Source organism: Streptomyces sp. NPDC087215 (assembly GCF_044744885.1).
Classification (GTDB): domain Bacteria; phylum Actinomycetota; class Actinomycetes; order Streptomycetales; family Streptomycetaceae; genus Streptomyces.
The window spans coordinates 915,979-973,270 of record NZ_JBIUZD010000002.1; the positions used below are offsets into that span (position 1 = coordinate 915,979).

The following is a 57,292-nucleotide window of genomic DNA, read 5'->3' on the forward strand; positions in this document are numbered from 1 at the left end:
GCACCCTCGCCGCCCTCGACCCCCGCTGGATCCGCTACGCCCCGGTCTCCTTCGTCGCCCCCGCCCTCGGTCTCGCCGCCGCCGGGGCGGTCATGCAGGCCAGCGACTGGTTCGGCGCCCAGCAGCGGGTCATCTCCTGGATAGGGGACCGGTTCCAGGACGTCTCCGTCGTCTGGATGATCGTCGACCTGGCCCTCCTCGCCACCGTCGCCGGAGCGGTCGGCGCCCTCGGGCTCTGGGTCGAGATGTGGTGGAACTACCGCCTGGAGCGCGAACCCGGCGGCACCCTCCGGGTCTCCCGGGGCCTGTTCACCGCCCGCTCGGTCTCCCTGGAGGAGCGGCGGCTGCGGGGCATCGAGCTGGTCCAGCCGCTCGGCGTCCGGCTCTTCGGCGCCGCCCGGGTCGACGCGGTCGCCACCGGCCTCGCCCAGAACGACGGCGACAAGCACGCCGACCTGAAGAACCTGCTGCCCCCGGTGGAGCGCTCCGTCGCCGACCGGGTCGCCGCCGAGGTGCTGCGCGAGCCGGTGCCGCCCACCGGCGCGCGCCTCGCGGCCCACCCGAGGGCGGCCCGCGCCCGCAGGGTCCGCTGGGCGCTGTGGAGCGTCCTCGGCCCGGTCGCGCTGCTGGCCCTGCTCGGAGCGTTCCTCACCCCGGCCCTGCTGTACGTGGCGGCGGGCTGCGCGCTCGTCGGTGTCCCGGCCGCCGTGCTGCTGGCCCTCGACGCCTACCGGGGCCTCGGACACACCGTCAGCGGCCCCTGGCTGGTGACCCGTTCGGGTACGGTCCGGCGGGCCACCGTCGTGCTCCAGCGCTCCGGGGTCATCGGCTGGACGGTCAAGCAGTCGTACTTCCAGCGGCGCGCCGGGCTCCTGACGCTCACCGCCACGACGGCCGCCGGGGCGGGGGCGTACGCCGTCCTCGACGCGGGCCAGAACCAGGGCCTGACCTTCGCCGCCGAGGCCGTACCGGAACTGCTGGCGCCCTTCCTGGAGGCCGTACCCATGCCGGAGGCCCGGTCCACCGAGCGGTGAACCGGGCCTCCGGGGGGTGGGATCAGGCCGAAGCGGGCGGGTAGAGGTCCCTCGGCAGCTCCGAGGCCGCCGCCGCGTCCAGCAGCCACAGCGTGCGCGAGCGGCCACGGGCGCCCGCCGCCGGGGCCTGCACCTCGCCCGCGCCCGACAGCGCGATCGCCGCCGCCTTCGCCTTGTCGGCACCGGCCGCGAGCAGCCAGACCTCCTTGGCCGCCCGGATCGCCGGAAGGGTCATCGAGACCCGCAGCGGCGGCGGCTTGGGCGCGCCGCGCACGCCGACCACGGTCCGCTCGGTCTCCCGGACCGCGGGCAGCTCGGGGAAGAGCGAGGCCACATGGGTGTCCGGTCCGACGCCCAGCATCAGCACGTCGAAGGACGGGACCCCGCCGTGGTCGCCGGGCGCCGCGGCCGCCGCCAGCTCCGCCGCGTACCCGGCCGCGGCGGCCTCGACGTCGCCGCCGTAGGGGCCGTCCGACGCGGGCATGGCGTGCACCCGCGCGGGGTCGAGCGGCACCCGGTCGAGCAGTGCCGCACGGGCCTGGGTGACGTTCCGCTCGGGGTCCCCCTCGGGCAGGAAACGCTCGTCGCCCCACCACAGGTCGAGCCGCGCCCAGTCGACGGCGTCCCGGGCGGGGGCGGTGCCGAGCGCCGCGAGCAGACCGTTGCCGTTGCGTCCGCCGGTGAGCACCACCGAGGCGGAGCCCCGGGAGGCCTGGGCGTCGACGATCTTCGTGATCAGCCGGGCGGCGGCGGCCTCGGCCATCAGTTCCTTGTCGCGGTGGACGACCAGCTGGGGGGTGCTCACCCGGCCGCCGCCTTCCTGGCGGCCTTCTTCGCGGCGGGCTTCGCCGCCGGGACGGCCTCCGGCTCCGGCGCGGACTCCGGGGCCCGCTCCGGCTCGGCGACGGGCACGGCGGCCGCTTCCTCGTCGAGCCGTTCGAGCCCGAACCTGAGCGCCGTCGCGTAGGTGTCGTCCGGGTCGAGGCGGCGCAGCTCCTCCGCGATCAGCTCGGCCGTCTCGCGGCGCTTGAGCGCCACGGCACGGTCGGGCTGGCCCTGGATGGAGAGCGTCGCGAGCGAGCCGTCCGGCCGGTCGAGGACGATCGGCCCGGAGTTGGTCTCCAGGCGTACGGAGGTGAGGCCGGGACCGGCCGACTTCGAGCGCCGCACCGGCACCTTCAGCCGGTCGGCCAGCCACATGGCGAGCAGTTCGACACTGGGGTTGAAGTCCTCGCCCTCCACCTCCGCGGCGGTGACCTCGCACACGACCTGGTCGAGCGCGGCGGCCAGCATCGAGCGCCACGGGGTGATCCGGGTCCACGAGAGGTCCGTGTCGCCCGGGGTGTAGGCGTCCGCGCGCGCGGTCAGTTCCCGGATGGGCTCCTCGGCGGAGTACGTGTCGGTCACCCGCCGCTGGGCGAGGGCGCCCAGCGGGTCGTTCGCCGGGTCGGTCGGCGCGTTCACCGGCCACCAGACGACGACGGGGGCGTCCGGGAGCAGCAGCGGCAGGACGACCGACTGGGCGTGGTCGACGACCTCGCCGTAGAGCCGGAGGACGACCGTCTCGCCGGTGCTGGCGTCGGCGCCGAGGCGGACCTCGGCGTCGAGTCGTGCCTGGGACCGGTCGCGCGGGGAGCGCGAGACCCTCTTGATGACGACGAGGGTCCGCGAGGGGTGCTCGCGGGACGCCTCGTTCGCGGCCTTCAGCGCGTCGTAGGCGTTCTCCTCGTCGGTGACGATGACGAGGGTGAGCACCATGCCGACGGCCGGCGTGCCGATCGCCCGCCGCCCGAGCACCAGCGCCTTGTTGATCTTGGAGGACGTGGTGTCCGTCAGGTCGGTCTTCATGGCCTGCGCCAGCTCCGTCCGTCTCGTGCGAGCATCTCGTCCGCCTCGACCGGACCCCAGGTGCCGGACGGGTACTGCGCGGGCTTGCCGTGCTTGTCCCAGAACTGCTCGATCGGGTCGAGGATCTTCCAGGACAGCTCGACCTCCTCCACGCGCGGGAAGAGGTTCGAGTCGCCGAGCAGGACGTCGAGGAGGAGCCGCTCGTACGCCTCCGGGCTGGACTCCGTGAAGGACTCGCCGTACGCGAAGTCCATCGACACGTCCCGGATCTCCATCTGGGTGCCGGGCACCTTGGAGCCGAACCGCACCGTGACGCCCTCGTCCGGCTGGACCCGGATGACGATGGCGTTGCGGCCGAGCTCCTCGGTCGCGGTGTGGTCGAAGGGGGAGTGCGGGGCCCGCTGGAAGACGACCGCGATCTCGGTGACGCGACGGCCGAGCCGCTTGCCGGTCCGCAGGTAGAACGGCACGCCCGCCCAGCGGCGGTTGTCGATCTCCAGCTTCACGGCGGCGTAGGTGTCGGTCTTCGACCTGGGGTCGATGCCCTCTTCCTGGAGGTAGCCGACGGCCTTCTCGCCGCCCTGCCACCCGGCCGCGTACTGGGCGCGGACCGTGGACTCGCCCAGGTCCTTGGGCAGCTTCACCGCGCCGAGGACCTTGGTCTTCTCGGCGGCCAGCGCGTCGGCGTCGAAGGAGCCGGGCTCCTCCATCGCGGTCAGCGCCAGCAGCTGGAGCAGGTGGTTCTGGATGACGTCACGGGCGGCGCCGATGCCGTCGTAGTATCCGGCCCGGCCGCCGATGCCGATGTCCTCGGCCATGGTGATCTGCACGTGGTCGACGTACGACCGGTTCCAGATCGGCTCGAAGAGGGTGTTGGCGAAGCGGAGCGCCAGGATGTTCTGGACGGTCTCCTTGCCGAGGTAGTGGTCGATCCGGAAGACCTCGTGCGGCGGGAAGACCTCGTGGACGACCTCGTTGAGCTCCTTGGCGGAGACCAGGTCGTGGCCGAAGGGCTTCTCGATGACCGCGCGGCGCCAGGACCCGTCCTTCTGGTCGGCGAGCCCGTGCTTCTTGAGCTGCTGGACGACCTTGGGGAAGAACTTCGGCGGGACCGACAGGTAGAAGGCGAAGTTGCCTCCGGTGCCCTGCGCCTTGTCCAGCTCCTCGATGGTGGACTTGAGCTGCTCGAAGGCGTCGTCGTCGTCGAAGTCGCCCTGGACGAACCGCATCCCCTGGATCAGCTGCTGCCACACCTCCTCGCGGAACGGGGTGCGCGCGTGCTGCTCGACGGCGTCGTGGACCTCCTGCGCGAAGTCCTCGTCCTGCCACTCGCGGCGTGCGAAGCCGATGAGCGAGAAGCCCGGCGGCAGCAGGCCGCGGTTGGCCAGGTCGTAGACGGCAGGCATCAGCTTCTTACGGGACAAATCGCCCGTGACGCCGAAGATCACCAGGCCCGACGGCCCCGCGATGCGCGGGAGCCGTCGGTCTGCGGCGTCACGGAGCGGGTTGGCTCCGTGGACTGCGCTCACTGTGCTTACGCCTCCGGGGGTGCGAGGCGCCGGAGCTCCGCCTCGGTCGACTTGAGCAGATCGTTCCAGGACGCCTCGAACTTCTCGACGCCCTCGTCCTCCAGGAGCTGCACGACCTCGTCGTAGCCGATGCCCAGCTTCTCGACGGCCGCCAGCTCGGCGCGCGACTGCTCGTAGGTGCCGCGCACGGTGTCGCCGGAGACGACGCCGTGGTCGGCGGTGGCCTCCAGGGTGGACTCCGGCATGGTGTTGACCGTGCCGGGGGCGACCAGGTCCACCACGTACAGGGTGTCCTTGTACGCGGGGTCCTTGACGCCGGTCGAGGCCCACAGCGGACGCTGCTTGTTGGCCTGCGCCGAGTCGAGGGCGGCCCAGCGCTCGGAGGAGAAGACCTCCTCGTACGCCTCGTAGGCCAGCCGCGCGTTGGCCAGCGCCGCCTTGCCCTTGAGGGCCTTGGCCTCGTCGGTGCCGATGCCGTCCAGGCGCTTGTCGATCTCGGTGTCCACCCGGGACACGAAGAAGGACGCCACCGAGTGGATCTTCGACAGGTCCAGGCCGCGCTCGCGGGCCTTCTCCAGGCCCGCCAGGTAGGCGTCCATGACCTCGCGGTAGCGCTCCAGCGAGAAGATCAGCGTCACGTTGACGCTGATCCCGAGGCCGATGACCTCGGTGATCGCCGGCAGCCCCGCCCGGGTGGCCGGGATCTTGATGAGGGTGTTGGGGCGGTCCACCAGCCAGGCCAGCTGCTTGGCCTCGGCGACGGTGGCGACCGTCTCGTGGGCCAGCCGCGGGTCGACCTCGATGGACACCCGGCCGTCCTGGCCGTCCGTCGCGTCGAAGACCGGCCGCAGGATGTCGGCGGCGTCACGGACGTCCGCCGTCGTGATCATCCGAATGGCCTCGTCGACGGTGACCTTGCGGGCCGCCAGCTCGGCGAGCTGCTGCCCGTAGCCGTCGCCCGAGGAGATCGCCTTCTGGAAGATCGACGGGTTCGTCGTCACACCGACCACATGGCTCTGGTCGATGAGCTCGGCCAGGTTGCCGGACGTGATCCGCTTGCGCGACAGGTCGTCCAGCCAGATCGCGACGCCTTCGTCGGAGAGGCGCTTGAGAGCGTCTGTCATGGGAATTGCATCTCCAATGAGTCGTACGTATGCGCGTCAGCGCGTGGCGGCGGCGATCGATTCCCGGGCGGCGGCGACGACCGCCTCCGGGGTGAAACCGAACTCGCGGAAGAGGACCTTGGCGTCGGCGGAGGCGCCGAAGTGCTCCAGCGACACGATCCGGCCCGCGTCACCGACGTACCGGTGCCAGGTCAGACCGATACCCGCCTCGACCGCCACGCGCGCCGTGACCGAAGGCGGCAGGACCGCGTCCTTGTACTCCTGGTCCTGCTCCTCGAACCACTCCACGGACGGCATCGAGACGACCCGGGTCGGGACGCCCTCCGCCTGGAGCCGCTCGCGGGCCTCGACGGCCAGGTGCACCTCGGAGCCCGTGCCGATCAGCACGACCTCGGGGGCGCCGCCCTCGGCGTCGAACAGCACGTAGCCGCCCTTGACGGTGTCCTCGTTCGGCGCGTACGTCGGCACGCCCTGGCGGGTCAGCGCCAGACCGTGCGGGGCGCCCTCGCCGAAGACCTTGGTGTGCCGTCGGGTGATCTCGCGCCAGGCGATCGACGTCTCGTTGGCGTCGGCCGGGCGGACCACGTTCAGACCGGGGATCGCGCGCAGCGCGGCCAGGTGCTCCACCGGCTGGTGGGTCGGACCGTCCTCGCCCAGACCGATCGAGTCGTGGGTCCACACGTACGTCACCGGCAGGTGCATCAGCGCGGAGAGCCGCACCGCGTTGCGCATGTAGTCGGAGAACACCAGGAAGGTGCCGCCGTAGACGCGCGTGTTGCCGTGCAGGGCGATGCCGTTCATCTCGGCGGCCATCGAGTGCTCGCGGATGCCGAAGTGGATCGTGCGGCCGTACGGGTCGGCCTCCGGCAGCGGGTTGCCCTCGGGCAGGAACGACGAGTTCTTGTCGATCGTCGTGTTGTTGGAGCCCGCGAGGTCGGCCGAGCCGCCCCACAGCTCCGGGAGGACCGAGCCCAGCGCCTGGAGGACCTTGCCGGAGGCGGCACGGGTCGCGACGCTCTTGCCCGCCTCGAAGACCGGGAGCTTCTCGGCCCAGCCGGCCGGCAGCTCGTTCGCCTCGATCCGGTCGAAGGTGGCGGCCCGCTCCGGGTTGGCCGTACGCCACTCGGCGAGCGACTTCTCCCAGGCGGCACGGGCCTCACGGCCGCGGTCGCCGAGCGTCCGGGTGTGCGCGATGACCTCGTCGGAGACCTCGAAGGTCTGCTCCGGGTCGAAGCCCAGGACGCGCTTGGTCGCCGCGATCTCCTCGTCGCCGAGGGCCGAGCCGTGCGAGGCCTCGGTGTTCTGCGCGTTCGGCGCGGGCCAGGCGATGATCGAGCGCATCGCGATGAACGACGGGCGCTCCGTCTCCGCCTCCGCCGCCCTGACCGCCGCGTAGAGCGCGGCCGGGTCCAGGTCGCCGTTGGCCTGCGGCTCGACCCGCTGCACGTGCCAGCCGTACGCCTCGTACCGCTTCATCGTGTCCTCGGACACGGCGGTCTCGGTGTCGCCCTCGATCGAGATGTGGTTGTCGTCCCACAGCAGGATCAGGTTGCCGAGCTTCTGGTGACCGGCGAGCGAGGACGCCTCCGCGGAGATGCCCTCCTGGAGACAGCCGTCACCCGCGATCGCGTAGATCCGGTGGTCGAACGGGGAGGCGCCGACGGCGGCCTCGGGGTCGAACAGACCGCGCTCGTAACGGGCGGCCATGGCCATGCCCACGGCGTTGGCCACACCCTGGCCCAGCGGGCCCGTGGTGGTCTCGACACCGGCGGTGTGCCCGTACTCCGGGTGGCCCGGAGTCTTCGAGCCCCAGGTGCGGAAGGCCTTCAGATCGTCCAGTTCGAGACCGAAACCACCCAGGTACAGCTGGGTGTAGAGGGTCAGGGACGAGTGGCCGGCGGAGAGGACGAACCGGTCCCGTCCGACCCACTCGGGGTCGGCCGGGTCGTGCCGCATCACCTTCTGGAAGAGGGTGTACGCGGCGGGCGCGAGGCTCATGGCCGTACCGGGATGGCCGTTGCCGACCTTCTGTACGGCGTCCGCGGCCAGGACACGGGCCGTGTCGACGGCACGCTGGTCCAACTCGGTCCACTCGAGGTCTGTGGTGGTCGGCTTGATGCTCACCCTGGTCAGGGCTCCTCTCCACATGTCGGAAGCCGGTGACTGAGGGTGTACCGGCGTTGTCGAGCCTACCCCCGCCGGGCGCCCCTCTTTCCGTGTTCATGCTCCTCAAATGAGCGGATACGACAAGACTGCCGCCGACCGTGTGAGTTCGCCTCCCGAACCGTGTCCACGCCCTGGGACACACCCCCTCAACACGACCCCACCCCCGCGAAGATCGGTGTCTGGGCAACGTCTACAGTGGCGTGGTACGCGCAAGCCTCGCCCTTTTCCCATCAGGGCGGCTTGCTGGGAATTTCTCTGTCAGGGGTGTGCGTGACGGCCGTCGAGTCCCGACCCGCAGGGGTCGTCTTGACTCCCAGCCCGGGGGCCCATCGGCCGTTCGGGGTCCGCGTCAAGGCGTTCGTGGCGCTGACCAAGCCGCGGATCATCGAGCTGCTGCTCATCACCACCGTCCCGGTGATGTTCCTCGCCGAACAGGGCGTGCCGGACCTGTGGCTGGTGCTCGCCACCTGCTTCGGCGGCTATCTGTCGGCGGGCGGAGCGAACGCGCTCAACATGTACATCGACCGCGACATCGACGCGCTGATGGACCGCACCTCGCAGCGCCCGCTGGTCACCGGCGTCCTCACGCCGCGCGCGGCACTCGTCTTCGGCCTCACCCTCGCCGTGGTCTCCACGCTCTGGTTCGGCCTGCTCGTCAACTGGCTGTCCGCCGCGCTGTCGCTGGGCGCGCTCCTCTTCTACGTCGTGGTCTACACGATGATCCTGAAGCGGCGCACCGCGCAGAACATCGTCTGGGGCGGCATCGCCGGCTGCCTCCCGGTCCTCATCGGCTGGTCCGCCGTGACCGACTCGATGTCCTGGGCCGCCGTCATCCTCTTCCTCGTCATCTTCTTCTGGACGCCGCCGCACTACTGGCCGCTGTCGATGAAGGTGAAGGACGACTACGCCCGCGCGGGCGTGCCCATGCTGCCGGTCCTCGCCTCCAACAAGGTCGTCGCCAAGCAGATCGTCGTCTACAGCTGGGTGATGGTCGCCGTCTCGCTGCTGCTCACCCCGCTGGGCTACACGGGCTGGTTCTACACGACCGTCGCCCTGGTCACCGGCGGCTGGTGGCTCTGGGAGGCGCACGGGCTGCTGAACCGGGCCAAGGCCGAGGTGAGCGGCGCCAAGCTCAAGGAGATGCGCCTCTTCCACTGGTCCATCACCTATGTCTCGCTGCTCTTCGTGGCGGTCGCGGTGGACCCCTTCCTCCGCTAGCCCGACACCCGCCGGGACACTCCGGTGTCCCGGCGCACAGAGGGACACACGCTCGTACGAGCGGTCCGGCCGACGGCCGGGCCACGTGGGACACACCACGTGGCCCGGCCGTCGTCAGTCGATCTACGCGTCGGTAGCATCGCTGTCATGGCAGAAACGAAGCAGGCAGAGCGCCGGGCGACCCGGCTCGCCAAGGAGATCCGGGCCTTCTCCGCGCAGCACGGCGGCTCCGAGGGGCACCTCGCGCACATCGGGCAGGCGGGCACCCGGATCGTGCTCGTCGGCACCGACGGCGGCTGGGGCGACCTGGTCGCCCCGACGTACGAGATCGCCCGGCAGGCCGCCGAGAAGGCCGGACTGACCCTCCACGAGGAGTTCGACGGAGAGTTCGCCGCCAAGGTCGTCACCGGTCCGTACGAGTGGACCCGGATGGCCGGGATCCAGATCGGCGGCCCCTCCGACCGCTGAGGCGGCGGAGCCCCCCACGACGCCGGAACGCGCGACGGGGTCCACCGGCTCGGGAAGAGCCGCTGGACCCCGTCGCGCGTTCCGCGTTCCGGCGCGCCCGAGGGCGGGAAGGTCAGGCCCGCGTCAGCTCCGCGTCCGTCTGGGCCGGGATGCCGGCGGTGGCCGCCGTGCGCTCGCGCAGGCTCAGGGCGAGCCGCAGCACCGCGATCCACATCAGGGACGAGCCGAGCATGTGGAGGCCGACCAGGATCTCGGGGACGCCCATGAAGTACTGGACGTAGCCCACCCCGCCCTGGAGGAGCAGCACGATCAGCAGGTCGCGGGCGCGGGCCCGGGTGTCCGGCGGCGCGTCGACCACCCGGAGCACCAGCCACATCGCGACCGCGAGGGCGCAGACGACCCAGGCGGCGACGGCGTGGACGTGCGCGGCGTTCGTCCAGTCCCAGGGCATCCGCGGTACGTCGCTGCTGTCACCGGCGTGCTTGCCCGAGCCGGTGACCGTCGTGCCCAGCACGATCAGCAGCGCGGAGACCAGCGTGATCGCCCAGGAAAGCCTGCGCACCGGGCGCGGTGCGCGCGGACGCGGCGGAGCGTCGCCCTCGCCGGTCCGGTGCCAGGTGATGACGGCGACCGTGAGCAGGGCGTTGGCGGCGAGGAAGTGGCCCGCGACCGTCCACGGGTTCAGGCCCATCCACACCGTGATGCCGCCGAGGACGGCGTTGCTCATCACGATCCAGAACTGGGCCCAGGCGATACGGGTCAGTCCGCGCCGCCACGGCTTGGTGCACCGGGCCGCGACGATCGCCCAGCCGACCGCGGCCGACAGGACGTACGTCAGCATCCGGTTGCCGAACTCGATCGCGCCCCGGTAGCCCTGCTCGGGCGTCACGAAGAGGCTGTCGTCGGTGCACTTGGGCCAGGTGTCGCAGCCGAGGCCGGAACCGGTCAGCCGGACCGCGCCGCCCGTGACGATGATGGCCACGCTCATCACGACGGCGGAGAGCGCGGCGCGCCGGAGCGTCCTGGGGGACGGGGTCCAGCGCCTGGCGAGGGAGGCGAGGGGGGTCAGCACGGGCCCTATCGTAGGCCGGTGCTTGTGCACGCTTTCACGAGGGGTGCCTTGTCGGGAAACGTCACCCTCTGGGGCGTCCCCGCTACTCCCAGCGGAAGAACTTCGCCGCCGCGCCGAGCCCGAGGACGGCCCACACCGCGAGGATCCCCGCCTCGCCCCAGGGCAGCGGGGCACCGTCCTGGAGGACGGCCCGCAGCCCGTCGGAGAGGGCGGAGATCGGCAGCAGCTCCAGGACCGGGCGGGCCGCGTCCGGGAACTTCTCCAGCGGGACGATCACCCCGCCGCCCACCAGGAGCAGCAGGAAGACCAGGTTGGCGGCGGCCAGGGTGGCCTCCGCCCTGAGGGTGCCCGCCATCAGCAGCCCGAGGCCGGAGAAGGCGGCGGTGCCGAGGACCAGGAGCAGCAGGACGGCGAGGGGGTTGCCCCGCGGGGACCAGCCGAGGCCCAGCGCGATCGCCGTCAGGAGGACGATCTGGAGGATCTCGGTGACCAGGACGGAGAGCGTCTTGGCGGTCATCAGCGCCCAGCGGGGGAGCGGCGAGGCGCCGAGGAGCTTGAGCACCCCGTACCGCCGCTCGAAGCCGGTGGCGATGGCCTGGCCGGTGAACGCGGTCGACAGGACGGCGAGCGCGAGGACGCCCGGCGCGAGGAAGTCGACCGCCTCGCCGGTGCCGGTGTCGACGATGTCGACCGTCGAGAAGAGCACCAGGAGCAGCGAGGGGATGATCACGGTCAGCAGCAGCTGCTCGCCGTTGCGCAGCAGCATCCGGGTCTCCAGCGCCGTCTGCGCCGCGATCATCCGGCCGAGGGGGGCGGCGCCGGGCTTCGGCGCGTACGTACCAGTGCTCACGACCGCAGTTCCTTGCCCGTCAGTTCCAGAAAGACGTCTTCGAGGGTGTGGCGTTCGACGGCGATGCCGTCGGGCATGACGCCGTGCTGGGCGCACCAGCTGGTGACCGTGGCGAGCAGCTGCGGGTCGATGGCGCCGGTGATCCGGTACGTGCCCGGCAGCGGCTCGGCGGCGGCCGAGCCGTCGGGGAGCGCCTTGAGCAGGGAGCCCAGGTCGAGCGCGGGGCGTCCGGTGAAGCGCAGGGTGTTCTCGGCGCCGCCCCGGCACAGGACCTCGGGGCTGCCCTGGGCGACGACCCGGCCCGCGTCGACGATGGCGACGTCGTCGGCGAGTTCCTCGGCCTCCTGCATGAGGTGGGTGGTGAGGACCACGGTGACGCCGTCGGCGCGCAGCTCGCGGACGAGGTCCCAGGTGGCGCGGCGGGCCTGCGGGTCGAGTCCGGCGGTCGGTTCGTCGAGGAAGACCAGTTCGGGGCGGCCGACGATCGCCATGGCGAGCGCGAGGCGCTGCTGCTGGCCGCCGGAGAGGCGCCGGTAGGTGGTGCGGCCGCAGGAGCCGAGGCCGAGGCGTTCGACGAGGGCGTCGACGTCCAGCGGATGTGCGTGGAGCTTCGCGGTGTGGCGGAGCATCTCGTCGGCGCGGGCGCCGGAGTAGACGCCGCCGGACTGGAGCATCACACCGATCCGGGGGCGCAGGGCCGCCGCGTCGGCGACCGGGTCGAGGCCGAGGACGCGGACGGTGCCGCCGTCGGGCCTGCGGTAGCCCTCGCAGGTCTCGACGGTGGTGGTCTTGCCCGCTCCGTTGGGGCCGAGGACGGCGGTGACGGTGGCCGCCCGCACGTCCAGGTCGAGGCCGTCGACCGCGGTCTTGCTTCCGTACCGCTTGACCAGGCCGCGTACCTGGACGACGGACTCGTTGTTCTGGGTCTGGGTCTGGGTCTGGGTCCCGCGCATGGGGGAAGTCTAGAGAGGGGCCGAAGGTCCTCCCGGCGGGGGGCCCGGGTCACTGGAATCGGGACTTTTCCCTGCGCTTCGCCGCGGCCGGCGGGCCTAGCGTCGTCGTGTGAACAGTGTGGCGGAGAACTTGCGGGAGACGGCCGGCCAGGCGGCGCACAAGGCGCGGGACCTGCGGCGTCCCGGCCGCTACGCGGTGTCGGCGATGCTGGCGGGGGCGTACATAGGGATCGGCGAGGTGCTGCTGCTGGTCGCGGTGTCGCCGTTCGCGGTCGAGCACGCGGCGGTGACGCGGCTCCTGGAGGGGGCGGTCTTCCCGATCGCGCTGACGGTCGTGATGTTCGCCGGGGCGCAGCTGTTCACCAGCAATGTGATGGTGATGCTGATCGGTGCCCTGGCGGGGCGCACGGGGGTGCGGGACCTGGTGGCGAGCTGGACGCTGTCGCTGGCCGGGAACCTGGCGGGGGCCTTCGCCTTCGGGGCGATGGCGCACGCCTCGGGGGTGCTGTCGGGGCCGTCGGCCAAGGCGCTGCTCGCGGAGCTGGTGGCGGGCAAGGAGGCGCTCGCGGGCGAGCAGCTGTTCTGGCGTGCGGTGCTCTGCAACCTGCTGGTGTGTCTCGGGGTGTGGATGTTCTCCCGGGCGAGGGGTGACGCGGCGAAGATCTTCGTGCTGTGGCTGCCGGTGCTGGTGTTCGTGGCGGTGGGCTTCGAGCACTGTGTGGCGAACATGGCGCTCTTCTCCCTCGCGATCCTCGACGGGACGGCCGGCTTCGCCGATCTGGGGGGCAACCTGCTGTTCACCGTGCCGGGCAACATCGTCGGCGGAGCCCTCGTGGCCTGCGCGTACTGGTTCACGGGGCGGCCGGAAAAGGTGCCGGGGGAGGACGGCCAGGACTCCTGATTCGTCCTACGAATGATCATTTCCGCAGGTCAGGTAAGGCTTACCTGAGTGATGCACGGCACCGTGGCCGTGTCCGGCACGGGTTGTCAGGCCGAGATTAATTACGCAACAATGGCGTTGTGAAAAACGTTGGCGCGGCTCCGGTGGAGGAACTCGCGACCCGGGAGCGTTCGACGCGCAACCGGGTCGTGCGGTCGATCCTGGATCACGGTCCCTCGACCGTCGCCGATCTCGCCGGGCGGCTCGGCCTCACCCAGGCGGCCGTCCGCCGCCACCTCGACTCACTGGTCGGGGAGAACGTGGTGGAGGCCCGGGAGAAGCGCGTCTACGGGACCCGCACCCGGGGACGCCCCGCGAAGGTCTTCGCGCTCACCGACTGCGGCCGGGACGCCCTGGACCAGTCGTACGACTCCCTGGCCGTCGAGGCGCTCCGCTGGATCGAGCGGAACGCGGGCGGGGAGGCGGCCGTGGCCGCCTTCGCCCGGGACCGGATCGAGTCCCAGGCGGGCGCCTACCGCGAGGCCGTCGAGGCGGTCGAGCCCGAACGGCGGGCCGAGGCCCTCGCCAAGGCCCTGACCGCGGACGGGTACGCTGCCACTGCGCGGAACGCGCCGGTCGGCGAGCAGCTCTGCCAGCACCACTGCCCGGTCGCCCACGTCGCCGAGCAGTACCCACAGCTGTGCGAGGCGGAGACGGAATTCTTCTCCCGCCTCCTGGGAACGCACGTCCAGCGCCTGGCCACCATCGCGCATGGTGACGGCGTCTGCACCACGTTCATCCCGCACGGCACCCCGCAGACCACCGAATCAGCATCCGTAAGCACGGCCGGGAGGAACCCCGCATGACCACCGAGATCAGCCACCCCGAGCTCGAGGGCCTGGGTCGGTACGAGTACGGCTGGGCCGACTCCGACACCGCCGGTGCCACCGCCAAGCGCGGTCTCAACGAGGACGTCGTCCGCGACATCTCCTCGAAGAAGAACGAGCCCGAGTGGATGCTGAAGCTGCGGCTCAAGGGTCTGCGCCTCTTCGGCAAGAAGCCCATGCCGACCTGGGGCTCCGACCTCTCCGGCATCGACTTCGACAACATCAAGTACTTCGTGCGGTCCACCGAGAAGCAGGCCGAGTCCTGGGAGGACCTGCCGGAGGACATCAAGAACACCTACGACCGGCTCGGCATCCCCGAGGCCGAGAAGCAGCGCCTCGTCGCCGGTGTCGCCGCCCAGTACGAGTCCGAGGTCGTCTACCACCAGATCCGCGAGGACCTGGAGGAGCAGGGCGTCATCTTCGTCGACACCGACACCGCGCTGAAGGAGCACGAGGAGCTCTTCCGCGAGTACTTCGGCACCGTCATCCCCGTCGGCGACAACAAGTTCGCCTCCCTGAACACCGCCGTCTGGTCCGGCGGATCGTTCATCTACGTGCCGAAGGGCGTGCACGTCGAGATCCCGCTCCAGGCCTACTTCCGCATCAACACGGAGAACATGGGCCAGTTCGAGCGGACGCTGATCATCGTCGACGAGGACGCCTACGTCCACTACGTCGAGGGCTGCACCGCCCCGATCTACTCCTCCGACTCGCTGCACAGCGCCGTCGTCGAGATCATCGTCAAGAAGGGCGGCCGCTGCCGCTACACGACCATCCAGAACTGGTCGAACAACGTCTACAACCTGGTGACCAAGCGCGCCGTCGCCTACGAGGGCGCCACCATGGAGTGGGTCGACGGCAACATCGGCTCCAAGGTCACCATGAAGTACCCGGCCGTCTACCTGATGGGCGAGCACGCCAAGGGCGAGACCCTCTCCATCGCCTTCGCGGGCGAGGGCCAGCACCAGGACGCCGGGGCCAAGATGGTCCACATGGCCCCGAACACCTCCTCCAACATCGTCTCCAAGTCGGTGGCGCGAGGCGGCGGCCGCACCTCCTACCGCGGTCTCATCGAGATCGGCGAGGGCGCCCCGGGCTCCAAGTCCAACGTGCTCTGCGACGCGCTGCTCGTCGACACCATCTCCCGCTCGGACACGTACCCCTACGTGGACGTGCGCGAGGACGACGTCTCCATGGGCCACGAGGCCACCGTCTCCAAGGTCTCCGAGGACCAGCTCTTCTACCTGATGAGCCGCGGCCTCACCGAGTTCGAGGCCATGGCGATGATCGTCCGCGGCTTCGTCGAGCCCATCGCCAAGGAACTCCCGATGGAGTACGCCCTGGAGCTCAACCGGCTGATCGAGCTGCAGATGGAAGGGTCGGTCGGCTGACCGCCGCCCACCCCCGCAGCGACCGACTCACACGTACGCAGGAAGAGAGCAACACGACAGCCATGGCTGAGGCTCAGCAGAACATCCCGGCGGCGGGCTCCACCACCGCCGGCTCGATCGCGGTGGCCGCCGAGTCCACCGTCGCCACGCGCATGAGCGCCCCCCCGTCCTTCGACGTCGCGGACTTCCCCGTCCCGCACGGCCGCGAGGAGGAATGGCGCTTCACCCCGCTCGCCCGGCTGCGCGGACTCCACGACGGCACCGCCGTCGCCTCCGGCGAGGGCGTCAAGGTCGAGATCGAGGCCCCCGAGGGCGTCACCGTGGAGACCGTCGGCCGCGAGGACGAGCGCCTGCGCAAGGCCGGAGTGCCCGTCGACCGCGTCGCCGCCCAGGCCTACTCCTCCTTCGAGAAGGCCTCGGTCGTCACCGTCGCCAAGGACACCGTCCTCGGCGAGCCGATCCGCATCGCCGTGCACGGCCAGGGCGGCGTCGCCTTCGGCCACCAGGTCATCGAGCTCGGCGCCTTCGCCGAAGCCGTCGTGGTCATCGACCACACCGGTGACGCGGTGCTCGCCTCCAACGTCGACTACCTCCTCGGCGACGGCGCCAGGCTCACCGTCGTCTCCGTCCAGGACTGGGACGAGAAGGCCGTCCACGTCGCCCAGCACAACGCGCTGGTCGGCCGCGACGCCTCCTTCAAGTCCGTCGTCGTCACCTTCGGCGGCGACGTCGTCCGCATCCACCCCCGGGTGGCGTACGCGGCCACCGGCGGCGAGGCCGAGCTGTTCGGCCTGTACTTCACCGACGCCGGACAGCACCAGGAGCACCGCCTCCTGGTCGACCACAACACCCCGCACTGCAAGTCCAACGTGGCCTACAAGGGCGCGCTGCAGGGCCAGGGCGCGCACGCCGTCTGGATCGGTGACGTGCTCATCCAGGCCGCCGCCGAGGGAACCGACAGCTACGAGCTCAACCGGAACCTGGTCCTCACGGACGGCGCCCGGGTCGACTCCGTGCCGAACCTGGAGATCGAGACCGGCGAGATCGCCGGTGCGGGTCACGCCTCCGCCACCGGCCGCTTCGACGACGAGCAGCTCTTCTACCTGATGTCCCGGGGCATCCCGGAGACCGAGGCCCGCCGCCTCGTCGTCCGCGGCTTCTTCGCGGAACTGGTCCAGCAGATCGGTCTGCCGGACGTCCAGGAGCGCCTCCTCGCCAAGATCGAGGCCGAGCTGGAGGCCTCCGTCTGATGCCCTTCGTACGAGTCTGCGCGCTGAGCGAGCTGGAGGCCGACACCCCCAAGCGGGTCGAGGTCGACGGCACGCCGGTGTCGGTCGTGCACACCGAGGGCGAGGTGTTCGCGATCAACGACATCTGCTCGCACGCGAACGTCTCCCTCTCGGAGGGCGAGGTCGAGGACTGCGCGATCGAGTGCTGGCTGCACGGCTCCAGCTTCGACCTGCGCACCGGCAAGCCCTCCGGCCTTCCCGCGACGCGCCCCGTCCCCGTATACCCCGTAAAGATCGAAGGGGACGATGTGCTCGTCTCCGTCACCCAGGAGTCCTGAGTCACCCATGGCAACGCTCGAAATCCACGACCTGCACGTCTCCGTCGACGCGGAGAACGGCCCCCGCGAGATCCTCAAGGGCGTCGACCTGACCATCAAGCAGGGCGAGACGCACGCCGTCATGGGCCCCAACGGCTCCGGCAAGTCGACCCTGGCCTACTCCCTCGCCGGGCACCCGAAGTACACGATCACCGGCGGCACCGTCACCCTCGACGGTGAGGACGTCCTGGAGATGTCGGTCGACGAGCGCGCCCGCGCCGGTGTCTTCCTCGCCATGCAGTACCCGGTCGAGGTCCCCGGCGTCTCCGTCTCCAACTTCCTGCGCACCTCCGCCACCGCCGTCCGCGGCGAGGCGCCCAAGCTGCGCACCTGGGTGAAGGAGGTCAGGTCCGCGATGGAGCAGCTCCAGATGGACCCGGCCTTCGCCGAGCGCAACGTCAACGAGGGCTTCTCCGGCGGCGAGAAGAAGCGCCACGAGATCCTCCAGCTCGAACTGCTCAAGCCGAAGATCGCGATCCTCGACGAGACCGACTCCGGCCTCGACGTCGACGCCCTGCGGGTCGTCTCCGAGGGCGTCAACCGCGTCCGCGAGACCGGTGAGGTCGGCACCCTGCTGATCACGCACTACACGCGGATCCTGCGCTACATCAAGCCCGACTTCGTGCACGTCTTCGCGAACGGCCGCATCGCCGAGTCCGGCGGCGCCGAGCTCGCCGACGTGCTGGAGAACGAGGGCTACGACAAGTACGTGAAGGGTGGCGCGTCCGCGTGACTTCTGCCCATCAGGGGCTCTCCGGCCTCCTCGACACCGAGGCGATCCGCAAGGACTTCCCGCTCCTGGACCGCGTGGTCCACGGCGACAAGAAGATCGTGTACCTCGACTCGGCGGCGACCTCGCAGAAGCCGCGCCAGGTCCTCGACGCGCTCACCACGTACTACGAGCGTCACAACGCCAACGTCCACCGCGGTGTGTACACGGTGGCCGAGGAGGCGACGGCGCTCTACGAGGGCGCCCGTGACAAGGTCGCGGCCTTCATCAACGCGCCGAGCCGCAACGAGGTGATCTTCACCAAGAACGCCTCCGAGTCGCTCAACCTCGTGGCCAACATGCTGGGCTGGGCCGACGAGCCCTACCGCGTGGACCACGAGACCGAGATCGCCATCACGGAGATGGAGCACCACTCCAACATCGTGCCGTGGCAGCTGCTCTCGCAGCGCACGGGCGCGAAGCTGAAGTGGTTCGGCCTCACCGACGACGGACGTCTCGACCTCTCGAACATCGAGGAGGTCATCACCGAGAAGACCAAGATCGTCTCGTTCACGCTGGTCTCCAACCTGCTCGGCACGGTCAACCCGGTGGAGGCGATCATCCGCCGCGCCCAGGAGGTCGGTGCGCTGGTCTGCATCGACGCCTCCCAGGCGGCCCCGCACATGGTGCTGGACGTCCAGGCGCTCCAGGCCGACTTCGTGGCCTTCACCGGTCACAAGATGTGCGGCCCGACCGGCATCGGCGTGCTGTGGGGACGGCAGGAGCTCCTTGAGGACCTGCCGCCGTTCCTCGGCGGCGGCGAGATGATCGAGACCGTCTCGATGCACTCCTCGACGTACGCCCCGGCCCCGCACAAGTTCGAGGCGGGTACGCCCCCGATCGCCCAGGCCGTCGGCCTCGGCGCGGCCGTGGACTACCTCTCGGCGATCGGCATGGAGAACATCGCGCGCCATGAGCACGCGATCACCGAGTACGCCGTCCGGCGTCTCCAGGAGGTCCCCGACCTGCGGATCATCGGCCCCACCACGGCCGAGGACCGGGGCGCGGCGATCTCCTTCACGCTCGGTGACATCCACCCGCACGACGTGGGCCAGGTCCTCGACGAGCAGGGCATCGCGGTCCGGGTCGGCCACCACTGCGCGCGGCCGGTCTGCCTGCGGTACGGAATTCCCGCGACCACGCGGGCGTCGTTCTATCTGTACTCCACTCCGGCCGAGGTCGACGCCCTGGTCGAGGGTCTGGAGCACGTCCGGAACTTCTTCGGCTGAGGGACGGGTTCGTGAAGCTGGATTCGATGTACCAGGACGTCATCCTGGACCACTACAAGCACCCCCACGGGCGCGGTCTGCGGGACGGCGACGCCGAGGTGCACCACGTCAACCCGACGTGCGGTGACGAGATCACGCTCCGGGTGAAGTACGACGGCTCGCGCGTCGAGGACGTCTCGTACGAGGGACAGGGCTGCTCCATCAGCCAGGCCTCGGCCTCCGTCCTCAACGAGCTGCTCGTCGGCAAGGAGCTGGCCGAGGCGCGGAAGATCCAGGAGGCCTTCCTGGAGCTGATGCAGTCCAAGGGCCAGATCGAGCCGGACGAGGCCATGGAGGAGATCCTGGAGGACGCGGTCGCGTTCGCCGGGGTGTCCAAGTACCCGGCCCGGGTGAAGTGCGCGCTGCTCAGCTGGATGGCGTGGAAGGACGCGACCGCCCAGGCACTGGGGGACGATCAGAAGTCTGTGAGGAAGTCGGCATGACCGAGAACGCCGAGGCCACCATGAAGCCGGCCTCCGAGGAAGAAGTCCGTGAGGCGCTGTACGACGTCGTCGACCCCGAGCTGGGCATCGACGTCGTCAACCTGGGCCTGATCTACGGCATCCACATCGACGACTCGAACGTCGCGACGCTGGACATGACGCTGACGTCGGCGGCCTGCCCGCTGACCGACGTGATCGAGGACCAGGCCCGTTCCGCGACGGACGGCATCGTCAGTGAGCTGAAGATCAACTGGGTCTGGATGCCGCCGTGGGGTCCGGACAAGATCACGGACGACGGGCGCGAGCAGCTGCGCGCGCTCGGCTTCAACGTCTGAGCCGCGATCACACGAGAACGGCCGCGCCCCACCGGGCGCGGCCGTTCTCGTGTTCCGGGCCGGACCGGATCGCCAGGAAGGTCCCGCCGCGCGGGCCAGGTCCGCGGCCAGGTTCTCCTCGCGGATGCGCTGGTCCACGAGGAGGAGGGTGGTCACAGAGCCCTGACCAGGTGCGGGGAGCGGCGCATCGAGGCGAGGGCGCCCTGGTTCTCGATGCTGAAACCGAGCGGCGCCAGAGGCATCACGCCGGGCTTGGGCGGCGGGTGGCCGTAGCCGTACGGGGGCCCGGGGAAAGGCCGTGCGGACACGGTGTCCGGCGGCGTTGTGTACGATCGTACGCATGGGTTACGGACTGCTCGCGGGCGCCATCGTCGCGGAGATCTTCGCGACCGTCTCCATGAAGTACAGCGAGGGCTTCACCAAGCTCTGGCCCTCCCTCGTCACCGGCGCGGGATACGTCATCGCCTTCGCGCTGCTCGCCCAGGCGCTCAAGACCCTCCAGATCGGCACCGCCTACGCCATCTGGTCCGGCATCGGCACCGCCGCCGTCGCCACCATCGGCGTCCTCTTCCTCGGCGAGACCCTCAGCCTCGCCAAGGTCGCCGGGATCGTCCTCATCGTCGCCGGGGTCGTCGTCCTCAATCTGGGCGGCGCGCACTGATGGCCCGTGCCCGCCGCCACGACCCCGAGCGCCGCGAACGGATCGTCGACGCGGCCCTCCGGGTCGCCGGGCGCTCCGGCATCGCGGGCCTCAGCCACCGCACCGTGGCCGCCGAGGCGGACGTGCCGCTCGGCTCCACCACCTACCACTTCGCCTCCCTCGACGAACTCCTCGTCGCCGCCCTGCGCAAGGCCGACGAGAGCTTCGGGCGGCTGCTCCGCGACAGCCCCGCCCTCACCGCGCCCGGCACCGACCTCGCCGGGGCCCTCGCCCGCCTCATGGGGGAGTGGCTGGACGGCCCACGCGCGCGCGTGGAGCTGGAGTACGAGCTGTACCTCGCCGCCCTGCGCCGTCCCGCGCTCCGGCCCGTCGCCGCCGAATGGGCCGAGACCGTCGTGGCCGTCCTGGCCCCCCGTACCGACCCCGTCACCGCCCGCGCCCTCGTCGCGCTCATGGACGGGATCTGTCTCCAGGTCCTGCTGACCGGCGGCGCGTACGACGAGGAGTACGCGCGCGAGATGCTCGCACGGGTGCTGCGCCCGACCGGCGCCTGAGCCCGTCCGGCACCGGGCCCGCCGGGTCGGCTCGGCCCGACCGGCACCTGAGCCCGCCCGGCACCGGGCCGCCCGGCCCGACCGGTGCCTGAGACCGGTTGGCCCGCGCGGGGCTCCGCCGGTTAGGTTTTCCGTCATGACCACTGCTCCTCGCCCCACCGGCGCCGTCGCCGCAGGCCTCGCCACCATCGCCGGAGACGGCACCGTTCTCGACACCTGGTTCCCCGCCCCCGAGCTGACCGACGCGCCCGGCCCGGCCGGTACCGGACCGCTCTCGCCCGACGAGGCGCTCAACGCCCTCGGCGAAGGCGCCGTCAAGGCCCTCGGCGTGGACGCCCGCCGGGGCGTCGAGGTGGTCGCCGTCCGTACCGTCATCGCCTCGCTCGACGAGAAGCCGCTCGACGCCCACGACGCCTATCTGCGCCTGCACCTGCTCAGCCACCGGCTGGTCAAGCCGCACGGCCAGAGCCTCGACGGCGTCTTCGGGCTGCTCGCCAACGTCGCCTGGACCTCGCTCGGCCCGGTCGCCGTCGACGACATCGAGAAGGTCCGGCTCAACGCGCGCGCCGAGGGCCTGCACCTCCAGGTGACCTCGATCGACAAGTTCCCCCGCATGACCGACTACGTGGTGCCCGCCGGGGTCCGCGTCGCCGACGCCGACCGGGTCCGCCTCGGCGCCCACCTGGCCGCAGGCACCACCGTCATGCACGAGGGCTTCGTCAACTTCAACGCGGGCACCCTCGGCACCTCCATGGTCGAGGGCCGGATCTCCGCCGGGGTCGTCGTCGGCGACGGCTCCGACATCGGTGGCGGCGCCTCCACCATGGGCACCCTCTCGGGCGGCGGCAACGTCGTCATCTCGATCGGCGAGCGCTGCCTGGTCGGCGCCGAGGCGGGCGTCGGCATCGCCCTCGGTGACGAGTGCGTCGTCGAGGCCGGTCTGTACGTCACCGCGGGCACCCGGGTGACCCTGCCGGACGGTCAGATCGTGAAGGCGCGCGAGCTCTCCGGCGCCTCGAACATCCTCTTCCGCCGCAACTCGGTGAGCGGCGCCGTCGAGGCCCGCCCGAACAACGCGGTCTGGGGCGGTCTCAACGAGGTCCTGCACAGCCACAACTGACGTACGGCGAAACCCTGACCGCCCCGTCGGACTCCTCCCGGAGGCCCGGCGGGGCGGTCATCCGTTTGGAGTAACGGAGGGGGCGTCGTGAAACTCCTGTGGCGCACGGTACCGAAGGGAGGACCCGGCGTTAACAGGGCGGAGCACAGTGTTCCCAGCAAGTGGACGAGCGAGGAGTCGACATGACGAGGAAGACCACGGTCGCCGGAGTGCTCACGATGGCGGCGGTGCTCTGGCCCGCCGGGACCGCCGCGGCGGACGAGACGCACCACGACTCGCACAACGGGCCGAACATCGCCCTGATCTCCACCGGTCAGATCGACGACCCGATGGAGGACGTCCTCGAACACGCCGCGATCTTCGGCCGGACCGACACCACCGACTCCGCCTGATCCTCGCGGAGCAGCGCTTCGAGCGCGGCGCGCAGCCCGTCGGCCGTCTCCCGGTCGGCGGGCAGCAGCGGTTCCCGGGGCACCCCGCCGAGCAGCGCCTTCACCGTCACCGTGCCGGGCAGCCCGGCGGCCATCATCGCCTCGGCCAGCGGCAGGAGCCGGGCGTGGAGCCGGGCGGCCGTCGCGGTGTCGCCCGCGTCGAAGGCGTCCAGGACCGCCCGCAGCCGCCGGGGCGCCACATTGGCCACCGTACTGACGTATCCGGCGCCGCCGACCGCGTACAGGGGCAGGTTCAGCTCCTCGCAGCCCGAGTAGTAGGCGAGCGGGGTCTCCGCGATCAGCCGCGCCGAGCCGAGCAGGTCGTAGGCGCAGTCCTTGACCGCCACGATCCGGGGGTGGGCGGCGAGCCGCCGCAGGCTCTCCGGCGCGATCCGGGTGCCGGTGCGGCCCGGGATGTCGTAGACCATCACCGGCAGTCCGGTGGCGTCGGCGACCTTCAGGAAGTGCGCCTCGACGGCCTGCTGGGGCGGGCGGCTGTAGTACGGGGTGACGACGAGGAGTCCGTCGGCGCCCGCCTCCTCCGCCGCGCGGGCGAGCGCGACGGTGTGCCGGGTGTCGGCGCTGCCGACGCCCGCGACGAGGTGCGGTCCGGGGCCGACGGCCGCCCTGACGGCGCGGACCAGGGCGGTCTTCTCGGCGTCGGTGGTGGTGGGGGACTCGCCGGTGGTGCCGTTGAGGACCAGGCCGTCGCAGCCCTCGGCGACGAGCCGGACGGCCAGCTCACCCGCCCGGTCGAGGTCGAGCCCGCCGGTGGGCGTGAACGGGGTGATCATCGCGCACAGGGCGCGGCCGAAGGGGCGTGCGGTGTCCATCCGGAAAGTCTGGGCGCCCCGGACCCTGAAGGTCCACTTAGATCTTCTTGGTCCGGGGCGTAAGCACCGCTGAAGGGTTGCCCGTGATCAGCGGCGCTGACGGGTCTTGCGGTCCTACGGGCGGAAGCGCAGGACCTGCGGGTCGTGGTCGCTGTTCTGGTCGGCGAACTCCGCGTTGATGTGGACGCTGTCGTAGGTGAAGTGACGCACGCCCGGACTGGTCAGGATCTGGTCGAGGACCTGGCTGTTGCCCTGGTACACGTACGAGTAGCGCTCACCGCGCGGCAGCGACTTCACGGCCGGGTACAGCACGCCGCCGTCGGTCAGCGCCTTCGTGGTGCCGGAGAACTCGAAGTCGTTGATGTCGCCGAGGACGAGGACGTCCGCCTGCTTCTCGACCGCGACGATCTGCTTCACGAAGGTGTTGACGGCCTGCGCCTGGAGGAGGCGCTTCGCCTCGGAGGAGCGGTTCGGCGGCTGGTGGTGCGAGACGATGGACTCGTCGCCGCCCTTCGAGCCGAAGTGGTTGGCGATCACGAAGACCGTCCGGCCGCGGAAGACGAACTCGCCCGCGAGCGGCTTGCGGCTGGAGTCCCAGGCGGTGTTCGCCGGGTCGACCCGGCCGGGGGAGAGGGTCAGCGCCGCCCGGCCCTTGGTGCCGGTGACCCCGGTGGGGGTGGTCGCGTCGCCGCCCGCGCGGTCCGTGAAGGAGACCCGCTCGGGGTTGAAGAGGAAGACCTGACGGATGTTGCCGCCGGGCTCGCCGCCGTCCTTGTTGTTCTCCGGGGCGATCGAGCGCCACGCGTACGCCGGACCGCCCGCCGCGACGATCGCGTCCGTGAACTTCTTGACCGTCTGCTCGGCGGAGACCGTGCCGTCGTTCTTGGCGCCGTTGTCGTCCTGGATCTCCTCCAGGGCGATGATGTCGGGCGCGGACAGGTTCTCCACGACCGCCTTCGCGAGCGCGTCGAACTTCGTCTGCGGGTCGCCCGGGTCCAGGTTCTCCACGTTGTACGTGGCGACGGCCAGCTCGTTCCGGTGCTGCTTCGCCGTGGTCTCGCGCTTCAGACCGCGGTCGACGACCGTGCCGAGGGTGCGGGCCGTCAGGGTGTAGCCGCCGAACTGGTTGAAGTCCAGCGGGCCCTCCGTGGTGCCGGTCAGCCGGTCGCCGACGTTCGCCACCGGGAACGGCTGCTGGGCGAGCGGGGTCAGCGACTGGATCTGGAGCCGCCCGGTGTTCTGGGAGCCGTACGAGCCGTAGACCGTGCCGCCCCGCACATTGCGGTTCTCCCACGGCTTCACCGTCACCCACAGCTCCGCGTACGGGTCGGTGGCGCCGACCACGCGCGAGGAACCGATCCGGACGTTGGTGCCCTCCAGGGACTCGTAGTAGTCCAGGGCGTACTTCTTCGGGTTCAGCGTCAGGCCGTTGACCGAGCCGCCCGCCGCCGGGTCGCCCTCGGGGGCGTACCGGTCCGGCACCGACCAGGCGGAGATCGTCACCGGGGCGGGCACCGGGTTGTCCTTCGACAGCACCGTGACGACCGGCCGCGACAGCTGGGTGAGCGACTGGTTGCCCGAGGCCTGACCGCCCGGGACGTACTCGGTGACCGTTCCGTTCACACTGACCGCGTCGCCGACCGCGACCGTCGGCACGGAGCTGGTGAAGACGAACACGCCCTCGCTGGTCGCCGGGTCGTCGTCCGCCTCCGGGTCCTGGATCCAGAAGCCGCGCGAACCGTAGGTCCGGACACCGGTGACGATGCCCGTCACCCCGGTGACCTGCTGGCCGACGAGCGGGGAGACGCGGGTCGTGCCCTGGATGTCGTGGACGCGGACACCGGCGGCGGTGTCCGCCGCGGCGCTCGACGAACCGCCGAGCAGACCGGCGGCGAGGGCGGAGGCGACGACGGCGGAGACCGCGGCGGACCGCGCGACGGTACGGCCGGCAGCTCTCGGTATGGAGGAAGGCATCAGGGGGCTCCGGGGGTGCTTGGAGGAACGGCAGAATCATCTACGCGCGTCAATCTCTTTGCAGAGGCACCGACTTGTCAAGGGTCGACGGGTGTACGAAGGCTGACGGACACATGAACCGGCGGACGCCCTCCCGGATGCGTCTACGCTGAGAGCGGTGCTCCGGGCCCGTCCCCTGAGCCCCCTTCGTCCTTCCACCCCCGTACGTCCCCGTCGAGGAGCCCCCACATGTCAGCGGAGCACCCCACCCTTCCCCCCGTTCGGCTCCGTGCGGACGCGGAGCTGGCGCGGGACGCCCTGGCCGCCCCCCTTCTCGCGCGCGCGGTGCGGCTCGCCCGGTGGGCCGGGCCCGACACCCGGGTCGACGCGGGCGGCGAACTCGTCGACGAGCAGCTCCCCGAGGCCGCCGCCCTCCTCGGCCTCACCCCCGACGAGGACGGCGAACTGGCGGCGGGCGACGCCTGGCGGCTCGCCGTCGACACCGGTCTCGTGGAGGTCGAGGACGGCACCGAGGGCGAGGACGGAGACACTCCCGGCAGCGCCGCGCCCGGCGAGAACCTCGCCGTCGTCACCGGCGGCTCGCCCCAGGACGTCCTCGCGCTCTGGCTGGACGGCTTCGACGCGGTCTTCGGTGACGCCGTCGCCCCCGTCATCGACGACCTCGACGCGCTCGTCGGAGAGGACGGCGAGATCGACATCGAGGCCCTCGACTGGGACCCCGAGAGCGAGGCCGAGTTCCTGGAGGGCGTCCTCGGCAACCTCTACCTCCTCACCGTCAGCGAGGCCGCGCCCGACGAAGGCCCCGTGCCGCTGCCCGCCCTCGCCGCCTCGATGGTCGTCCCCGACGACATGGGCGAGCCCACCGACGACGTCCTGGAGCAGGTCTCCGACGCGATGATGCGGCTGGACGAGCAGTTCCAGCTGCTCGAACCCATCGGGCTCGTCGAGTACCAGCCCGTCGACGAGGCGCTGATGGCCGAGGAGGGCGAGGAGCCCGCGCCGCCCGTCGACGACGAGGACGTCACCCGCTACGGCATGGTCCGCCTCACCCCGCTCGGCCTGTACGGCGTCCGGGCCCGGATGCTGGACGCCGGGGTCGACGCGCCCGCCGTCGGCGACCTCGCCGACAAGGGCGCCGACGCGCTCCTCGACGGCATCGCCGTCTACCCGGAGACCGCCGCGCGCGAGGAGACCGCCGCCTGGCTGGTCGGCCGGGACGCGCTCACCGCCGCCCGCGAGCTGCTGCACGCCGCCCGTGGCGCGGACGCCGGATCGCCGCTGCGCCGCCTGCACTGCCAGCAGACGCTGTCCCTGGTCGGCCCCGAGGCGGAGCCCGCCGTACGGGAGGTCCTGGACGACGCCGAACTCGGTGGCCTGGCCCGGGTCTGGCTCGCCGAGCGCGGCGCCGCCGACGTGCCCGCGCCGCCGGAGTCGATGGTCTTCTGGCTGGCGATCGACACCATCGCCGCCCAGCTCGACGCGGACGGTGACCTGCGGGAACTCCAGGAGCTCGTCGAGGGGCTGACCGGACGGCACAGCGGCTTCTTCGAGGCGGCCTGGCGGGTGCCGCACCCGGCGACGGCGGAGGTCCTGGAGGCGATGGGACGCCTGCACCGGGACAAGACCTCGGCCAAGGAGGCCCGCAAGGCCGCCTTCAAGGCCCGCTCCCAGCGCTCGAACTGACCGGACGGCGCACGGGCCCGCCCCCGCGGACGCGCGGGCCCGGTTGCCGGGCCCGGCCGCCTGCCCACGGGGCACCGCCACCGGTCGTGACCGGCGGTGTTCCCGTGGTGTTCAGGCGCCGTTCGCGGTGGCGCGGGAGGGTGGCCAGCGAGATTCGGCCACCACAGGGAGAACGCCACACCATGCCCCTCAACCGCAGAGAGTTCACCAAGCAGTCCGCCGTCGCCGGTGCCGGGCTCGCCCTCACCGGTGTCGTGGGCGCCCTCGCCACCGCGCCCGAGGCCCTCGCCTCCGACGAGCCCGAGGCGTACGGCCCGGGGCACGACAAGGACCGCGGCCACGGCCACGGGCATGACCACGGGCACGGACACCGGATCGGCTACGGGCCCCTCCTCGCGGACCCCGAGGGGATGCTGGCGCTCCCGGCCGGGTTCTCGTACCGCGTCGTCACCCACAGCGGCGTGACCCGCCTGGAGTCCGGCGAGTTCACCCCCTCCAACCACGACGGCACCGCCGCCTTCGCGGGCCCGCGCGGCACCACGTACCTGGTCAACAACCACGAGCTCAAGGGCACCCGCGACAAGTGGGCGCACCCCGTGCCGCTCACCGAGGGGCTCGTCTACGACCCGGCGGCCTCCGGCGGCTGCACGGTCGTCGAGGTGCACCGCGACGGCACCGTCGCGGAGTGGGTCGGGCTCGCGGGCACCTCCACCAACTGCGCGGGCGGCCGTACCTCCTGGGGCACCTGGCTGACGGGCGAGGAGAACTCCGACCGCGCCGGGGTCAACGGCATGACCAAGGACCACGGCTACATCTTCGAGGTCGACCCGCGCGACCGGCGGGCCAACCGCGCCCCCAAGCCGGTCAAGGCCTTCGGCCGCTACGACCACGAGGCCGTGGTCGTGGACCCGAAGCGGGGCCACGCCTATCTCACCGAGGACGCCTCCAACCCCAACGGGCTGCTCTTCCGCTGGACCCCTCCGAAGGGCTTCGAGCACGGCCGGGGCAGGCTCCGGACCCTCGCCGACGACGCCGGAGTGCTCCAGGCGTTCAAGTGCGTCGACTCGGCGGGCCGGTTCGTGGACGACCTGTCCCGGGCCACCCGGATCGGCACCGTCTACGGCGTGGACTGGGTCGACGTCCCCGACCGCGACGGCCGCACCACCTCCGTCCGCAAGCAGTTCGCCGCGGGTGAGGTCACCCGGGCCCGCAAGCTGGAGGGGATGTGGTGGGCCGACGGCGGCGCCTACGTCGTCTCCTCGTACGCGCGCGCCGAGAGCCCCGGCGCCGCGCACGACGGCCAGGTCTGGTTCTACGAGCCCAAGCGCCGCACCCTCACCCTCAAGGTGCTGCTCGGCGTGAACGCGAACCCGGACGAGGACGGCGCCTTCGACGGCCCCGACAACATCACGGTCTCCCCGTACGGCGGGCTCGTCATCGCCGAGGACGGCGAAGGGGTCCAGCACCTCTTCGGCGCGACGGACTCGGGCCGTACGTACCCGATCGCCCGGAACGACCTCAACGACAGCGAGTTCACCGGGGTCACCTTCTCGCCGGACGGTGACACGCTGTTCGCGAACATCCAGGAGCCGGGCATCATGGTGGCCGTCACCGGACCCTGGCGTCGGCAGCCCCGACGCTGAGGCCGGAACCGACCCCTGGTCAGCTCCATGGGCTGACATCTAACATGTCAGCCCATGGACGCCTTACGGCCCGTCGGCCGGACCCTGTTGCGTGACCGCGCCTACGAGGCGCTGCGCGAGGCCATCGTGCGCGGTGACCTCGCCCCCGGCGCCCCCCTCAAGGACGCCGATCTCGCCGCACGGCTCGGGCTCTCGCGCGCACCCGTGCGCGAGGCCCTGGCCCGGCTCGGCGACGAAGGACTCGTCGAGTCCAAACCGCAGAGCTACACCCGGGTGACCCGGCCGGTCAGCCGGGTCGTCAGGGACGCCGCCTCGGTGGTGCGGGTGATGCACGAACTCGCCGCCAGGACCGGTGTTCCGCTGCTCGGGCCCGAGGGCATCCGGACCATGCGCGAGGCCAACGAGCGCTTCGCCGCGGCCGTCCGCGCCTCCGACGTGGAGGCGGCCCTGCGCGCCGACGACGAACTGCACCAGGTGCTCGTCATCGCCAGCGGCAACCACGCCGCCGCCGCGACGATCGCGCGGTACACGCCTCTGATCCGCCGCGTCGAGCGGCGGCTCTTCGGCGACGCCGGGAGCTGTGGATCGGCCGAGCTGCACGCCCGGCTCATCGAGGCGTGCGAGGCGGGGGACCCGGCGGAGGCGGTACGGGTCACCACGGAGATATGGGCCGCTCTCGAACAGCTCGCGGACGACGCCATCGAGGTCGCCGAGGTCACGGGGATACCGGCACCGACCGGGACGGGGTCCGGGTCCGGGGCCGGGGCGGGGGCACCTGCGCCCGGACCCTCCGGACCTTCCGGAGCGTCCCGCCCGTCCGGGGCCGTGGGCGGGTCCGGGGCCGCGCCGCCGGGGCCGTAGCGCGTCCAGGAACGTCGACCAGCAGCCGTCACTCACCGGGAGCAGCTTTGCCGATCACCGACTTCGAACGCTATCCGCTCCTCTTCGGGCCCTCGCCCGTCCACCCCCTCGAACGGCTCAGCCACCACCTCGGCGGCGCCACCCTGTGGGCCAAGCGCGAGGACTGCAACTCCGGTGTCGCGTACGGCGGGAACAAGACCCGCAAGCTGGAGTACCTGGTCGCGGACGCCCTCGCGCAGGGCTGCGACACCCTCGTCTCCATCGGCGGGGTCCAGTCCAACCACACCCGTCAGGTCGCCGCCGTCGCCGCCCGCGCCGGGCTGCGCTGCGTGCTCGTCCAGGAGAGCTGGGTCGACTGGCCGGACGCGGTCTACGACAAGGTCGGCAACATCCTGATCAGCAGGCTGGCCGGGGCCGACATCCGGCTGGTGCGGGCCGGTTTCGGGATCGGCTTCAAGGAGAGCTGGGAGCAGGCCCTGCGCGAGGTCGAGGAGGGCGGCGGGAAGCCCTACGCGATCCCGGCGGGCGCTTCCGACCACCGGCTCGGCGGCCTCGGCTTCGCCAACTGGGCGTACGAGGTGGCGGAGCAGGAGCGGGAACTCGGCGTCTTCTTCGACACGATCGTCGTCTGTTCGGTGACGGGTTCCACCCAGGCGGGCATGGTGGCGGGCTTCGCCGCGCTCGCCGAGGAGGGCGGCAGGGCCCGCAGGGTCGTCGGGATCGACGCCTCCGCGAAGCCGGTGGAGACGCACGGGCAGGTCACCCGGATCGCCCGGGACACCGCAGCCCTGATCGGTGTCGAGCGTCCGGTGACGGAGGCGGACGTCGAGCTGGACGAGCGCTACCACGGCGGGGTGTACGGCATCCCGGACGAGGCCACCCTCGACGCGATGCGGCTCGCCGCCCGCACCGAGGGCATGGTCACCGACCCCGTCTACGAGGGGAAGTCGATGGCGGGCATGATCGACCTGGTGGACCGGGGGGAGATCGGCGGTGACTCCACCGTGCTCTACGCCCACCTCGGCGGCCAGCCCGCCCTCAACGCCTACAGCGCCCTGTTCTCCTAGCCGTTCGCTCCGGGCCGTCCTCCCGGACCGTTCCCGGGGCCGTTCTCCGGGCCGGTCGGCCCCCGGACGGCCCGGAGGAGACGGCGCCCCGGACGGGACGGTTCCGGACAGGACGGCGCCCCGGGCCGGACGGGACCCGGGGCGCGTCCGGCGGGCCGGTCGCTCAGAGTGCCTGCGCGGCCGGCTTCACCATGCCCCGGACGGTCCGCGACTTCACGAACTCGCCCATGGCGGTCATCTCCCACTCGCCGCTGAACTGCTTGATCAGCTTGGCCATCATCACGCCGGTCTGCGGCTCGGCGGTGGTGAGGTCGAAGCGGACCAGTTCCTCACCGGTCGCCGCGTCCATCAGCCGGCAGTACGCCTTGGCGACCTCGGTGAACTTCTGGCCGGAGAACGAGTTGACGGTGAAGACCAGGCCGGTGGCCTCGGCCGGGAGCCGTCCCAGGTCCACGACGATCACCTCGTCGTCGCCCGCGCCCTCGCCGGTGAGGTTGTCGCCGGAGTGCTTGACGGAGCCGCCCAGGATGGCCAGCTTGCCGAAGTAGCAGCTGTCCAGGTGGTTGCGCTGGGGTCCGTACGCGATGACGGAGGCGTCCAGGTCGATGTCCTTGCCCCGGTACGCGGGCTCCCAGCCGAGGCCCATCTTGACCTGGGACAGCAGCGGGCGGCCGTTCTTGACCAGGGAGACCGTCTGGTTCTTCTGGAGGCTGACCCGGCCCTTGTCGAGGTTGATCTTGCCGGTGGAGACCGGTGCGGCGGGGGCGGCGGCCGGGGGAGCGGGCGGCACGGGGGCCGCGATCCGGGGATCGGCCGGGGCGACGGGCGGCGCCACCGGCGGTGCGGCCTGGGCGGCGGGCGCGGGGGCCGCCGGGGCCGCCGGGGCCGCGGCGGGCGCGTCGTCCACCGAGACGCCGAAGTCCGTCGCGATGCCCGCGAGTCCGTTCGCGTAGCCCTGGCCGACGGCGCGGGCCTTCCACGCGCCGTTGCGCAGATAGATCTCGACGACCACGAGCGCGGTCTCGCCCGCGAGCCGGGGCGGGGTGAAGGTGGCGAGGACGCTGCCGTCGTCCGCGTTGCGCACGGTGGCCGTGGGCTCGACGCCCTGGAAGGTCTGTCCGGCGGCGTCGGGGCTCGCGGTGACGACGATCCGCTCGACACCGGCCGGCAGGGCGGCGGTGTCCACCAGGATGGCGTCGGGGGCGGTCCCGCCGCCTGAGCGGTAGGTGACACCGGGGCCGGACGGCTGGTTGTAGAAGATGAAGTCGTCGTCCGAGCGGACCTTGCCGTTGGCGCCGAGCAGCAGGCCCGAGACGTCGAGCCGCACGGGGGCGGCCACGTCCACCGCCACGCGCGCGGCGGTGAGAGGGATGTTCGAGCCGGGGGTCATTGCGGTCATGCCAGGGATAACGAGCCGGGCGGCTTTGCCGTTCCCTTACTTCCGTCCCGTTCGGCCACTCCGGTTACGGGGATGGTCCCTGGCCTGGCGTTCGTTGCCGAAGCGGTACGCCCCGGTCCAGCGGGCCATGACCAGCTGGGCGTCCCCGGTCGCGGCCTCGGCGAGGAACTTCCCGGCGCGTGCGCCGCGCAGCACGCCCGCGGCGCGGCCGAGGTGGGTGAGGACGACGGAGCCGTCCCGGCGTTCCTCGTAGGCGAACCCATGGGGTCGTGGCATGACGGGCATCCTGCCGTTCCCGGTCAGATCCGTCCTATGAATATTCTTTCGGCGGCGGGTGCGGTGGGGGCTGAGAGGCTGGTGCGACCAGTGGGAACAGGGGACGGTGGGGTTCCGGCGGGCCCCGTGGACGGCAGCCGCTTCCGGACGCGGGACGTGGACGAGGCGCGCGAGGAGCTGGACGCCCGCTACTACACGAGCCGGATGGACGTCGTCGGCCGGGAGCGGCGCGCCTTCGCGGCGCGCTTCGACATCGTCGAGCTCGGCCCGCTGGTCATCGGTGACCTGAGCTGCGGGACGGACGTCCGGATGAGCTTCGGCGAGCTGGGCGCGTACCACCTGAACGCACCGCTCGGCGGCACGATGGAGATGCGCCAGGGCGGGGCGCCGGTGGTCGCCACGGCCGGGCGGGCCCTGCTGCTCGACCCGGCGGGGGACACCTTCCTCGACCGGTGGAGCGGGGACTGCCGGACGCTCTCCGTGAAGGTCGGCGCCGACGCCCTGCGCGACCGGCTCGAACAGCTCGTCGGCCGTCCGCCGCGCGGTCCGCTCGCCTTCGCGCCCGCCCTGGACATCACCCGGGGGCCCGGTCTGAGCTGGGTCCGCTTCGCCCGCCGGGTCGCCGCCGAGGCGCTGGCGGGGGAGGGCCTGGCCCGGCACGAGCTGGTGGCGGGCCCGCTCCAGGAGGCCCTGCTCAACGGGCTGCTGCTCGCCGCCGAACACCCCTGGCGGGAGGCGCTGGCGCACCCGGGGGAGCCGCGCCGCCCGGCCCCGGTCAAGCGGGTGATGGACGCGGTGCGGGAGCGGCCCGAGCACCCGTTCACCACCACCGAACTCGCCGTCCTGGCCCGGGTGAGCGTCCGCCGCCTCCAGGAGTCGTTCCGGGAGTACGTGGGGATGTCCCCGATGGCGTACGTGCGGGAGGTCCGGCTCGACCGGGTCCGCGAGGAGCTGCGGGCCGCCGCGCCGGACGGGGTGAGCGTGAGCGAGGTCGCCTGGCGCTGGGGCTTCGGCCACCAGGGGCGGTTCGCGGCGCGCTACCGGGAGAAGTACGGCGAGTCCCCGTCCCACACCTTGCGCGCGGGGCGCTGACGGCACGGGCCGCTTGGGGCGCGGGGCCGCCGGGGAGAGCGGCCCGGGTGGAACGGGCGGCGGGTCCGGACCCGTGGCGGGCCGCTCCGCTGCCCGCGCGCGAGACGGCCATGGGACCCCGTGCGGCAGCCCTGCCACGCGCGCCCGTGCGGCAGCCGTCCACCAAGACCGCACAGAGGGCTCTGAAGTCCCCCCGCCACGCGCGCGTGCGGCAGCCCGGTGCGTGTCCCCGCGCCGCCTCATCGCGTACCTCCGCGGCGGACCGCCGTGCGCCCGCGCCGCCTCACCACGTACCTCGTGTCCCCGTGCCACCCCGCCGCGTTCCTCCGTGGCAGGCCGCACGCCTGCGGCGCCCCGCCCGTGCCCCCGCCGCACCTCGCCGCGCATTCCGGACAGGTGCCGCGTTCCGCGGCTCGCGATGATCTTCGGCCGGGCCTACGGTGGGTGGGTCAGGAGCGCTCGCGCTCCCGTGGCCCGGGACCCGGCCGGCTCCCCCGTATCAGTTCGGCCGGGTCCCGCGCGGGTCCGCCGTCCGCCCGTTCAGCGCGGCCACCGGGGCGGGTCCACGCAGAAGCCGCCGCCCACGTAGAGGTCCTCGGCGCTGCCCTCCGGGGGGAGCCCCCGCGCGGCGACGAGCCGCTCCGCGTACGGCTCCGAGTCGTCCCGCGGCGCGTATCCCAGCGCCCGCGCGCTGGAGAGGTCCCACCACGCGCGCGTGTTGGCGGACGAGCCGTACACCACGGTGTGGCCGACGTCCTCGGCGGTCAGGGCCGCGTGCAGCAGCCGGGCGCAGTCGGCGGGACTGAGCCAGGTCGACAGCATCCGCACCGAGGTGGGCTCGGGGTAGCAGGAGCCGATCCGGACGGAGACGGTCTCGGTGCCGTACAGGTCCCAGTGGAGCTGGGCCAGGTCCTCGGCGAAGCACTTGGACAGCCCGTAGAAGGTGTCGGGCCGGTGCGGGGTGCCGACCGGGACGAGCGGCTCGCCCCCGCGCGGGCGCCGGGTGAACCCGACGGCGTGGTTGCTGGAGGCGAGGACCACCCGCCGGACGCCCTCCTCGCGGGCCGCCTCGTACAGATGGTGGGTGCCGGTGACGTTGGCCGCGAGGACCTTCTCGAAGGTCGACTCCAGGGAGATGCCCGCCAGGTGCACGATCGCGTCCACGCCCCGGACCGCCTCGCGCAGCGCGGCGCGGTCCGCGAGGTCGGCGACGACCGCGTCCGGCGCGCCCGGCACCGGCCGGACGTCCAGGAGGCGCAGCTCGTGGCCGTACGGGGGCAGCAGCTCCCGCATCATCGTGCCGACGCCCCCGGCGGCGCCGGTGAGCAGAACGGTGCGGGGTGCGGACATGGGGCTCATTCCCTCAGCTGGGTGCCATTCACAACCGTGGACACGCTAGGGAGGCTCCAGGAGGGCGTCAAGGGGCGGGCCCCGTCGTCCGGTTCTCTCCTTGACCGGCCAGGACGGGCTGAACTAGCGTGCGCGGGGATGCTGTTCAAGCATATGGACGACAGTCAGGACTGTGCACAGAACGACTGTGCGCACAGGACTTCCCCGGGAGCCCCCGTGACCCCTGCCCCGCTCGCCGACCGGCTCGACGGCCTGCTGTTCTTCCCCGTCACCGCCTTCGCGCCCGACGGCTCCGTCGACCTCGACGCCTTCCGCGCCCATGTGCGCGCGGGCGTGGACGCCGGGGCCGGAGCCGTCTTCGCCTGCTGCGGCACCGGCGAGTTCCACGCCCTCGCCCCCGAGGAGTTCCGGGACTGCGTCGCCGCCGCCGTCGAGGCGGCCGGGGGCCGGGTGCCCGTCGTCGCGGGCACCGGCTACGGCACCGCCCTCGCCGTCCGCTACGCCCGGCTCGCCGAGGAGGCGGGCGCCGACGGACTCCTCGCCCTGCCGCCGTACCTCGTCGTCGCCGACCAGGCGGGACTCCTCCGCCACTACACCGAACTCGCCGCGGCCACCCCGCTCGACGTCATCGTCTACCAGCGCGACAACGCGGTCCTCACCCCCGAGACCGCCGTCGCCCTCGCCCGCACCGACGGTGTCATCGGCCTCAAGGACGGTGTCGGCGACCTCGGCCTGATGCAGCGGATCGTCAGCGCCGTCCGCTCCGAGGGCCTCGGCCTGCTCTACTTCAACGGCCTGCCGACCGCCGAGCTCACCGCCACCGCCTACCGGGGCATCGGCGTCACCCTCTACTCCTCCGCCGCCTTCTGCTTCGCCCCCGACCTCGCCCTGGCCTTCCACCGGGCCCTCGCCACCGGCGACGACACCACGGCGGACCGGCTCGTCGACGTCTTCTACCGGCCCCTCGTCGAACTCCGCGACAAGGGACGCGGATACGCCGTCTCGCTCGTCAAGGCGGCGGTACGGGAAGGCGGCCAGGACGTCGGCGAGGTACGGCCGCCGCTGAGCGAACCCGCACCCGAGCACGTCGAGGAACTCCTCCGGCTCGTCGCCCGCGCCCGCCGTCTCGTCCGGGAGACCGGCGCGTGAGGGCCGGAGCGTTCGTCTACCCCTGGGACGTCGACGGCGACCCCGCCGCGCCCGGTCTCCTCGCCGGGCTCGGCCTCGCGCAGGTCACCCTCGCCGCCGCCTACCACTCCACCCGCGCCCTGACCCCCCGCCACCCCGCCCACCGGATCGTCACCGCCGCCCACGCCGCCGTGCTCTACCCGCCCGATCCGGACCGCTGGGCGGGCCGCGCGCTCCACCCGTACCCGGCGGGGGAGTGGGCCCCCGGCGATGCCTACGGGCGGGCCGCCGACGCCCTCGCCGCCACCGGCCTCGACGTGCACAGCTGGGTCGTCCTGGCGCACAACTCCCGGCTGGGCGCCGAGCATCCCGAGACCTCCGTCGTCAACGCCTACGGCGACCGCTACCCGTGGGCCCCCTGCGTCGGCCGCCCCGAGGTCCGCGCCCTCCTGGTGGACCTGGCCGCCGAAGCCGCCGTACGGCCCGGCGCCTCCGGCACCGAACTGGAGTCCTGCGGCTGGTACGGCCTCGCCCACCTCCACGCCCACGACAAGACGGGCGGCGTCCCGCTGGGCGACCGGGAGCAGTACCTGATGTCGCTCTGCTTCTGCTCCTCCTGCCGCGAGGGGTACGGGGCCGGGGGCGCCGACCCGGACGCACTGGCCGCCGCCGTGCGCGCCGCCCTCGTGCCCGTCTGGGCCGGGGCGGGCCCGGCGGGCGGACTCGGCGCCCTGGAGGGCCCGGCCCTGGCCTGGCGCGCCGGGACCGCGCGCGCCTTCCAGGAGGCCGCCGTCGCCGCCGTACGGGCCGCCGCCCCGCCCGGATTCCGGATCCTGCTGCACGCCGACCCGGACCCGTACCGCTGCGGCGCCGACACCGGTACGGACCCGGCGCACGTCCTGGGCCTCGCGGACGGGGTCGTCGCCCGGCCGCCCCGGGTCGCGCACTTCGCGGCCCACGCACGCCGGGACACCGTCCTCGCGGTGAACCTGCCCGTCGTCACCGGTATGGGCGGGGCGCCCGCGCGCCTCGCCGACGACGCCCGCCGGGCCCGCGACGAGGGCGCGACCGAACTGCGGCTCTACCACGCGGGCCTGGCCTCGGACGGGGACCTGTCGGCGGTCCGCACGGCACTGGGAGCACTGGCGCGCGACGCGCTCTGAGGGACCGTCGGGGGCTTCCGCCGGGGCCGGAGCGTACGGCCCCGGCGGAAAGCGCCCCTGACGGCTCGTGCGGGCCGGGCCCGCGTCCTTCTCGTGCCCGTCTCCGGGGCCGTCCCGTGCCGGGCGCCCGGCCGGTCGCGGGTGTCGTTCCCGTTCGGACGGGCTCAGTTCGCGTCCGTCCCGCCGCCGGTCTCTCCGTGCTCGTCCCCGTGCGTCTCCCCGCCCGTCTCCCCGTCCTGGGCGGACAGCAGACGGGCGGTCGAGGCGCGGGTGTCCGCGACATGGGCGCGGGCCAGTGCCTCCGCCGCGTCCTCGTCGCCGTCCCGGACCGCCTCGTACAGGCGCTCGTGCGCCCCGCACATCGGTTCGCCGTCCGAGTGCGCCGAGGTCAGCCGGAAGAGCCGCCGCAGCCGTGAGTCGAGCGGGGCCATCAGATCCACCAGGAGCGGGTTCCCGGAGAGTTCGACGATCCGCCGGTGGAAGTCGGCGTTGAGCGAGACGGCCTCACGGAGCCGCCCGGACTCCGCCGCCCTCCTGGCCCGCGCCAGGAGCCGCTCCAGGTCCCGCAGCCGCGCCGGGTCGGCGTGCCGCGCCGCGAGGCGGGCGGCCAGCCCCTCCAGGTTCTCCCGCACGTCGAAGAGGTACGCGGCCTCCTCGGGGCCGAAGTCCGCCACCACCGAGCCCCGGCGCGGCTGCACCGAAAGGAACCCCTCCGACTCCAGGCGCTGCATCGCCTCGCGCACCGGCACCCGGGAGACCCGCAGCTCGTCGGCGATCTCCCGCTCCACGAGCCGCATCCCCGCCGGGTACTCCGCCTCGATGATCCGCTCGCGCAGCTCCACGTAGACCCGCTCCCGCAGGGACGTGTGGGTGTCCCCGATGGCGGCGGCGCGGTCGGCGGGGCGGTGGACGGTCATCGGGCGGCTCCAGACGGGACGGGCGGGGGGTGGTGGTCGTGGGGGCGGTGCCCGGCCGGTGCCGGGGCGGGTGCCCGGACGGGGGCGTCCGGGAGGGACGGCGGGCGGCGCCCGGGGCGGTGCTGCTCCGATCTTCGCAGACGGGGCCGCGCCGGGGCGCGGGGGCCGGAGGCGGGGAAGGGCCCCGGAAATTCAGCCGACGTAAACCATTGCCTGGTATTCGGTATACCAGCTAGCTTGGCGCCGCACCGCGCTCACCAGGGGAGACCTCGTCAGGCCCCTTCGAGCCGAACGGAATCCGCGAAGGAGCAGCCATGAGCGAGGCCCCGGCCCCACCGCCGACCAGCCCCGTCCCCACCCCTCCCGCCGCCGGGCGGCCGACCGGCCCCGCCGGACGCCCGACCGCCGGTGGCCGCCCCGATGGGTCCGCCACTGCGGTCGACCGGTCCGTCGCGCCGGTCGACCGCCTCGCGGGTCTTCCCGCCGCCGACCGCCCCACCGGTCCCACCGGTCCCACAGGTCCCACCGGTCCCGCTGGTCCTGTAGGCCCCATCGACCCCATCAGCCCTGTAGACCACACCAGCCCCAATAGCCCCGTGGGCCCCACCGGTCGCCCCGCCTTCCCCGAGCGTCCCGCCCTCCTCGTCGGTGTCACCCTTCCCGACGGCCGTGCCGCCGACGTGCGGCTGCGTGACGGGCTCGTCCACGCCGTCGAGGACCATGTCCCCGGCCGTCCCCTGCCGCCCGGGGCGCTCCACCTCGGCGGCGCGCTCCTGCTGCCCGCCCTCGTCGACGGTCACGCGCACCTCGACAAGACCCTCCTCGGCGCGCCCTGGCGCCCGCACCGCGCCACCGCCACCCTGCGCGAGCAGATCGAGGCCGAACGGGCCTCCCGGCACACCGAGGACGTGCCCGTCGCTGCCAGGGCCGCCGCCCTCGCCCGTCGGATGGTCTCCCTCGGCACTGGCCACGTCCGCTCCCACGTGGACGTCGACCCGGACACCGGACTCGGCCGTCTGCACGCCCTCCTCGGTGTCCGCGAGGACTTCCGCGACCGGCTCGGAATCCAGCTCGTCGCCTTCCCGCAGAGCGGTGTCGTCACCGCCCCCGGCGTCGCCGGCCTCCTCGACGCGGCCCTCGCCGACGGCGCCGACCTCGTCGGCGGGCTCGACCCCCTCGGCTTCGACGGCGACGCCGACGGTCAGCTCGACATCGTCTTCGGTCTCGCCGCACGGCACGGCAAGGGCATCGACCTGCACCTCCACGACGGCGGCGAGGCCGGTACCGCCCAACTGCGGGACATCGCCGCCCGTACCGCCGCCCTCGGCATCGGCGGCACGGTCGCCGTCAGCCACGCCTACGCCCTCGGCGAGGTCGACGACGCCGAACTCGACCGCACCTGCGCCGCCCTCGCCGCCGCCGGGGTCGCGATCATGACCAACGGGCCCAGCGGCCCGATGCCGCCCGTCACCCGCCTGCGCGAGCACGGCGTCCTGGTCTTCGCGGGCTCCGACAACATCCGCGACACCTGGTGGCCGTACGGCACCGCCGACATGCTCGAACGCGCCACGGTCATCGGCCTCCGCGCCGGACTCATGACCGACGCCGAACTGGCCGCCGCCGCCTCCCTCGTCACCGACGCGGCCGCCGCCGCCCTCGGCCTCACCGGGTACGGCCTCGCCCCCGGCAGCCGCGCCGACCTCGTCGCGGTCGCGGCGGGCTCGGTCGCGGAGGCCGTGGCCGCCCATCCGCGCCGACTGCTCGTCCTGCACGCCGGACGGGTCGTCGGCCCCTTCGCCGACGACCCCTACCCCCACCCCGTACCCCCGTCCGCCCCGCACCCGTCCGCCGGAGCCGTGAGATGACCACCGACACCCCGCCCCGGACCACCCCGTCCGACGCCCCGGCCCCCGCCGCCGGACAGCTCGCCTCCGGCCGGATCGGCACCTTCGACCTGGTGTTCTTCGTGGTGGCCGCCGCCGCGCCGCTCACCGTCCTCGCCGGGGTCGCGCCCTTCGCCATCGGCATCGGCGGCCCCGGCGCCCCGCTCGCCTATCTGGTCTCCGGCGCCCTGCTCGCGCTCTTCGCCGCCGGGTTCACCGCCATGAGCCTGCACGTCCGCAACGCCGGAGCCTTCTACGCGTACGTCGCCCGGGGCCTGGGCCGTACCCTCGGCGTCGGCACCGCCTACGTCGCCGTGGTCTCGTACAACCTCGTCACCCCCGGGGTCGCCGCCGCCTTCGGCTACTTCGCCGCCGGGTCGATCCGGGACTCCACGGGCACCGACGTGCCCTGGTGGCTGCTCTCCGGGATCTGTGTCCTCGGCGTCGGCGTCCTCGGCTGGCTCAAGGTCACCCTCAGCGCCAAGGTCCTCGGGATCGCCCTGGTCCTGGAGGTCCTCTCGCTCGTCGTCATGGACGGCGGCATCCTCGGCGAGCGCGGCACCGCCGCCCTGGACCCCGCCTCCTTCGCCCCCTCGACGCTCGCGGCGGGCGGGGTCGCGGGTATGTTCGTGCTGGTCATCGGGGCCTTCACCGGCTTCGAAGCCACCGCGATCTTCGCCGAGGAGGTACGCGAACCACACCGGACCGTGCCCCGCGCGACCTTCATCGCGATCGGCTTCCTCGCCGTCTTCTACTCCCTCGGCTGCTGGCTGATCATGGGCGCCTTCGGCACGGACCGGGCCGTCGAGATGGCCCGCGCCGCCGACGGCCCCGACCTGACCTTCCGCGCCGCCGAACTGTACGCGGGCCCCTGGCTGGCGGACGCCATGCACGGGCTCATCGTCGTCAGCGCATTCGCCGCGACGCTCGCCTTCCACAACGCCGCCGCCCGCTACCTCTACGCCCTCGGACGTGAGGGCCTGCTGCCCCGGCGGCTGGGCAAGGTCTCCGGCAGGCACGGCTCGCCCGGCGGGGCCGTCGTCGCCCAGACCGTCTTCAACACCGCCGTCATCGGCGCCGGGGCGCTCCTCGCCGCCGACCCGTACGGCGAGGTCTTCCTCTGGACCAACAGCGTCGGCGTCCTCGGCATCATGGGGATGCAGGCGCTCGCCGCGCTCGCCGTCTGGTCCTACTTCCGGCGTGACCGGCGCGGCCTCTCCGCGTTCCGGGTGGTCTGGGCGCCCCTGGTGTCCTGTGCGGGCCTCGCGGTCCTCACCGTCCTCGCGGTCGTCCACTTCGACCTCCTCACCGGCCGCACCGGCGCGGTGAACACGGCCCTCCTCGTCCCCCTCCCGCTGGTCCTCGCCGCCGGTCTCGCGGTCGCCCTCCACGTCCGCCGCACCGACCCGGCCCGGTACGCGTCCCTGACCACGGTGGACGTGGAACGGGACTGACCCCGCAAAACGCGGATGCCCCGCCTCCGCCGCAGGGGAGGGGATGTCCGGCGACGAGGGAAGAGGACGACGGAAGACACGGAAGAACGGGGCGGCGGCGGTGGGGCCGGACGGCGGGGCACGCGCCTGGGACGCACGACTGGGCTGGGCCTTCGGGCTGATCGCGGAGGACCCCGCCGAGCGGGCCCTCGCGGTCGAACGCCAGGCCGGGCCCGGCGGAACGCCGACGAGGCCCTCGTGCGGTGGAACGAGCGCTGGCGGGAGACCGGCTCGCTGGGGTACGAGGAGCAGCGCCGGGACCCCGCCCACGTACGGGCGTACGAGGCGTACGGGGAAGCGGTGAGCCACACGCTGCCCGGGGGGCTCTGGGAAGCCATGCCCGCCCGGGACATCCGGTCCTGGCCGGGACTGCCGTACGCCCTTCTCTTCCTGGAGTGGGAGGCCCGTTTCCCGCGGGAGTGGACGGAACACACCAAGGCGTGGGGGCGAAGAAGTCCCTCCTGCGGAGACTCGCCGTCGCCGGACACGACGAGACGGTCAGGGCGAGACGGTCAGGGGGAAGCTCACCGACCTGGTGGAGCTCGTCGTGCGACGGCCCACCGCTGTGAGGACCGCAGGTACGCGCACGTGGCACGGGCGGTCGACGGCGAGGAACCGCGCCGCAGGCTCACGGCCCTCGCCGCCTCGGACGAGCCGTGGGTCCGCCTCGACGCGGGCTGCGTCCTGCGGCTGCTCGGGAACCCCGCGCCGGCGGTCTCCCGGCACCCCTGGCACACCTGGCTCGCCGAAGCCCCGGACGGACGCCCTCCCGCCCCGCACGGGTGAGGCCGCCTCCCGGACACGGGCGGGACGGAGGACCTCCGCCGGTCCCCTACGGGAAGGGGCGGGGCCCGGAGACGCTCCGGGCCCCGCCCCTTCCCGTCCCCGGGCGGCCGTCAGACCAGGTGGCCGTCCCGGGCCACCACCCGGCCCGCGCGGACCACCAGGTCGCGGCGGGGGAGGTCCACCACCACCTGGGGCAGGCACTCGCCGTCGAGCAGCATGAAGTCGGCGGGGGAGCCCGGGGCCAGGTCCGCCTTCGGCAGGCCCAGCAGTTCCGCGCCGCCGTCGGAGGCCAGCCGGAAGCAGGCCTCGAGTTCCTCGTCGAGCCGCAGATCGAGGGCCCAGGCCGCCAGCCAGGCGCGGTGCAGCATGTCCGCGTTGCCGAACGGGCTCCAGTTGTCCCGGACCCCGTCCGAGCCGAGCCCGACCCGCACCCCGCGCTCGGCGAGCCGCTGGAACGGCAGGATCGTCGTCACCGACAGCGCGGCCGTCGTCAGCGCGATCCCCGCCTCCGCGAGCAGGTCCGCCGTCTCGTCCAGCTCCCGTCCGGAGAGCTCCGCCACCGCGAAGGCGTGCCCGACGCTCACCCTCCCCTGGAGCCCGAGGGCCCTGGTCCTGGCCGCGATGTCCCGCAGCGGCGCGAGACCCCGCTCACCCCGGTCGTGGAGGTGGATGTCGAGCCCCAGACCGTGCTTCTCGGCGAGCGCGAAGACCGTGCCCAACTGGTCGCCCCCGGCCCCGCCGGTGGCGTCGAAGCCCGCCGGGTCGATCCCGCCGACATGGCTGACCAGACCGCTCGCCGCGGCCTCCGCGAGCAGTTCCGCGACCCCCGGCGTACGGGCCACCCCGTGCTGCGGGAAGGCGACCAGCTCCACGTCGACGACGCCCGCGAGCCGCCGGGCCGCCTCCGCCACGCCCTCGATCCCCGCCAGGCCGTACGCCGGGGCCACGTCCGCGTGGGCGCGCATCGCCCGGGTGCCGTGCGCCGCCGCGTGCGACATCAGCCGCAGCGCCCGCTCGCCCACCGGGGTGGGCAGCGCGCGGGACAGCTCCACGTCCCCCGCCACGTACTCGGCGATGCCGTCCGCCGGGCGCCTGCCGCGCCAGGGCTCGCCCCAGGACGTCTTGTCGGGGTGGATGTGGGCGTCGACCAGGGTCGGCAGCGCCAGCCGCCCGCCACCGTCGATCCGTTCCACGACGACGTCCCGGGGGACCTCCGCCACCAGGAGCCCGTCGACCGCGACCAGGTCACGGGCCGCCCCGCCGAACGGCCGGACGTCGTGGAACAGGGTCGCGGTACGGGGCGGCGGGATCACGGGGTCTCCTCGGGTGGCGGGGCGGGGCGGGGCGGGGCGGGGCGGGGCGGGGTGGACGGGCGGGCGGACGGACGTCGCGGCGATCCGGCCGGGGTCGGACCGGAGCCGGACCGGAGCCGGATCAGATCGGGCCGGGCCGGGCCGGGTTCGCGGGTGTACCGCCACAGCGATCTGGTATACCACGGATGCTTCCTGGGCTCGCCGCCCACCCCTCACCAGCGCGGTCCGTCACCGGGCCCAGTCGTCACCGGGGCCGGGACGAGCCGAGACGTCATGGGCATGGGCCGGAGCCGCAGGACCGTGTCACGGCGGTGCATGTGGAGCGGCGGGAACGGGGCCGCTGGATCGCGGGTCGCGCACCCTTCCCGTACGTGATGGAACGCCAGGGCGGAAAGGCGTACCTCGCTGAGGACCCGAAGACGTTCGCTCTGGCGCGCACCCGGATACAGGCTCTCCTCGCGGGTGGCGAGAACGGCACGCTGGTCGCCACGGCGGAACCTTTGCCCATCGGTCGCAGGCAGTGGCGCAACTTGCTGCGCGGGGTCGTCTTCGCGGTTGGCGGGAGCACAAGGGTGAGCTTGTCACTGAGCCTTTTCAGCGTTGTCTCTCCAAGGGTGAGGACGGCTTTGGCGATGACGGTCATGCGGTTGGGGCTGATGCGTGATCTGCGGAAGATCTGCCAGGACTTCATTCGTGCCATGCCGCGTTCGGCGGGGGCTCGGGCCTGGGCCGGTGCGCGGTTGGTGGTGCGCTGGGTGGAGGTGGGTTCACCACTGGAGGGTCGTTCGCGGCCGGTGGTGAACCAGAGGTCGGTGTCCTGGTGGGCGCGGTCGGCGAGGATGGGAACACCTTGCCGCTCGCAGATCCGGATGATTTTGTGGGTGCGGGTGGCGGCCAGGTCGTGGGTGCGTCCCGGCAGCGCGGGCGAGATCCACAGCACCTCGCCGGTGGGATCGGTGACGACCTGGACGTTCACTCCGTGCTGGCGGTGCTTGGCGAGTGGTCCGCGCGGCTGTCGCCGACACGGTCGCACTCGGCGAGGGTCCCGTCGAGCAGGACGAAGCCCGGGTCGCTCTCGCGCAGGGTTTTCAGCAGGCCCGGAGCGCGTTCGGCGAGCAGGCCGACGGCAGCCGTGACACAGGCGTGGGCGGTGCCGACAGATGTCCCGAAGCCGGCCGCGATCCGGGGGAGGGTGTCGTGGCGGTGCAGGTACACCAGCGCACGCTGGTGCGGCAGGAGTCCGCAGCGCCGCCGGTCACCCTCACGAGTGACGATGAGCATCGTGACCCACTCGACCAGGGCATGAGGAAGGCCGAGTGCTGCAGGACAGGGAACCAGCGAGGCCCCTGTGCCGGTGGGATGAGACGTCGAACACCTTCCTCAACGGCACGGGAGCCTCGTGCGTTGCGGCCTGTCCGCCCACCCCGCCGAGGTCACCCGATCGGTGGCCACGCTGAAAAGGCTCAGTGGCGAACTCGCTCAATTGGCCTGCGTGTTCAGGCTGATGCAACCGGCTCCTGGCCTCCCTGGACGCCCCGCACGAGCAGCGTGCCCGTGCGTCGGGTTCCCGGGGGCGGAGCGATGACGGAGGCGGACACGTCCACGTATCCGTACTCCTTGAGGATCAGCACCCAGAGATCTGGTTCGTAGTCCCACCGTTTGACGACAGCGGGGTCTTCGTCGGGCCCGCGAGGGATGTACGACGCCTGGCAGCCGTAGCACCCCTCGATCGGGGGGCGCTGGGACATGGCGAATACGCCACCGGGCTTGAGGTTCGCATGGATGATCGGCAGCAGGAGCCCGGGGTCCGAGAACCAGCCCGCGCCGAAGACGCTGTAGATCGCGTCGAAGACCGTATGGGTCTCTCCCAGATAGGCGAGCGCGTCGCCTTGGCGCAGTTCCATCCCGTCCACATCCGACCAGCGGTCCCGCGCCTTCGCGAGTTGCTTGGGGGAGAGGTCGATGCCCACTGCCCGTATGCCGAGGCTGGCGAGGTGCGCTGCGTTCCCGCCTGCGCCACAGCCGAGATCAAGCGCGGTCTGACCCGGCTCCAGGGCAAGTACCTCGGCCCCGGGGCCGTGGTCGGCGTACTGCGTCCAGTTGAACCACGTGGACTCGCCGCGGGCGTTCGTCGGGCGCCTCTGGGGCTTGGTCTGCGCGTACTCATCCCAGGCAGCACTACGGGTGTCAGACACTTCGCTTCCGTTCTCGTTCGTGGCACGGCCGCCCGGCGTGGGGAACCGGGCGGCTGGCCGACTGGGTGTGCGGTGCTACTTCTTCCCGCCGACGGGGCTGTCGGTGCAGCCAGCGTGGCACTGCGAGCATTCCGCCGCGCCCTCCTCGGGCCAGAACTCGGCATCGACGGTGAACCCGGCCGCACGGATGGCAGACGTGGTCAGGGCCATGGCGGAGCGGCCGGTCTCGGGGTCCGATCCGCCCTCGTCCTCGTCGGGGACGTGGTGGATGCAGTCCACGCCGAGGGACCTGGAGAAGGCGACGTAGGGCACGGTGCGCTGCACGAAGGCGTGCCAGAACAGGTCCACCCGAAGGGACGGGGTGAGCGGCTCGTCGCTCCGGGTGCTGGTGGCCAGGAAGGCCACCGTCTGGTTCACACCGCGCTCGCCGAGGTCGTCGGTGAGGTCGGGCCAGGTCTTGCGTACGTCCTTGATGAGCAGCGCCCGAAGTTCCGGGCTGATGAGGCCCTGAACCTCGGTGGGGTCGTACCGCGTGATCGTCACGTCTGTGCCTTCCTCGTCAAGGGATGGCGGTAGCCGGTCCCTGCGGATGGTGCGTGAGCGGGGCTGGTGCACCGAGGGCATTCGCAGGCGGGCCACATGGCGGAAGCCACGGGTGTCAGTGGCTTGATCGTCCGGTCGGGCGGGTAGACGACTTCGCCGCCGTACGTCCGTCCGCTGTCGCGGGATACCCGCATGGTCGTCGTCATCCCTCGCCTCCCAGGTGGCTGCCCTCGGTTCGCCTCGATGTTCCTGCCGGGAGGTTGGACGGAGCGACGACGGAAAGGGCGTCGCCGGGGTGTCACTCGGAGGGGCGTCAATGACGCCTCCAAGGGCGTCAATTGGGTGTCATTGGACGTCGGTTCGGTCTAGCTTTGACGTCATGACGACGACCGCCGTGGTGCCGAATGATGTGTTGCGGGCCGTGCGCATCGGCCTGCGCTTAAGCCAAGACGACTTCGCCAAGGCCATCCGCCGAGCGGGCGAAGAACTGGGAGAGCCCAACGAGGCTTCGAAGCGCCTGGTGCAGCGCTGGGAATCCGGAACGAGCAAGACACCCCGGGGCGTGTACTCCAGGGCGTTGGAGCGGGTCACCGGTCGCCCGGTGGAAGCTCTGGGCTTCACGCTGCCGGTGCCGATGGCGAGAGTCCGCACGGACGGCAGAGGAGGGCACGACATGGACGCAGGAGCAGGCGGGGCCACCTCCGCCTCCGTAGGTGCGCAGAAGGGCGTACAGACGACTGACGAGACGTTCTCGGGGGTGTGGCTCAGCCGCTACGAGTTCTACTCGTCCAGCCGGGCGGAGACGTACGAGGGCAAGCACTATGTCGTGATCGTTCAGCACGGGAACCGGCTGACCGCTCAGAGCCTGCCCGGGGCCGGCAGCAACCCGGACAGCCCGCTCACGCTGGATCTGACCGTTGACCGCAACGTGGTCACCGGGTCATGGGTCGAGCAGACCGCTTCGGACGGCTACTACAACGGCGCCCGGTACCACGGGGCCGTTCAGCTCCTCGTAGAGCCGACCGGCCGACGCATGGCCGGGAAGTGGGTCGGGTTCGGGAAGGACTTCGACGTGAACACAGGACCGTGGGAGCTGCGTCTGGTTGACCGGTCCACCAGCAAGGCGACGTTGGAGCGGTACAGCAGCCCGCCGGAGTGAGACAACTAGGCATACCCGGTCAGCGCCGGGCGGGGCTTCGAGCTGTCTGGATGGACTCTGGGGCTTCATACCGACCATCGGTGTACCCGTGCCCCCGGTAGGCATATCCCGACGGGCTACCTGAGGGGACCAGGCCGCGCAGCCCGGAGTCGTACGGCTCGGAGCCGTGAAGCCCGGAGCCGTACGGAGCAGGGGGGCGTCGCGGTTGCGATCGTGCCCGCTCGGCCCGGTGCCCCGACGGGTGCTCACCACGCCAGGTTCTCCAGTGCGTCCAGGTCCGGCATGTCCGGCCCATCCGGTTCCTGGTCGTCCCCGCCCGCCCTCAGCTCCGCCCAGATCGTCTTCCCGCGCCGCTCGTACCGCGTGCCCCACCGTTCCGCGTACTGCGCCACCAGATACAGTCCCCGCCCGCCCTCGTCCGTCGCCGCCGCGTGCCGCAGGTGCGGCGAGGTGCTGCTGCCGTCCGACACCTCGCAGATCAGCGTCCGGTCGTGGATCAGCCGGACCCGGACCGGATCGGCCCCGTACCGCACCGCGTTCGTGATCAGCTCGCTGAGGATCAGCTCCGCCGTGAACGCCAGCCCGTCGAGTCCCCACTCCGACAGCTTCGCCGCCGCCGCGTTCCGCACCGGGGACACCGCCGACGGATCGCGGGGCACCTCCCACTCCGCGATCCGGTCCCGGTCGAGCAGCCGGGTCCGCGCCACGAGCAGCGCGATGTCGTCCTCCGGCGTCGGCGACAGGAGCGTCGCCAGCACGTCCGCGCAGGTCTGCTCCGGCGACCGGTCCGGGCGGGCGAGCGCCGACCCGAGCAGTTCCAGCCCCGCGCCGAAGTCCCGGTCCCGGTCCTTCAGGAGCCCGTCCGTGAACAGCACCAGCTTGCTGCCCTCCGGCAGCCGCAGCTCCGTCGTCCCGAACGACGAGTCCCCGAGGCCGAGGCCGAGCGGCAGCCCCGGCGGCACCTCCGGGAACTCGACCCGCCCGTCCGGACCCACCACCGCAGGTCCCGGATGCCCGGCGCTCGCCAGCGTGCACACCCCGGACACCGGGTCGTAGACCGCGTACAGGCACGTCGCTCCCGCGATGCCCTCCTCCCGGCGCCGTGCCTCACCCCCGTCCGGCCCCTGCTCCGCCACCCGCTCGTCGGTCCGGCCCGTCAGCTCGTCCAGGTGCCCGAGCAGCTCGTCCGGCGGCACGTCGAGCGTCGAGAAGTTGTGCACCGCCGTCCGCAGCCGCCCCATCGTCGCCGCCGCGTGCAGCCCGTGCCCCACCACGTCCCCCACCACCAGCGCCACCCGCGCGCCCGGCAGCGGGATCACGTCGAACCAGTCGCCGCCCACGCCCGCCTTCGCCGGGAGATAGCGGTACGCCCCGTCCACCGCGCTCAGCTCGGGCAGCGCCCGGGGCAGCAGGCTCCGCTGGAGCGTCACCGCCATCGTGTGCTCCCGGGTGAACCTGCGCGCGTTGTCGATGGCCACCGCCGCCCGCGCCGCCAGCTCCTCCGCGAACGACAGGTCCTCCTCGTCGAACGGCTCCGGGGTGTCCGCCCGCCAGAAGTTCGCCATCCCGAGGACCACGCCCCGCGCCCGCAGCGGCACCGTCAGGAGCGAGTGCATCCCGTACGCCAGGGCGTCCGCCGCCCCCCGGGGGTCCTGCGTCCGCCAGCCCTCCGCCGCCGCCAGCTCCGTCCGCACGGCGCGTCCCGCCGCCAGCGCCGTCGCTATCGGAGCACCGGGCACCTCGAACCGTACGTCGTCCCCGACCGGCTGGAGCGGCTGGCCGGAGCGCAGCCCGCTCAGCGCCGTCCGCCGCATCTCCGTGACGCCGACCGCCGTCGGTTCCTCCCCGCGCAGCACCGGTTCGAGCAGCTCCACCGTCGCGAAGTCCGCGAACCCGGGCACCGCCACCTCCGCCAGCTCCTCCGCCGTCCGTACGACCTCCAGCGTCGTCCCGATCCGCACCCCTGCCTCGTACAGAAGTTCGAGACGACCGCGTGTCACGGCCGCCCGGCCGGTCAGCGCGGCCAGCTCGGTGGTGTCCCGCATCGTCATCACACTGCCGGGCCCGGAGCCGTCCGGCGCCGTGGGCCGCACGTTCACCGCGAGGAGCCGGTCGCCCGCCCGGTGCACCTCGTCGGTCGCCGTCCGCCCCGACACCAGCAGCCCGGCGGTCCGGGGATCGAGACCCAGTTCCGTGATCCGCCGCCCCTCCGCGTCCCCGGGCAGGTCCAGCAGTCTGCGGGCCTCGTCGTTGGCGAGCAGCAGCCGCTGGTCGGGCCCCACGATCAGGACGCCCTCGCGGACCGCGTGCAGGACCGCCTCGTGGTGCTCCTTCATCCGGGTCATCTCGGCGGGCCCGAGGCCGTGCGTCTGCCGCCGCAGTCGTCTGCTCACCAGGGCCGCGCCGCCCACCGAGAGCACCAGCGCGCCCACCGCCGCCCCGGCGAGCACCGGCAGCCGGTCGCCCATCATGTGCGAGATGCTCTCCACCTCTATGCCGCTGGTGACCATGCCGACGACCCGGCCCCGGGCGTCCAGCACCGGCACCACGGCCCGCACGGCGTCATGGGGGTTGCCCTGGTACTCCTCGGTGTACGACTCGCGGTCCACGGTCGCCCGGGTGAAGTCACCGGCCGACACCCGGCCGATCAGCGCCGGGTCGGAGTCGGTGTACCGCACGCCGGAAGGGCTCAGGACCGTCACGAAGTCCACCCCCGTGGCCACGCGGGCGGCCTCCGCGTGCGACTGGAGGGCCGCCGTCGGGTCGGGCGAGGTCAGCGCCGCCTCCATGCCCGGCCCGTTCGCGAAGCCCTCCGCCACCGAGAGCGAACGCACCCGGGCGTCCCGGAGGGTGTCGCCGCGCGCCTGGTGGAACGTGACGAACGCGGCCGACACGATCACCAGGAGCGCGATCAGCGCCTCAAGCGCGAACACCTGCCCGGCGACGCTCCGCAGCCCGCTCCTGCGCTCCCGCGACCCGGCCCCCGGACCGGGCTCGGGAGCCGCCCCCGACGCCGCTCCGGCCCCGGAGCCGCCCCCGGACCCCGCTCCGGAACCGGGCGCGGGCGAGGGAGGACCCGGAGGACCCGCACCGGACGGGGAGCCCGGACCGGGACCGTGCCCCGCACCGGCCGTGGTCCCGGGGCCCGCGCCCGCCCGGGGGCCGTGCGCGGGCGCCGCCGGGGCGCCGGGGGCGGGTCCGGGACCCGGTTCGTGGCCCGGTTCGTGGCCCGCCGTGGGACGGCCGCCCCCCGCCGTCCCCTGCCCGGCCACCGGGCCCGCGCCTCCCACCCGTACGGCCCCGGGAGTCTGAGGGGAGAGGGGACCTCCGGGGGCGGAGGACGCCACCGCGTCGGGACCCGCCCCGGGCGCCGTGCCCGCCCCCGGGCCCTGCTCCGGAGGCGCCCCGGGGGCCGACAGCGGAGTCGTGTCCCGGTCCGGGCGGCGGGTCGGGCCGCGCCCCGCGCCGCGTCCCGGCCCCCGGGCCGTCATCCCGTGCTCCGGGCGACGAGCAGCGCCACGTCGTCCGCCGCGCCCGGCCGCCGCAGCGCCCGGAGCAGCAGGTCACAGCTCTCTTCCAGGGGCCCCCGCGCCTCGTCGAGCAGACCCACGAGCAGCGCGAGGCGCTCGTCGATCGGATCGTCACGGGTCTCGATCAGCCCGTCCGTGTAGAGCACGAGCCGGTCCCCGGGACGGAACGGCACCCGGGTCGTACGGAACGTCCCGCCGCCGACCCCCAGCGGCACCCCCGGCTCCACGGACACCAGTTCGGCGGGCCCGTCCACCGGGACCCGTACGGGCGGCAGATGGCCCGCGTTCGCGATCCGGCACCGGCCCCTGGCGGGATCGTGCACCGCGAACAGACAGGTCGCGATGGAGTCCTCCAGGTCGTCCGTGATCCGGTCCAGGTGCCGCAGGACCTGCGGGGGCGACAGATCGAGGTCCGCGAAGGCACGGGTCGCGGTCCGCAGCCGTCCCATGACCGCCGCCGCCTCGATGCCGCTGCCCATCACGTCCCCGACGACCAGCGCCGTCTTGCCGCCGGGCAGCGCGATCGCGTCGTACCAGTCCCCGCCGACCTCGCTCGACGCCTGCGCGGGCTGGTAGCGGGCCGCGAGCTCCAGCCCCGCGCGCTCCGGCGGCAGCCCCGGCAGCAGACTGCGCTGGAGCGTCACCGCCGAGTTCCGGACGCTCTGGTACCAGCGCGCGTTGTCGATGCTCACGGCCGCGCGGGCCGCCAGCTCCGTCGCGAGCAGCACGTCGTCGGCGTCGAAGGGCAGCGGGTTGCGGTCCCGCTTGAGGTCGAGCGCGCCCAGCACCTCACCGCGCGCGATCAGCGGCACCGCCAGATACGAGTGGACCCCGGCCCGCGCGAGCCGCACCGCCGCCTCGGGGCTCCGCGCGATCCGGTCCAGGTCACCGGGGCCGACCCGCTCGACGAGCACCGGCAGCCCGGTGCGCACACACCGGGTGACGAGCCGGTCCGCCCCGTACCGGGCGACCGTCCCCGGCGGGTCCGCCGCCTCCCGCGCCCCGGTCCCGGCCACCGCTTCCAGCGCGAGCGCCCGGAACACCTCGGGGCCCTCCGAGGGGACGCCCGGCCTGCGCAGGGTCAGGACGGAGTCGAGGACATCGACGGCGGCGACGTCCGCCAGCTCCGGCACCACGACCTCCGCCAGCTCGCCGGCGGTCCGCTCCACCTCCAGGGTGGTGCCTACCCGGGCCGCCGCGTCCGCGACCAGCGCGAGCCGCCGCCGGGACCGGTCCGCCTCGGTGTCCGCCCGGTACCGCTCGGTCACGTCGATCACGGAGGCGGCGACGCCCAGGACGCGGTTCTCGGAGCCTTCGAGCCGGTACAGCGACACCGCCCAGGCGTGGTCCTGGTCGGGGTCGGCGGGGGTCCGGCCGACCACCTGGTGGTCGAGCAGCGGGGTCCCCGTGGCGAGGACGGCCCGCAGCGAGGTCTCCAGGGACACGGAGTCCACCAGCGGCAGCATGTCCCCGATCCGCCGTCCGACGTGCAGCGCGGCGGGCAGCCCGTTGATCCGCTCCAGGGCCGGGTTGACCATGACGTACCGCAGTTCGGGGTCGAGGACGGCGAGGCCGATCGGGGACTGCGAGACCAGCCGGTCGGAGAGCGCAAGCTCGGTCTCGATCCGCTCGACGGCCGCGTGGTCGGCGGCGATCCCCAGGGCGAACAGGCCCCCCAGGTCGTCGGTGAGCCGCATGTTCCGGAACTCCACCCGCCGGACCGTGCCGTCCTTGTGCCGCACGGGGAAGGCGCCCGCCCAGGTGGTGCCGTCGCGCAGCACCTCGCCGAAGAGCCGCAGGGCGTCCTCCCGGTGCTCCTCGCCGACGATCAGCCGTGCCGCGTACCGTCCGAGGGCCTCTTCGGCGCTGAAGCCGAAGAGGTCCTGGGCCCGGGGGCTCCAGAGCACGATCCGTCCCCGGGCGTCCACGACGACGGCGGCGACCCCGAGCACATCGAGGAGCCCCGCACCGTCCAGGGGCACGCCCACCCGCCCCGTCGTCCCAGAGAAGGAACCGGCCGTCACACTGCCCTCCTCCCGCCGCGCCGCGCCTCCTTCCATGCTCCCCGCCCACCGGCCCCGCCGCACCCGCGAGGGCCCCGGGTCTTCCCTGATCACCGCCGTAGGGGAACCGTTCGATCACCGCCGTGGGGGACCGGACCGCCGGACCCGGACGCCGTCGGCGCGTCCCGTGGCGCCCGTACGTCCGCCGGACCGTCGGGAACGGGGCAGGTCCGGGCCCGGTCAGGCGCCGCCGAGTCCCGCCTCGCGCGCCCGCACGACGGCCTCCGCCCTGCTGGCCGCCTGGAGCTTCGCCAGGATGTTGGAGACATGGTTGCGGACGGTCTTCTGACTGAGGACGAGCCGCCGGGAGACGGCCGGGTTGTCCAGGCCCCGGGCCACCAGATCGAGGACCTCCCGCTCCCGCACGGTCAGTTCGGGCAGGGGCACGGGGGCCGCTCCGGGGGAGCGCAGCCCGGTCAGGTAGGCCACCGCGCGCGAGGCCACGGCCGGGCCGAGGATCACCTCGCCGTTGGCCACGGCCCGTACCGCCCGCTCGATCTCCCCGGGCCCCGCGCCCTTCAGGAGGTAGCCGCGCGCGCCCGTGCGCATGGCGGCGAACACCGAGTCGTCGTCGTCCAGCATCGTCAGGACCAGCACGGCGGTCCCCGGCCGGACCCGCAGCATGGCGCGGATGGCGTCGATCCCGGACGGCAGGCGGTCGCCCAGGTGGAGATCGACGACGGCGAGGTCGGGGCCGTGCGCCCCCACCGCCGCCACGGCCGCCTCCGCCGACCCCGCCTCGGCGACCACGGTCACGCCCGGCAGCGTCTCCAGCAGGATCGACAGACCCATGCGGAACACCGGATGGTCGTCGACGAGCACCACCCGGATGCCCGGCCCGGCGCCCGCCCCGGCGTCCGGCCCCGTGCCGGGCCCGAAACCGGACTCGAAGCCCGCCCCGGCGTCCGGCCCCGCACCGAGCCGGGAGCCGGGCCAGGTACCCGCCCCGACGTCCGTTCCGGCGCGGAGCCCGTATCCCGTTCCGGCGCGGAGCCCGGAACCCGCCTCGATGCCCGGCCCGGCACCTGCCCCGATGCCCGGCCCGGCACCTGCCCCGACGCCCGGCCCTGAGCCGGGCCCGTCGCGCCGCTCGGCACCGGGCCCGGCGTCCAGCCCGGCGCCCGCCCCGGCGTCCGGCCCGTAGCCCGGCCTCGACCTCGCCCCGGCTCCCGTTCCGCCCCCCGTTCCGCCCCCCGTTCCGGCCCCGGTCCCGGTCCCCGCCCCCGGATCAACGCTCATGCGAAGGGGCCGCCTCCCGCTGGAGGGGGATGCGGAGGACCAGCCGGGTGCCCTGCCCCGAACTGCCCGGATGCCAGGTCACGGTGCCGCCGGCCTCCTCCGCCCGCTCCCGCATCGACTGCGTCCCCACCCCCGGGCGACTGCCCGGGACCACGCCCCGCCCGTCGTCCTCGACCACCACGGTGAGCACCTCACGGCCGTCGAGCTCCGCCACGCAGGTACGGGCCCCGGAGTGCCGGGCCACGTTCCGGATCGCCTCCGCGACGATCGCGTACACCGTCCCGGCGATCTCGGCGGGCACCGGCCCCGTGCCCCGGTCGCGCACGCTGACCGCGAGGCCGTCCGCCTCGTACCGCATCACCAGCTCCCGGAGCGCCCCGACGAGCCCCAGTTCGGCGAGGACGGGCGGTACGAGCCCCCGCGCCAGGACCCGTACGTCCTCGACGCACAGGTCCAGCTCGTGCCGGAGCCGGGCGAGCAGCGGAGGGGCGGGGCCCGCCCCGGGGCGGCCCAGGTCGACGGCCGCGAGACCCAGGCCGATGCCCGCCAGGGCGGGCCCGAGGTGGTCGTGGAGTTCTCGGCGCAGGGCGCGCCGCTCGTCGTCGCGGGCGGCGGCCAGCCGGCCTCGGGACTCGCGCAGCTCCCTGGTGACCGTGGCGAGCCGCACGGCGCTCGCGACGACGGGCGCCACCTCGCCCAGCGAGGTACGGGCCCGCCGGTCGAGACGCTCTCCGGGACGGCAGGTCACCACCAGCTCCCCGGCCGCCCGCCGCCCGACGGCCAGGGCGAGACGGATCGGCTCCGTCCCCGGGGCCGGAGCGCCGGTGTGGGTGAGCCGCTGCCCGTCTGTCCCGAACACCTGTACGGAACTGAGGTTGAAGGAGGCGGCGACGCTCTCCGCCATGCCGGTGAGGACCTCCTCGGGGGTGGCCGCGCTGCTCAGGTGCCCCTTGACCCGGCTGAGCGCCGGACCGGCCGCCTCGCCGTGCACGAGCCGGTCCACCCGCCGTTGCAGCCAGGCCCGCGACGGCTGGAAGCACGCCGCCACCGCCGCCGTCGCGAGGACCCCGGCCAGGACGTCGTCCCCCGGCAGCGCGAGCCCGAGCAGGGCGACCGCGCCGAAGTGGGTGGCGATCAGCAGGCCGGTGAGGAGCGCCCCGACCAGGGTCCGGCTGACGGCGAGCCCGATGTCCCACAGCTGCTGTCCCAGGACCACGACCATGATTGCCGCCGGGAAGAACGCCTGCGAGGCCAGATGGGTGAGCGGGATGACCACCTCCGTCATCGGGTGGCCGCTCTCCTGCCGGACGATCAGCGGGACGAACGTGAGGGAGACGAGCGCGCCGCCGATGGCCAGCCAGCCCAGTCCCCGCGCGGACGGGTCCCGCAGCCGCCGGAGACCGGCGTGGGCCGCCGCCACCAGACCCAGCACCGCGACCGCCCCCGGGACCCACAGCTGGAGGACGTCGCAGAGGCGGGTCCAGGTCTCGTCGCGGATCGCCAGCGGGGAGAACGGTTCGTCCTCCGGCCAGGGCCAGGCCGAGGTCAGCCGGACCGTCAGCGCGAGCACGATCGCCGCGACCCCGGCCGCCACCGCCGCCTTCGCGGGGCGCCCGGGGCGCGGCGCGGCCAGCAGGTACGGCACGATCAGGATCAGGGCGAAGGTGCCGGGCACCCACGCGGTGCCGTGCAGGACGGCCCAGGGCGGAGGGGACTCCGGACCGCCGAACATCGGGACGAGCTGCGGAGTCAGCGCGGCCACCCCGCCGCCCACGGAGTGCAGGCCGACCAGCCAGGCCACCGGATGGAACCGGCGCCGCAGGATCACGGCCGCCGTCAGCCCGTAGACCAGGGCGTCCGTGACGTCCGCGACGCTGTACAACTGCTCCGAGTAGGGCGGTACGTCCCCGAACAGCATCAGCGCCAGCGCGGTGAGGGCCGGGCCCCACGACAGTGCCAGTACGGCCAGCGCGGCGCCCCCGTGCCCCTCGCCGGTGGCGGCCCGCCGGGCCGCCGATCCGATTCTCCCCATCCGCTCAGAGTCCCAGCCGGGGCCGTCCCGGGGCCAAGCGTTGCCCCGGCGATTCCCGGCCGGATACGGGGTGCCCGGAGCGGACGGCGGTCCGGTGAGGTGCCCGGCGGACCGGGACCCCGGTCCCGTGCGCCCGGGACGCCGGGACGGACAGCATGACCCGGGTCAACGACGAACGCGGGGCACGCCGTCCGGGAGACGGGCGGGCCGCCGCACTCGACTCCTTGGGGGAACCATGTCCGTCACCATCCGCCGACGTGCCGCGCTCGGCGCGCTCAGCCTGATCCTCGCCGTCCCGCTGGGCCTGGCCTCGGCCCCGTCGGCGGGCGCCGCCGACGCGCCCGTGGCCCGGAGCGCGGGGCAGGGCGCCGCCCGGAGCGTCGCGCAGTACCGGAGCGACTGGAACGGCCTCAACGGCTTCCGGCTGCGGCAGGTGGGGACCACCGCCATCCACGTCGTGATGGACGGTCAGCGCCGGCTGATCCCCGACACGGGGACGTACTACAACCTGTTCAAGAACACCGCGAACATCCAGCAGGTGATCGACCTCTACAGCATCCCGGACGGCGGTCCCCTGTCCTCCGGCGCCATCCTGGCGGGATCCCCGTCCTCGGACTCCATCTGGATGATCACCGACGGGACGCGGCGCGGGATCACCGGCCGGGCCTTCGAGAAGTACCAGTTCGACGGGGCGAAGATCGAGGGCCTGAGGGACATCGTGCTCTTCTCCGTCCCGCAGGGCCCGAACATCGACCTCTGATCCCGGACGAGCCCGGACGAGCCAGAACGAGACCGGACGAGACGGTATGAATCCGGGTGAGACGGTACGAGTCCGGACGGGGTCGTGACGGAGGTGTGGCGGGGTGTGACGGAGGAGCCTCCTCCGTCACACCTGGGGCGCCTCCTCGGCCACCCGTCCGGCGCCCCGCTTCTCGTACCGCAGTGCCGCCCCCGTCGCGAGCGCGCCCAGGCCCTCCCAGAGGCCGACGCCGAGGAAACCGCTCGGGGCGCGGCCGGTGACGACCGCGAGGGTGAAGACCGCGCAGGTCAGAAGCCGGAAGGG

Annotated in this window: 50 protein-coding genes and 2 pseudogenes (2 of these 52 running past the window's edge); 28 read left to right on the forward strand and 24 right to left on the reverse strand. The window is 73.1% G+C overall.

Going from position 1 to position 57,292, the window contains the following annotated elements; translation table 11 throughout:
- Positions 1-1,034, forward strand: partial view of a PH domain-containing protein gene (locus ACIO92_RS08680; protein WP_402279255.1) — the 3' portion only. Its footprint begins 514 nt before the window's first position; 1,034 of the gene's 1,548 nt are visible here — the last part of the coding sequence; its start codon lies beyond the left edge, outside the window; the stop codon is at positions 1,032-1,034.
- Positions 1,035-1,056: 22 nt separating this feature from the next.
- On the opposite strand, the gene pgl is transcribed toward ACIO92_RS08680, so the two are convergent.
- The 5 genes from pgl to tkt are packed head-to-tail and all read right to left on the reverse strand — an operon-like array spanning position 1,057 to position 7,659.
- The gene (pgl, locus tag ACIO92_RS08685; RefSeq protein ID WP_366443018.1) at positions 1,057-1,839 is read right to left on the reverse strand and encodes a 6-phosphogluconolactonase; all 783 of its coding nucleotides are present in this window, start codon (positions 1,837-1,839) and stop codon (positions 1,057-1,059) included.
- Positions 1,836-2,882: a glucose-6-phosphate dehydrogenase assembly protein OpcA gene (gene opcA, locus ACIO92_RS08690; protein ID WP_366443019.1), complete on the reverse strand. Its 1,047-nt coding sequence runs from the start codon at positions 2,880-2,882 to the stop codon at positions 1,836-1,838. The genes pgl and opcA overlap by 4 nt, the downstream gene beginning before the upstream one ends.
- Complete coding sequence (gene zwf, locus ACIO92_RS08695) at positions 2,879-4,411, reverse strand: glucose-6-phosphate dehydrogenase (protein WP_366443020.1); 1,533 nt, start codon at positions 4,409-4,411, stop codon at positions 2,879-2,881. The genes opcA and zwf overlap by 4 nt, the downstream gene beginning before the upstream one ends.
- A 5-nt stretch (positions 4,412-4,416) precedes the next feature.
- On the reverse strand, positions 4,417-5,535 hold the full coding sequence (tal, locus tag ACIO92_RS08700; protein ID WP_366443021.1) for a transaldolase: 1,119 nt from the start codon (positions 5,533-5,535) through the stop codon (positions 4,417-4,419).
- A gap of 36 nt (positions 5,536-5,571) precedes the next feature.
- Positions 5,572-7,659 carry a transketolase gene (gene tkt / locus ACIO92_RS08705; RefSeq protein WP_401235636.1) on the reverse strand — a complete coding sequence of 696 codons (2,088 nt, stop codon included), beginning with the start codon at positions 7,657-7,659 and terminating at the stop codon, positions 5,572-5,574.
- Positions 7,660-7,965: 306 nt separating this feature from the next.
- On the opposite strand from tkt, the gene ACIO92_RS08710 reads away from it, so the two are divergent.
- Both ACIO92_RS08710 and ACIO92_RS08715 read left to right on the forward strand, forming a co-directional pair.
- A complete protein-coding gene (locus tag ACIO92_RS08710; RefSeq protein ID WP_366443123.1) occupies positions 7,966-8,919 on the forward strand; it encodes a heme o synthase in 954 nt (317 codons plus the stop codon).
- A gap of 147 nt (positions 8,920-9,066) precedes the next feature.
- The gene (locus ACIO92_RS08715; protein ID WP_351794780.1) at positions 9,067-9,387 is read left to right on the forward strand and encodes a hypothetical protein; all 321 of its coding nucleotides are present in this window, start codon (positions 9,067-9,069) and stop codon (positions 9,385-9,387) included.
- A 112-nt stretch (positions 9,388-9,499) separates the two neighbouring features.
- Here the strand turns inward: ACIO92_RS08715 and ACIO92_RS08720 are convergent, their stop codons facing one another.
- The 3 genes from ACIO92_RS08720 to ACIO92_RS08730 form a co-directional block, all read right to left on the reverse strand.
- Entirely contained in the window at positions 9,500-10,468 is a 969-nt protein-coding gene (locus ACIO92_RS08720) for a heme A synthase (RefSeq protein ID WP_401235936.1), read from the reverse strand.
- Between the two features lie 73 nt (positions 10,469-10,541).
- Complete coding sequence (locus ACIO92_RS08725) at positions 10,542-11,309, reverse strand: ABC transporter permease (protein WP_401235634.1); 768 nt, start codon at positions 11,307-11,309, stop codon at positions 10,542-10,544.
- The gene (locus ACIO92_RS08730) at positions 11,306-12,262 is read right to left on the reverse strand and encodes an ABC transporter ATP-binding protein (RefSeq protein WP_366443025.1); all 957 of its coding nucleotides are present in this window, start codon (positions 12,260-12,262) and stop codon (positions 11,306-11,308) included. Before ACIO92_RS08730 ends, ACIO92_RS08725 begins: the two co-directional genes overlap by 4 nt.
- Before the next feature lie 109 nt (positions 12,263-12,371).
- Between ACIO92_RS08730 and ACIO92_RS08735 the strand changes: the two genes are divergently transcribed.
- From ACIO92_RS08735 to ACIO92_RS08775, 9 genes are all read left to right on the forward strand, one after another.
- Positions 12,372-13,163 (forward strand): formate/nitrite transporter family protein, encoded by a 792-nt coding sequence (locus tag ACIO92_RS08735; RefSeq protein ID WP_402279247.1) that lies wholly within the window; start codon positions 12,372-12,374, stop codon positions 13,161-13,163.
- A 119-nt stretch (positions 13,164-13,282) separates the two neighbouring features.
- Positions 13,283-14,008 (forward strand): metalloregulator ArsR/SmtB family transcription factor, encoded by a 726-nt coding sequence (locus ACIO92_RS08740; protein WP_351794770.1) that lies wholly within the window; start codon positions 13,283-13,285, stop codon positions 14,006-14,008.
- Positions 14,005-15,420, forward strand: a complete 1,416-nt coding sequence (sufB, locus tag ACIO92_RS08745) for a Fe-S cluster assembly protein SufB (RefSeq protein ID WP_351794767.1) — start codon at positions 14,005-14,007, stop codon at positions 15,418-15,420. The genes ACIO92_RS08740 and sufB overlap by 4 nt, the downstream gene beginning before the upstream one ends.
- A 62-nt stretch (positions 15,421-15,482) precedes the next feature.
- The gene (gene sufD / locus ACIO92_RS08750) at positions 15,483-16,670 is read left to right on the forward strand and encodes a Fe-S cluster assembly protein SufD (RefSeq protein ID WP_366443027.1); all 1,188 of its coding nucleotides are present in this window, start codon (positions 15,483-15,485) and stop codon (positions 16,668-16,670) included.
- Complete coding sequence (locus ACIO92_RS08755; RefSeq protein WP_366443028.1) at positions 16,670-16,987, forward strand: bifunctional 3-phenylpropionate/cinnamic acid dioxygenase ferredoxin subunit; 318 nt, start codon at positions 16,670-16,672, stop codon at positions 16,985-16,987. Before sufD ends, ACIO92_RS08755 begins: the two co-directional genes overlap by 1 nt.
- 7 nt (positions 16,988-16,994) lie before the next feature.
- Entirely contained in the window at positions 16,995-17,759 is a 765-nt protein-coding gene (sufC, locus tag ACIO92_RS08760; RefSeq protein WP_351794759.1) for a Fe-S cluster assembly ATPase SufC, read from the forward strand.
- Complete coding sequence (locus ACIO92_RS08765) at positions 17,756-19,024, forward strand: cysteine desulfurase (RefSeq protein WP_366443029.1); 1,269 nt, start codon at positions 17,756-17,758, stop codon at positions 19,022-19,024. Before sufC ends, ACIO92_RS08765 begins: the two co-directional genes overlap by 4 nt.
- An 11-nt stretch (positions 19,025-19,035) precedes the next feature.
- Positions 19,036-19,506, forward strand: a complete 471-nt coding sequence (sufU, locus tag ACIO92_RS08770) for a Fe-S cluster assembly sulfur transfer protein SufU (RefSeq protein WP_366443030.1) — start codon at positions 19,036-19,038, stop codon at positions 19,504-19,506.
- Positions 19,503-19,841 carry a metal-sulfur cluster assembly factor gene (locus ACIO92_RS08775; protein WP_366443031.1) on the forward strand — a complete coding sequence of 113 codons (339 nt, stop codon included), beginning with the start codon at positions 19,503-19,505 and terminating at the stop codon, positions 19,839-19,841. The genes sufU and ACIO92_RS08775 overlap by 4 nt, the downstream gene beginning before the upstream one ends.
- Before the next feature lie 152 nt (positions 19,842-19,993).
- On the opposite strand, the gene ACIO92_RS08780 is transcribed toward ACIO92_RS08775, so the two are convergent.
- Positions 19,994-20,149 (reverse strand): hypothetical protein, encoded by a 156-nt coding sequence (locus ACIO92_RS08780; protein WP_366443032.1) that lies wholly within the window; start codon positions 20,147-20,149, stop codon positions 19,994-19,996.
- Between the two features lie 32 nt (positions 20,150-20,181).
- Between ACIO92_RS08780 and ACIO92_RS08785 the strand changes: the two genes are divergently transcribed.
- From ACIO92_RS08785 to ACIO92_RS08800, 4 genes are all read left to right on the forward strand, one after another.
- The gene (locus tag ACIO92_RS08785) at positions 20,182-20,502 is read left to right on the forward strand and encodes a multidrug efflux SMR transporter (protein ID WP_366443033.1); all 321 of its coding nucleotides are present in this window, start codon (positions 20,182-20,184) and stop codon (positions 20,500-20,502) included.
- Complete coding sequence (locus tag ACIO92_RS08790) at positions 20,502-21,056, forward strand: TetR/AcrR family transcriptional regulator (protein ID WP_402279238.1); 555 nt, start codon at positions 20,502-20,504, stop codon at positions 21,054-21,056. The genes ACIO92_RS08785 and ACIO92_RS08790 overlap by 1 nt, the downstream gene beginning before the upstream one ends.
- A 136-nt stretch (positions 21,057-21,192) precedes the next feature.
- Positions 21,193-22,176, forward strand: coding sequence for a 2,3,4,5-tetrahydropyridine-2,6-dicarboxylate N-succinyltransferase (gene dapD, locus ACIO92_RS08795; protein WP_401235624.1), 984 nt, complete (start codon positions 21,193-21,195; stop codon positions 22,174-22,176).
- A 182-nt stretch (positions 22,177-22,358) separates the two neighbouring features.
- Positions 22,359-22,568 (forward strand): hypothetical protein, encoded by a 210-nt coding sequence (locus ACIO92_RS08800; protein WP_366443036.1) that lies wholly within the window; start codon positions 22,359-22,361, stop codon positions 22,566-22,568.
- On the opposite strand, the gene dapA is transcribed toward ACIO92_RS08800, so the two are convergent.
- Both dapA and ACIO92_RS08810 read right to left on the reverse strand, forming a co-directional pair.
- Complete coding sequence (gene dapA, locus ACIO92_RS08805) at positions 22,490-23,440, reverse strand: 4-hydroxy-tetrahydrodipicolinate synthase (RefSeq protein ID WP_402279234.1); 951 nt, start codon at positions 23,438-23,440, stop codon at positions 22,490-22,492. The two genes, ACIO92_RS08800 and dapA, sit on opposite strands and share 79 nt — an antisense overlap.
- Before the next feature lie 114 nt (positions 23,441-23,554).
- A complete protein-coding gene (locus ACIO92_RS08810) occupies positions 23,555-25,414 on the reverse strand; it encodes an endonuclease/exonuclease/phosphatase family protein (RefSeq protein ID WP_366443038.1) in 1,860 nt (619 codons plus the stop codon).
- Between the two features lie 228 nt (positions 25,415-25,642).
- On the opposite strand from ACIO92_RS08810, the gene ACIO92_RS08815 reads away from it, so the two are divergent.
- From ACIO92_RS08815 to ACIO92_RS08830, 4 genes and pseudogenes are all read left to right on the forward strand, one after another.
- The gene (locus ACIO92_RS08815) at positions 25,643-27,097 is read left to right on the forward strand and encodes a hypothetical protein (protein ID WP_366443039.1); all 1,455 of its coding nucleotides are present in this window, start codon (positions 25,643-25,645) and stop codon (positions 27,095-27,097) included.
- A 182-nt stretch (positions 27,098-27,279) separates the two neighbouring features.
- Entirely contained in the window at positions 27,280-28,740 is a 1,461-nt protein-coding gene (locus ACIO92_RS08820) for an alkaline phosphatase PhoX (RefSeq protein ID WP_366443040.1), read from the forward strand.
- Positions 28,741-28,794: 54 nt separating this feature from the next.
- A pseudogene (locus ACIO92_RS08825) lies at positions 28,795-29,433 on the forward strand (GntR family transcriptional regulator); the annotation flags it as partial.
- 215 nt (positions 29,434-29,648) lie between these two features.
- Positions 29,649-30,668 (forward strand): 1-aminocyclopropane-1-carboxylate deaminase, encoded by a 1,020-nt coding sequence (locus ACIO92_RS08830; protein WP_366443041.1) that lies wholly within the window; start codon positions 29,649-29,651, stop codon positions 30,666-30,668.
- 163 nt (positions 30,669-30,831) lie between these two features.
- Here the strand turns inward: ACIO92_RS08830 and ACIO92_RS08835 are convergent, their stop codons facing one another.
- Both ACIO92_RS08835 and ACIO92_RS08840 read right to left on the reverse strand, forming a co-directional pair.
- On the reverse strand, positions 30,832-32,067 hold the full coding sequence (locus ACIO92_RS08835) for a TerD family protein (RefSeq protein ID WP_402279229.1): 1,236 nt from the start codon (positions 32,065-32,067) through the stop codon (positions 30,832-30,834).
- Between the two features lie 36 nt (positions 32,068-32,103).
- Positions 32,104-32,343 (reverse strand): hypothetical protein, encoded by a 240-nt coding sequence (locus ACIO92_RS08840; protein ID WP_366443043.1) that lies wholly within the window; start codon positions 32,341-32,343, stop codon positions 32,104-32,106.
- A 126-nt stretch (positions 32,344-32,469) separates the two neighbouring features.
- Between ACIO92_RS08840 and ACIO92_RS08845 the strand changes: the two genes are divergently transcribed.
- Positions 32,470-33,435 (forward strand): AraC family transcriptional regulator, encoded by a 966-nt coding sequence (locus ACIO92_RS08845; RefSeq protein ID WP_366443044.1) that lies wholly within the window; start codon positions 32,470-32,472, stop codon positions 33,433-33,435.
- A 540-nt stretch (positions 33,436-33,975) separates the two neighbouring features.
- Here ACIO92_RS08845 and ACIO92_RS08850 read toward each other — a convergent pair.
- Positions 33,976-34,785, reverse strand: coding sequence for an NAD(P)-dependent oxidoreductase (locus ACIO92_RS08850; RefSeq protein WP_366443045.1), 810 nt, complete (start codon positions 34,783-34,785; stop codon positions 33,976-33,978).
- Between the two features lie 216 nt (positions 34,786-35,001).
- Between ACIO92_RS08850 and ACIO92_RS08855 the strand changes: the two genes are divergently transcribed.
- Both ACIO92_RS08855 and ACIO92_RS08860 read left to right on the forward strand, forming a co-directional pair.
- On the forward strand, positions 35,002-35,934 hold the full coding sequence (locus ACIO92_RS08855; protein WP_402279224.1) for a 5-dehydro-4-deoxyglucarate dehydratase: 933 nt from the start codon (positions 35,002-35,004) through the stop codon (positions 35,932-35,934).
- On the forward strand, positions 35,931-37,076 hold the full coding sequence (locus ACIO92_RS08860; RefSeq protein WP_366443047.1) for a hypothetical protein: 1,146 nt from the start codon (positions 35,931-35,933) through the stop codon (positions 37,074-37,076). Before ACIO92_RS08855 ends, ACIO92_RS08860 begins: the two co-directional genes overlap by 4 nt.
- Positions 37,077-37,240: 164 nt before the next feature.
- Here the strand turns inward: ACIO92_RS08860 and ACIO92_RS08865 are convergent, their stop codons facing one another.
- Positions 37,241-37,993, reverse strand: a complete 753-nt coding sequence (locus ACIO92_RS08865; protein WP_402279221.1) for a GntR family transcriptional regulator — start codon at positions 37,991-37,993, stop codon at positions 37,241-37,243.
- A gap of 596 nt (positions 37,994-38,589) precedes the next feature.
- Between ACIO92_RS08865 and ACIO92_RS08870 the strand changes: the two genes are divergently transcribed.
- From ACIO92_RS08870 to ACIO92_RS08880, 3 genes are all read left to right on the forward strand, one after another.
- On the forward strand, positions 38,590-39,858 hold the full coding sequence (locus ACIO92_RS08870) for an amidohydrolase (RefSeq protein ID WP_402279218.1): 1,269 nt from the start codon (positions 38,590-38,592) through the stop codon (positions 39,856-39,858).
- Positions 39,855-41,330 carry an APC family permease gene (locus tag ACIO92_RS08875; RefSeq protein ID WP_366443050.1) on the forward strand — a complete coding sequence of 492 codons (1,476 nt, stop codon included), beginning with the start codon at positions 39,855-39,857 and terminating at the stop codon, positions 41,328-41,330. Before ACIO92_RS08870 ends, ACIO92_RS08875 begins: the two co-directional genes overlap by 4 nt.
- 627 nt (positions 41,331-41,957) lie before the next feature.
- Positions 41,958-42,155: a hypothetical protein gene (locus ACIO92_RS08880; RefSeq protein WP_402279215.1), complete on the forward strand. Its 198-nt coding sequence runs from the start codon at positions 41,958-41,960 to the stop codon at positions 42,153-42,155.
- Positions 42,156-42,265: 110 nt separating this feature from the next.
- Here the strand turns inward: ACIO92_RS08880 and ACIO92_RS08885 are convergent, their stop codons facing one another.
- The 4 genes and pseudogenes from ACIO92_RS08885 to ACIO92_RS08900 form a co-directional block, all read right to left on the reverse strand.
- Positions 42,266-43,552: an amidohydrolase gene (locus ACIO92_RS08885; protein WP_402279816.1), complete on the reverse strand. Its 1,287-nt coding sequence runs from the start codon at positions 43,550-43,552 to the stop codon at positions 42,266-42,268.
- 510 nt (positions 43,553-44,062) lie between these two features.
- Positions 44,063-44,806 (reverse strand): annotated as a pseudogene (locus ACIO92_RS08890) (transposase family protein).
- A 158-nt stretch (positions 44,807-44,964) separates the two neighbouring features.
- On the reverse strand, positions 44,965-45,663 hold the full coding sequence (locus tag ACIO92_RS08895; RefSeq protein WP_366443053.1) for a class I SAM-dependent methyltransferase: 699 nt from the start codon (positions 45,661-45,663) through the stop codon (positions 44,965-44,967).
- A 75-nt stretch (positions 45,664-45,738) separates the two neighbouring features.
- A complete protein-coding gene (locus ACIO92_RS08900) occupies positions 45,739-46,206 on the reverse strand; it encodes a hypothetical protein (RefSeq protein ID WP_401235607.1) in 468 nt (155 codons plus the stop codon).
- A gap of 379 nt (positions 46,207-46,585) precedes the next feature.
- Here ACIO92_RS08900 and ACIO92_RS08905 point away from each other — a divergent pair, with 379 nt between their 5' ends.
- Positions 46,586-47,365, forward strand: a complete 780-nt coding sequence (locus ACIO92_RS08905) for an XRE family transcriptional regulator (protein WP_366443055.1) — start codon at positions 46,586-46,588, stop codon at positions 47,363-47,365.
- Between the two features lie 245 nt (positions 47,366-47,610).
- Here ACIO92_RS08905 and ACIO92_RS08910 read toward each other — a convergent pair whose 3' ends face one another.
- From ACIO92_RS08910 to ACIO92_RS08925, 4 genes are all read right to left on the reverse strand, one after another.
- A complete protein-coding gene (locus tag ACIO92_RS08910) occupies positions 47,611-50,298 on the reverse strand; it encodes a SpoIIE family protein phosphatase (RefSeq protein WP_366443056.1) in 2,688 nt (895 codons plus the stop codon).
- A 554-nt stretch (positions 50,299-50,852) separates the two neighbouring features.
- The gene (locus tag ACIO92_RS08915; protein ID WP_366443057.1) at positions 50,853-52,919 is read right to left on the reverse strand and encodes a SpoIIE family protein phosphatase; all 2,067 of its coding nucleotides are present in this window, start codon (positions 52,917-52,919) and stop codon (positions 50,853-50,855) included.
- Positions 52,920-53,138: 219 nt separating this feature from the next.
- Positions 53,139-54,197: a response regulator gene (locus tag ACIO92_RS08920; RefSeq protein WP_402279210.1), complete on the reverse strand. Its 1,059-nt coding sequence runs from the start codon at positions 54,195-54,197 to the stop codon at positions 53,139-53,141.
- A complete protein-coding gene (locus ACIO92_RS08925) occupies positions 54,187-56,229 on the reverse strand; it encodes a sensor histidine kinase (RefSeq protein WP_402279207.1) in 2,043 nt (680 codons plus the stop codon). Before ACIO92_RS08925 ends, ACIO92_RS08920 begins: the two co-directional genes overlap by 11 nt.
- 235 nt (positions 56,230-56,464) lie before the next feature.
- On the opposite strand from ACIO92_RS08925, the gene ACIO92_RS08930 reads away from it, so the two are divergent.
- Positions 56,465-56,989, forward strand: coding sequence for a hypothetical protein (locus ACIO92_RS08930; RefSeq protein WP_401235602.1), 525 nt, complete (start codon positions 56,465-56,467; stop codon positions 56,987-56,989).
- A gap of 126 nt (positions 56,990-57,115) precedes the next feature.
- Here the strand turns inward: ACIO92_RS08930 and ACIO92_RS08935 are convergent, their stop codons facing one another.
- On the reverse strand, positions 57,116-57,292 hold the 3' end of the coding sequence (locus ACIO92_RS08935; RefSeq protein WP_402058377.1) for a hypothetical protein. 228 nt of this gene lie beyond the right edge of the window; only the last 177 of its 405 coding nucleotides appear in the window; the start codon falls outside the window, past its right edge — the gene reads right to left on this strand; the stop codon is at positions 57,116-57,118.

Bases quoted from the DNA above. Each gene is read 5' to 3' on its own strand.
- ACIO92_RS08850 (WP_366443045.1), bottom strand. From the start codon at position 34,785: ATGTCCGCACCCCGCACCGTTCTGCTCACCGGCGCCGCCGGGGGCGTC.
- ACIO92_RS08810 (WP_366443038.1), bottom strand. From the start codon at position 25,414: ATGCCTTCCTCCATACCGAGAGCTGCCGGCCGTACCGTCGCGCGGTCC.
- ACIO92_RS08925 (WP_402279207.1), bottom strand. From the start codon at position 56,229: ATGGGGAGAATCGGATCGGCGGCCCGGCGGGCCGCCACCGGCGAGGGG.
- ACIO92_RS08755 (WP_366443028.1), top strand. From the start codon at position 16,670: ATGCCCTTCGTACGAGTCTGCGCGCTGAGCGAGCTGGAGGCCGACACC.
- opcA (WP_366443019.1), bottom strand. From the start codon at position 2,882: ATGAAGACCGACCTGACGGACACCACGTCCTCCAAGATCAACAAGGCG.
- ACIO92_RS08875 (WP_366443050.1), top strand. From the start codon at position 39,855: ATGACCACCGACACCCCGCCCCGGACCACCCCGTCCGACGCCCCGGCC.
- ACIO92_RS08775 (WP_366443031.1), top strand. From the start codon at position 19,503: ATGACCGAGAACGCCGAGGCCACCATGAAGCCGGCCTCCGAGGAAGAA.
- ACIO92_RS08730 (WP_366443025.1), bottom strand. From the start codon at position 12,262: ATGCGCGGGACCCAGACCCAGACCCAGACCCAGAACAACGAGTCCGTC.
- ACIO92_RS08820 (WP_366443040.1), top strand. From the start codon at position 27,280: ATGCCCCTCAACCGCAGAGAGTTCACCAAGCAGTCCGCCGTCGCCGGT.
- ACIO92_RS08815 (WP_366443039.1), top strand. From the start codon at position 25,643: ATGTCAGCGGAGCACCCCACCCTTCCCCCCGTTCGGCTCCGTGCGGAC.
- dapA (WP_402279234.1), bottom strand. From the start codon at position 23,440: ATGGACACCGCACGCCCCTTCGGCCGCGCCCTGTGCGCGATGATCACC.
- ACIO92_RS08785 (WP_366443033.1), top strand. From the start codon at position 20,182: ATGGGTTACGGACTGCTCGCGGGCGCCATCGTCGCGGAGATCTTCGCG.
- ACIO92_RS08715 (WP_351794780.1), top strand. From the start codon at position 9,067: ATGGCAGAAACGAAGCAGGCAGAGCGCCGGGCGACCCGGCTCGCCAAG.
- sufD (WP_366443027.1), top strand. From the start codon at position 15,483: ATGGCTGAGGCTCAGCAGAACATCCCGGCGGCGGGCTCCACCACCGCC.
- ACIO92_RS08905 (WP_366443055.1), top strand. From the start codon at position 46,586: ATGACGACGACCGCCGTGGTGCCGAATGATGTGTTGCGGGCCGTGCGC.
- dapD (WP_401235624.1), top strand. From the start codon at position 21,193: ATGACCACTGCTCCTCGCCCCACCGGCGCCGTCGCCGCAGGCCTCGCC.
- ACIO92_RS08930 (WP_401235602.1), top strand. From the start codon at position 56,465: ATGTCCGTCACCATCCGCCGACGTGCCGCGCTCGGCGCGCTCAGCCTG.
- ACIO92_RS08840 (WP_366443043.1), bottom strand. From the start codon at position 32,343: ATGCCACGACCCCATGGGTTCGCCTACGAGGAACGCCGGGACGGCTCC.
- ACIO92_RS08835 (WP_402279229.1), bottom strand. From the start codon at position 32,067: ATGACCGCAATGACCCCCGGCTCGAACATCCCTCTCACCGCCGCGCGC.
- ACIO92_RS08800 (WP_366443036.1), top strand. From the start codon at position 22,359: ATGACGAGGAAGACCACGGTCGCCGGAGTGCTCACGATGGCGGCGGTG.
- tal (WP_366443021.1), bottom strand. From the start codon at position 5,535: ATGACAGACGCTCTCAAGCGCCTCTCCGACGAAGGCGTCGCGATCTGG.
- ACIO92_RS08790 (WP_402279238.1), top strand. From the start codon at position 20,502: ATGGCCCGTGCCCGCCGCCACGACCCCGAGCGCCGCGAACGGATCGTC.
- sufC (WP_351794759.1), top strand. From the start codon at position 16,995: ATGGCAACGCTCGAAATCCACGACCTGCACGTCTCCGTCGACGCGGAG.
- ACIO92_RS08920 (WP_402279210.1), bottom strand. From the start codon at position 54,197: ATGAGCGTTGATCCGGGGGCGGGGACCGGGACCGGGGCCGGAACGGGG.
- ACIO92_RS08865 (WP_402279221.1), bottom strand. From the start codon at position 37,993: ATGACCGTCCACCGCCCCGCCGACCGCGCCGCCGCCATCGGGGACACC.
- sufB (WP_351794767.1), top strand. From the start codon at position 14,005: ATGACCACCGAGATCAGCCACCCCGAGCTCGAGGGCCTGGGTCGGTAC.